Here is a 56,732-nt window from a genome sequence, read left to right on the forward strand (position 1 = left end):
TCATGGCTCAGTAGGCGCTGACTGCATGAGTGAGCAGAACGCCAATCCGGTCGAGCTCTTTGGCATGCGCGTTGCCCATGTGGGCATTAACGCCACCGACCCGGCAGACGCCCTGGAGATCGCGGAGCTGTTCTCGACGATGATGGGTCTGCCCGTTATCGAGACCCCGGTTTCGTACTTTAACGATTCGCTGGTCGAGGTCATGAAGCAGAATGGTCGTGGCACCAAGGGCCACATCGGCTTTGCCGTCAACGACATTGATGCGGCCGAGAAGTGGTTTGCCGAGCGCGGGCTCGAGGTCAACGAAGAGTCGCGCGCGCTGCTGCCCGACGGTAGCACCAAGCTCGTGTACTTTAAGCGCGAGTTCGCCGGTTTCGCCGTGCATCTGTGCCGCGAGTAGCGCACAAGCTGCCATAGCTAGCAAAAAGGGATAGGGCCGTGTGGCCCTATCCCTTTATTTATGCCGAGGGGCTTCCTAGCGCGGCAGGCGAATCGTAAAGCGGCTGCCGACGCCCTCGACTGAGGTCACGCCAATGACGCCGCCATGGCTATCGACGATCCACTTGGCAATGGCAAGCCCCAGACCCGAGCCCTGTGCGCCGGCATCGCGTGCATTGTCGGCGCGGTAGAACCGTTCAAACGCGTGAGCTGCGGATTCCTGGTTCATGCCGATGCCCTCGTCCTCAACGCTTATGTCGATCGTGCCCGCGCCCGCATCCGGCGCTACGCCAAATGTGACGGTCGTTCCCGCATCCGAGTACTTGGCGGCGTTTTGCACGATCACGCGCAGAGCCTGCTTCACGAGCGCCACGTCGACGGGCGCGTCGCAGCGCGGGTCGCTGACAAGCGCAGCGTCAAAGGCCAGCCGATACGTGTGCTCGGTATCGATCATCTGCGATTCCTCGCATACCTCGTCGACCAGTGCGGCAAGGTTGGTATTTGCGCGCCGCAGGACCGTGCGCCCGGCATCGCCGCGTGCCAAAAACAGCAGCTGCTCCACGAGCTCTTGCATGTGCTCGCTTTCGGCCTTGAGGGACGCGATAGATTCTGCCAGCACGTCCGGGTCGTCTTTGCCCCAGCGATCGAGCATGTTTACGTAGCCCTGAATCACCGCGATGGGCGTGCGCAGCTCGTGGCTCGCATCGTTGACAAAGCGCATTTGCTGCAGTTTGGCCTCTTGCATCTGGCGCAGTAGGCGGTTGAGTGCAACCTCGATGCTTGCCAGGTCGGCGTCGCCGGTAGTGACGCTCGGCGAGTCGACGCTTGCGCGCTCGATGGCCTGCTCCAGTGTTTCCATCTTGCCGCCGGAGAGCTGCATACGGCCGAGCTCGTCCACGCGCAAGGCCAGGTCGTTGAGCGGTGCCATGGTGCGGCGCACGCGACGGGCGCCGCCGAGCATGTCGAGCACGCTGATGACCTGCCAACCCACAACGACAAGGTAGAGAGGCCATAGCGCGACGAGGTCCTGCGCGAGGGGGAAAGTCTTGGTGGTACGCGCAAGCTCGACGGTATAGGTGAGCGTTGCCAGGTCCCAGCCGCGCGCAGGCGCCAGCGACATGCCGTGAACGGCGACGCCGGGGATCCATCCTGCGGTAAACGCGCCGTCGGGCAGCATCTGGTTGTATCCATAGACGAGGATCGCCGCCGCAATCACCATCAGCAGCAGATCGAGCCAGACGTAGCTCATCAAGCGGCGCCACATATAGCTCCAGTTGATGGCGCGGGCGATGGATGTGACGCGCTTGGCCTCGGCGTTACGCGCGGCAGACATAGCCCACCCCACGCACGGTCTGGATGATGCGGGCGCCGCCGGCGTCCTCGATCTTGGCGCGCAAGTGCGCGATGTGCACGTCGACGTTGTTGGTGTCGCCCACGTATTCGTAGCCCAGCGCCTCGTGCGCGATGCGCTCGCGCGTGAGCACGGTGCCGGCGTGCGCCATAAGCAGGGCGAGGACGTCGAACTCGCGGGCAGTGAGCGCGATGGGCGAGCCGCCGACCGTGACTTCGCGGCGGTCGGGATCGAGCGCGACCGAACTCACGGTGAGCGCGGCGGGGGAGGGCGAGGCGGATGCCTGGGTCGAGTCGCCAGCCGGGGGTATCGCAGCGGCGCCCGTAGCGCCCGTCCCGGCCCCAACGCCGCCAACGCCCGAAGCCGCCCGCACGGCCTCCGAGCGCTTCAACGCCACGCGGATCCGTGCGAACAGCTCCTCAATCGCAAACGGCTTGGTCAGGTAATCGTCGGCGCCGGCATCGAGCCCGGCCACCTTGTCCATCACGGCATCGCGCGCGGTGACCATGATCACCGGTACATCCTTGTGCTTGCGGACGCGTCGCAGCACCTCCATGCCGTTGAGCTGCGGCAACAGCACATCGAGCAGAATCAGATCGTAGTTGCGCTCCAGCGCCAGGTCCACGGCGGTGCGGCCGTCGGCGGCGTGCTCCACCTGGTAGCCCTCGTGCTCCAGCTCGAGCGTCACAAAGCGGGCGATTTTCTCCTCGTCCTCTACGATCAGGATCCGTGCCATGCGTGCCCCCGTCTGCGATTACTTGTCGTCGTTGAGATTTTGCTTGATGTCGTCCGCGGCATCGGCGGCGTGATTCATAAGGTTGTTGATGCTGCCGGGCACGTCGCCGTCGCTATCGATGCGGTAGCGCATGCCAAAGAACAGGCCAATCAGCATCAGCCAAATCGTAGCGCCCCAGGCAAACAGCGCGACGATGGGGATCAGGATGGGAATGTTGAGGATGATCGCGTCGCGGCGCGTGGCGATAAACTTGGTGTCCAGGCTCAGGCGGAAGAGCTTTTTGAGGTACTCCCACACGCTGTCCATCTTCTTGGAGAAGTCGGTCTTTTCGCTCGACTTTTCGTAGGCGGCCTGCGCGGCGACCATCTCGGCTGAGGGCTCATCGACTGGCGCGGACTCGGTGGCGGCGTGCGCCGACGTGGTCTGGGTCTTGCCCTGCGACTCGAGCCAAATGATGGCATCCAAGACGTTGCCGTCGGCGGCGTCGAGCGCGGCCTTGGCATCGGTGTAGCTCACGTTGCACTTGGTGCGGATGGTTTCAACTTTTTCGAGGTCGTCCATGACCTGTTCCTTTCGTTCGATGGGCGCGACGCCGGGCGATCTGCCCGGGCGCGAGCGTTGCGTTCGGCGGCCTGCGTGACGCCGCCCCGCCCTTGGTCGAACTCTATAGTGCAGGTTATAGATTAAGCGATTCTTGAGCCAAGATTAATGTTGGATGAGTTTTTGCGCGGCGGTGGGGAAGGGGGAGGTGTCTTTCTGGATAGCTAGCAGCGAGGTCTAATACTTTTCCCGAGAAGTGAACGAGCTAAAACGGACCCCCGAAGCATCGACACTTTAAAGGTGCCGTTTCCCGCGGTTTCAATGCTGAAATCCCACGATTTTGCCGCCGAAAAATGCGGCTGTTTCAGGGGTCCAAAAACAGCCGTTCACTTCTCGGGAAAAGTATTAGACCTCGACAGCGGGGGATGGGGTGCCGGTGCAAAACGGCGTCAAGGGTTGGTCGAGCAGGCGGTTTCTCCATTGATGTCTGCACGGCATGTGACACTTACTCTGCCGCTTCGTTCTGCCACGGCGGCATGCATCTGAACAACGACCCTCTAAGGAGTTCGATATCGATGGGTGACAACGCAAAGCATCTCGCAAAGAAGTGCGTTAAGGACGCAGGACCGTGCCTTGCGCTGTGCGTAGCCGGCGCAGCGGTCGCGCTGCTGGCTGTTCTGGGGCCGTTCGACGTGCTCCGAAGTGCCAGCTCTCTGCACATTTGCATGGCCCTTGCCGGTGCCATGATGACCGGCGGTGTGCTAGATTTGATTTTTTGGGTGCTCGACCCGTTTGGATGGAAGAACGAGGGGTAAGCCCTAAGGGATGGAAGGACTGGAACGGTTGGCTTAGTGATCGTGCAGAATGTGGGCTAGCGACTTACAGGGAAGTGGTGATCCGGTGACAGTCTATGTGACGGGCGATATTCACGGCGGCGTCGACATGCAAAAGCTGCGCGATTGGGAGCTTGGGGATAGCCTGACGAGCGACGACTATCTGATTGTCGCGGGCGACTTTGGCTTTCCGTGGGATTTCTCTGCCGAGGAATGCGCCGATATCGCTTGGCTGGAGTCGCGCCCCTATACGTTGCTGTTCGTCGACGGCAACCACGAACGTTTCGATCACTGGGCGGAGCGTCCCATGGAACTGTGGCACGGCGGTCTGACGCAGCGCCTGTCGGATACCTCTCCCATACGGCGCCTGACGCGTGGCGAGGTTTTTGAGCTCGACGGCTCAACGATCTTTACCACGGGCGGCGCCACGAGCGTGGATAAGGAATACCGCATTCCGTATTCCAGCTGGTGGCCGCAGGAGCTGCCGGACGAGCGCAACTTTGAGGAAGCGCGGGCAAAGCTCGAGAGCATGGGCTGGAAGGTCGACTACGTGATCACCCACACCTGCTCTACGCGCATGCTTTCGCCCACGCTTTATCCGGCACCCGGCTGGAATTGTCCCGGCGTTGACCGACTCACGGCATTTTTCGATGAGCTGGAAGACCGCTTGGATTACAAGCGCTGGTATTACGGGCATTTCCATCGGGATGCTAACCCGGCCGAGCGCCATACCGTGCTCTACGACTGCATCGTTCGCCTGGGCGACGAACTCCAACCCTGGGACGTTGCGTAGGGGCGGGGTGGCTGGCTACTCGACCGTTACAGTGATGTTCTCCCGATGCGCACGGATAACATCCCAGCTAAAGTGCTCGACCAGCTGCTCGGCAGAACGCGGCGTGGTGTCCGGTGCGATGCCCGTTTGCCCGGCGAGCCAGCCCAGCAGTGCCTCGGGTGTGCCAAAGCGGGTACGGAGCTCGCCCAGGTCTAGGTCGCGGTCGCGCTTGGAAAGGCGGCGGCCGTCCGGTGACATGAGCAGCGGAATATGTGCGTAGTGCGGTGTGGGCAGTCCCAGCAGATGCTGCAGGTAGATCTGGCGCGGCGTGGAGCCCAGCAGGTCGCATCCGCGCACGACCTCGGTGACGCCCATGGCAGCGTCGTCGACTACCACGGCTAGCTGGTAGGCAAAAACGCCGTCGCTGCGGCGCACCAAAAAGTCGCCGCACTCGGTGGCGAGTGCCTCGCATTGGGCTCCGTACGTGCGGTCAACGAATTCGATCACGTCGTCTGCGAGGTCGTCGACGGTGGGCACGCGCAGGCGTGTGGCCGGGGCGCGCAGGGCGCTGCGGCGGGCAACCTCCTCGGCAGAAAGGCCTCGGCAGGCGCCGCGGTAGATGGGCGTGCCGTCGCTGGTGTGCGGCGCGCTCGCGGCGTGGAGCTCGGCGCGCGTGCAAAAGCAGGGATAGGTGAGGCCGGCGTCTTGTAGCCGGTGCAGGGCGTCCTCGTACAAGTCCAGGCGATCGTGCTGGTAGTAGGGGCCTTCGTCCCACTCAAGCCCCAGCCAAGCTAGGTCGTCAATCAATTGGGCGGCAAGTTCCGGGCGCTTGCAGCGATCGTCCAGGTCCTCGATGCGCAATACGATGCTGCCGCCCTGGCTGCGGGCCGAAAGCCACGCACACAGGCAACTGAACACGTTGCCCAGGTGCATGCGGCCCGAGGGCGACGGGGCAAAGCGGCCCACGACGGGCGCGAGGGCGGGGGCGAGCTTGCTGTTGGACGCCGTCGACGTGGCCACGGCGTGTGTTGCTATGTTGCATGCGTTGATATCCATGCGGACGAGTATAGCGCGGGGTGAGGTGGGGGGCGTCGTCGATGCTCGCGAGTTGCCGAGGCTGCGTGTTGTGCGCGGCGGGCACCGACTCAACACCTCGATTACCGCCCCAAGCTCAGCCCCTTCAACCCCTCAAACGACAGAAACCCCGGCAGCTCTTCGCAACTGCCGGGGTTTCCGCGGAAAAGGGGGACATGATCCTCAAGCGAACGGCAAAGGGGCAAACCGTTTTCGCTCAACTGCTTTATGCCCCTTGCTCGCGGACTCAATCAGTGCGCGTCGCGGCAACACAAAGCCGCTACACCTGTGACGGAGCTATGAAGTGGTATCTATTGCCGGAGCGGGCTATGCCAAGGAGTGTCCCAGATTGCCGGCAGATAAGGAACGTCCCCATGTGCCGGCCGCGGGCGTGACTTTCGTCCCGTTTGATACTCCGCTGGCCTAGATGTTCGTCATGTGCGCCCGTAAACGTGGGACAATGGCGTTGCTGGTATCACAGACAAAGGATGTGCCTATGAACGCCCCCGTTGCCAAAACCTGTCGGCAGCGCCGCCTGTTTGCGCGATTTGCTTCCGTCTGCGCACTCGTCGCGCTTGCATTGCTGCTACTGCCCGCCGCCGCACACGCCGACGGTTATTCCATGACCCAAACCTACATCAGTGCCACGGTCGAGGCCGATGGATCGCTGACCGTTGTCGAGGGGCGCCAGTTTGAATTCGATGACGACATCAACGGCGTGTTTTGGGAGATTAATACGGGTACCAACCAGCAGGGTGGCACGGCGGGCGTCGATGTGCTGAGTGTCGAGGAAGGGGACACCGCGTTTAACAAAGTCGATAGCGCGAACAAGGGCGACTCTGGCGTCTATACGATCGAGCAGGCCGGTGACGGCGTAAGGATTAAGGTGTTCAGCCCTCACGAGAGCGGTGACAGTGCAATCTATTACGTGAGCTACACCATGACCGGTGCGGTTATGAACTGGGCCGATACCGCCGAGCTCTACTGGAAGTTCGTGGGTGACGGCTGGTCGGCGGATTCCGACGATGTCGAGATGGAAGTGTACTTCGCAAATGCCGCTGCCGGGACGGCGGCCGTCAAGGGCGATAACTTCCGCGCATGGGGCCACGGCCCGCTGACGGGCGATGTATCGCTCGATGCGGACGAACCCATGGTCACCTATACCATTCCCTGCGTGCATCAGGGCGAATTCGCCGAGGCACGCATCGCCTTCCCCGGCGACTGGGTGCCGCAGCTTGCCGCTTCGGGCGAAGAGCGCATGTCAACGATCCTGAGCGAAGAGAAGGAATGGGCCGACGAAGCTAACGCCCGCCGCGCTCACGCTCGCATGATTGCCAATGCACTTGCCGTGCTAAGTGTTGTTGCGGCGGTGGCCTTTACCGGCACAATCGTTATGCTCAAGCTGCGCAAGCGCAAGCCCAAGCCGCTTTTCCAGGACGAATATTTCCGCGATGTGCCCTCGGCCGACCATCCCGCCGTGCTTTCGGCCCTCATGAGCTGGAACGAGGTGCCCGATCAGGCATATATCGCCACACTGATGAAGCTGACCGACGACCGCGTGATCAAGCTGGAAGAAGCGACCGAGACCAAGAAGAAGGGTCTGCTCCGTCGCGAAAAAGAGGAGCAGACGTATCGCATCACAGTGACCGACGAGGCCTGGAAGGCTGCCAAGAAGGACGGCATCGATCGCGATGTGCTCAAGGTCTTCTTCGCCGGCGTTAAGCCCGATAAGGACGGAGTCCGTTCGCGCACGTTTAGTGAGCTGGAGGAGTACGCTAGCGAGCGTACCACATCTGTTGGCGACAAGCTCGAGGACTATCAGAGCACAGTTAAGGGCAAGCTGGAAGCGCGCGAGCTTATAGCATCGGATGGCACTATCGCGATGGTGGCCGGCCTGGTTCTCGGCATCATCATTGTCTTTGGCATTCTGGGCTCTCTGTTCTATACCGACTTTGCGGACGCCAACGTCGGTGCCGCTATGATCTCGATCCCCGTCACGATCGTGGGCTTTGTCCTGAGCTGCACCTTCCGCCGTTACACGCCGGAGGGCGCCGAAGTGGCGGCTCGCTGCAAGGCGCTTAAGCATTGGCTCGAGGACTTTACGCGCCTGAAGGAGGCCATCCCCAGCGATCTGATTCTGTGGAACAAGCTGCTGGTGATGGGCGTTGCCCTGGGCGTTTCGAAAGAAGTGCTGCGACAGCTGGCCGAGGCCGTGCCTGCGGACCTGCGCAACAGCGACGATTTCTACGACAACTACCCCTGCTACTGGTGGTATTACCATCACTACGGCAACGAGTCTCCGCTCGATTCGTTCAATGATGTGTATCACGAGACCATCCGCGAGCTGGCTTCGAGTTCCGATAGCTCGAGCGGCGGCGGTGGCGGTGGCTTTTCCGGTGGCGGCGGTGGCGGCGTCGGCGGAGGAGGCGGCGGAACGTTCTAGTGCGCTCTGATTTTTGGGATGGATCTTCTCCGGCGACTGCCGACGGATCCATCCCATTTTTATGCGCTACCTACGAAGGCTGTCCCCAACGACTAATCACTGGGAACGTTCCTAAATGACTAGGTATGGCTGCCAGGTTTAGGCTGTTAGGTCGAGTTCGTAGAGGAAGCTTTCGCGCGGCATGTCGTGACGGCGCTCTTCGCGGTTGGCGCGGTGCGTGGCCGTGCGCTTAAAGCCGTGCAGCTCGTAGAACTTCCACGAGCAGTTGGAGTCGGTGTACAGGTGTGCGCTGGTCGCCCCGCGCGAGGAAAGATACGAGACCGCGGCATCGAGCAAAACCGAGCCAACGCCCAGGCCATGGACGTCGCGATCCACGGCAAGCAGCGTTACCTCGTTGTCGTGCGGTAACGGGCTGCTCTCGAGCAGGCGGTTGTTGGTTCGGATGGTTGCGCGCACAAACGAGAGATACTCGGCGCACGCATCGGGCTCCAGCTCGCGCATCTGCGACAGCAGTGCACGCTCAGTATCCATCCAATGTTCGTTGATAGTGACGCCGGAGCTCTGTCCTGCGCGTGCAAGCGCAATGCCGCGCGCCTGACCGTCGATTACGGCAACCTGTGAAAACGTCGATGAAGAAAGGCAGTAGGCAAGATCGCACGCGGCTTCGAGGCGGTTGTACTCATCGTTATCCGAGTTGTTGTGCCAAAGCTGCTGCAAGATCAGCGCGATGGCGTCGAAATCTTCGGTATCAAACGGTCGGTAGAGAACCCGCGAGACCATGGTGCCTCTTTCTATTGCGGATGCATATCGAGCACAGTTCTACCACGCCGTTGGCATCTAATTATGGTGCCGCTGTGTTCCATGAACTCACCGCGCCCGGTGCCACGCCCATACCCCCGCTCGAAGCTTTTTCTGCACAGCCGTGCGTTGCGGGGTGCATCGTCGCGCTCGATGCGCTACATTGAATCAGTATTTTCAATGCCGCTGCGCGAGCGCTGCAGATCGACGTATCACCGACTCACAGAGCACGGCGGCGTACCAGACAGGAGGACTGCATGGGATCTGATGTGAAGATCGCACGCGCGTTGATCTCGGTTACCGATAAGACGGGCGTCGTCGATTTCGCACGGACGCTGGTTGACGACTTTGGCGTCGAGATCATCTCTACGGGCGGCACGGCTCGTGCCATCGAGGACGCGGGCGTTCCCGTAACCCCCATCGAGGAGTTCACGGGCTATCCCGAGATGATGGACGGCCGCGTCAAGACGCTGCACCCCAAGGTCCACGGCGCGCTGCTGGCCCGCCGCGATTCCGAGCAGCACATGCAGGAGGCCGCTCAGCACGGCATTAAGCTGATCGACCTGGTCGTCGTCAACCTGTACGAGTTCGAGAAGACCGTCGCCAACCCCGAGGTCACCTTCGCGGATGCCATCGAGCACATCGACATCGGTGGCCCCTCCATGCTGCGCTCTGCCGCTAAGAACGCCGCGAGCGTTACCGTCATTTCCGACCCGGCCGACTACGACGCCGTCCTGGCCGAGATGCGCGAGACCGGTGGCTGTACCACGCTCTCCACCCGTCGTCGCCTGCAGGTGAAGGTCTACCAGACCACCGCCGCCTACGACACGGCTATCTCCCGTTGGCTTGCTGCCCAGGCAAGCGACGTGGCGGACACCTCTGCCAAGCTCGAGATCTCGCTGGAGAAGGTCGACGACCTGCGCTATGGCGAGAATCCTCAGCAGAAGGCTACGGTCTACCGCTTTGCCGAGGGCTGCGAGAACACCGCGAGCTCGCAGTTCCCGCTCGTGGGCTCCGAGCAGATCCAGGGCAAGCCGCTCAGCTACAACAACTATCTGGACGCCGACGCCGCTTGGAACCTGGTCCGCGAGTTCGACGAGCCGGCCTGCGTGATCCTCAAGCACCAGAACCCCTGCGGCTCTGCCGTTGCCGAGGACATCACGGCCGCCTACGACCGCGCCTTCGCCTGCGATCCCAAGAGCGCCTTTGGCGGCATCATCGCCTGCAACCGCGAGGTTCCCTTTGATCTGGTTGAGCACTTCGCCGATCAGAACAAGCAGTTCGTCGAGGTCATCATCGCCCCGAGCTACACCGCCGAGGCACTCGAGCGCATGGCTAAGCGCCCCAACCTGCGCGTGCTGGCTACCGGCGGCGTGGACCACGGCGCCCAGGTGGAGCTGCGCTCCGTCGACGGCGGCATGCTGGTGCAGGAAGTCGACCACGTGACCGAGGATCCCGCGACCTTTACATTCCCTACCGACCGCAAGCCCACCGACGCCGAGATGGCCGAGCTCGAGTTTGCCTGGAAGGTCTGCAAGGGCGTTAAGTCCAACGCCATCCTGGTCTCCAAGGGCAAGGCCGGCGTTGGCATGGGCCCGGGTCAGCCCAACCGCGTGGATTCTGCGCTGCTGGCCTGCGAACGTGCCGAAGACTTCTGCGAGCGCGAGGGTGTGGAGAAGGGCGGCTTTGCCTGCGCAAGCGACGCGTTCTTCCCGTTCCGCGACAACGTCGACGTGCTTGCCGCGCACGGCGTGACCTGCATCATCCAGCCCGGCGGCTCCAAGCGCGACGACGAGAGCATTCAGGCCTGCAACGAGCATGGCATTGCGATGGTCTTCACGGGTGCTAGGCATTTCCGCCATTAAGTAGGGAAGCGGCGCTGCGGCTTGCCCAGCTACCGCACCTTGCCGTTCATTCGTCGCTCGCGTACCCAAGTACGCGTCGCTCCTCTTTCACGGCAATCTGCGGCATCTGGGCAACCCTCGCCGACCTGTTGGGTTGACTGAGGAGAATGGGATGTTATCTCGTCCCTTGGACTGGCCTCGCTCCTAAAATAATCTCCGCAAAAGACGGCTGCTCCGTTTGGAGGGCCGTCTTTTTGGTATAAGAGGACGGAATGACTAACACGAAAGGTACAACCATGCCCCAGATTGATGATGACGAGCTGTTTGGCAATACCGAGGATCAGCGTGCGTACGAGGACTTTTGCGCCAATCAGGAGGCGGTCGAGAAGTTCACGCTCGACAAGCCCGCGCTCATCTGCCGTTGGCGCATGTCCAACAAAAAGGTGCCCACGCTCAACCGTCACATCCGCGCGCTGTCCGAGCGTCTGGTGCAGGGCGAGCCACTTACCCATAACATGCTCAGTTGGGCCAAGCAGCACGTTGAGTGGTCACTTGCCGAGGGCGACTACACCGCCCGCGACGGCGTGCTCATGCTGGTGATCGACGTTAACGGCAACGCCGCCATGACGGTGGGCGAGTACGAGCCGCTGGCCGACACGTCGGCCAAGGCGCTGCGTGCCCGTTCTGCCGAGGCTCGCTCCGAAGCCGACGAGACCGGCGTGGCGCCCGAGCTGCTCGCCGCCGTCAACAACGGCGAGCTTGCCTTTGTGGCGCCGGCGGACGAGTGCCTGTGCGGCACGGCAACGCTCATCGAACAGTTGGCCCAGACCAAGGGCATCCCAGTCACGCGCGTAGACATTCCCGCGCAGCTCAAGGGTGCCTTGTTCCTGGTGAGCGACGAGCACGGCGTGGTCCCCGCAACCGAGACGGACGCCGCGGAGGCCGACGCCGCCACGGTCGCCTTCTTTGCCGACGGCTACGAAAAGCTCCGTGCCCGCCGCTAAATGATGTTTCTGGGACGGGGATTAAAAACTCATTTAATTCCCGTGGCCGTTGCGAGCGAGGGGCAAGCCCCTGCCGCTCGCGAACAGTTCTGTCACCTTGGTGACGCGCAAGGCGCGCACCTGCGGCTCCGCAGCCATAATGGTGGCAAGACAACCAAGGGGGGAGCGGAATCCATGGCGCTGATCTATATCGTTGAGGACGACGAGCCCATTCGTCGCGAGCTTGCCGATATCCTTGCCCGTGCGGGTTTTGAGGTCGAGGCATGCGAATCATTCGAGCACGTTTCGCGCGATATTCTCGCCGCCGCGCCCGACCTGGTGCTGCTCGACCTCACGCTTCCCGTTAAGGACGGCCAGCATATCTGCCACGAGGTTCGCCGCGAATCCGAGGTTCCCATCATCGTCCTCACGTCGCGCACGACCGAGATCGACGAGGTCATGGCCATGACGCTCGGCGCGGACGACTTTGTTCCCAAGCCCTACGGCGCCCGTGTGCTCGTGGCGCGCATCAATGCCTTGCTGCGTCGCACCGCGGCGGCAGGCGAGCGCAGCACGCTCGTCCACAAGGGGCTGGAGCTCGACCTCGCCCGCTCCATGGTCACCAATACGGCAACCGGCGACAGTACCGAGCTCACCAAAAACGAGCTGCGTATCCTCTCGCTGCTCTTGGGTCGCGCGGGCAAGATCGTCTCGCGTCCGGCCATCATGCAGGACCTGTGGGACTCCGATGCCTTCGTGGACGACAATACACTCACCGTCAACATCAACCGCCTGCGCACCACGCTCGAAAAAATCGGCATCAAGGGGTATTTGACGACGCACCGCGGCCAGGGCTATTCGGTCTAGGGGCCGGCTATGTCGTTTGCCAAGTTCTTTAAAGACGCGCTGCTTCCCGTCGCCGTGTGGACGTGCGGCGTGCTGCTGAGCTGCTTTGTGCTGACGGTCGCCGGCGCACCCGTTTCTAACGTGGCCGTGGCGGTCGGCGTGTCCTTTATCTTCGGTATGCTCGGCATCGTGATCGAGTACGCGCGTCGTCGTCGTTTTCTGCGCCAGCTGGAGCGTGCGGCAGAGGAGCTCGAGAGTCCCGCATGGGTGCAGGAGATGGTGCAATGCCCGACCTATGCCGAGGGCGAGCTCGAGTACGAGGTCTTGCGCCGGGTGGGCAAAGCTGCCTGCGACGAGGTTGCCGAAGGCCGGCGTCAGACCGATGACTATCGCGACTATATCGAGAGTTGGGTCCACGAGGCCAAGTTGCCCCTGGCGGCGGCTCACCTGATTTTGGAAAACCTGGACGGCAGCGAAGACGACCTGTCGCGCGTGGACGACCTGGGCCGTGAGTTGGCTCGCGTGGAGCGCTATATCGACCAGGCGCTGTACTATGCGCGCTCGGAAGTCGTGGAGCGTGACTACCTGATTCGCCGCTGGGATCTCAAGACCTTGGTGACGGGCGCGATCAAGGCCAATGCGCGTGAGCTCATCGCGGCACACGTGGCGCCGGTGTGCGAGAACCTCGACTTTGAGGTCTTTACCGACGAGAAGTGGCTCGAGTTTATTCTGGGCCAGCTCATTCAGAACAGCATTAAATATGCGCGTGAGGACGGCGCAAAGATCGTGTTTTCGGGCGCGTTGCTGGACGAGGGCCTGGCAAGCGAGCGCATCGAGCTTACCGTCGCGGACAACGGCTGCGGCGTGTGTGCGGCAGACCTGCCGCGCGTGTTCGAGAAGGGTTTTACCGGCGACAACGGCCGCACCACCAAGCGCGCAACGGGCATCGGCCTCTACCTGGTGGCACGTCTGTGCTCCAAGATGGGCATCGACGTCACCGCATCGTCCGAGCCCAGCGAAGGCTTCGTCGTCACATTCGCCTTCTCAACCAACAAGTTCCAATATCTCGAGTAGCGCACACGGCAGACGTCCGCCCAAACAAAACGTGCCGCCCCAACCGGGGCGGCACGCCATCTTTTATCAGCCAACTCGCTGAAGTACGGTGACGAAGGCGCAAGGCCGGGAGGGGTTATCTAAGCCGACATCCCGCAGCCGCGAAGCGGCGAGGACGTCGGCGTGATAACCCCGCAGGCCTTGCGCCGGCGGGAAGGAACCTACTTCACGACCAAAATGTCGCAGTCCGTATTGCGCAGCAGGAACGTCGAAATCGAGCCCAGAAGCGCGTACTTAATTGAGGACAGGCCGCGGGCGCCGCAGAGCACCAGATCGGGCTTGACCACGTCGAGCATCTCATCCTTGAGCGTCTCACGAATGCGGCCGGTGCGAATCATGACCTCGACCTCGGGAATGTCGGGATTGGCCTTGGCCTCCTCGAGTTGCTTGGCGATGGAGTTGTTAAAGGCCTCCTCCAAGCCGTTGACCAGGTCGACCGGATAGGAACCGGCGCTCTCGAGCGCGGTGGAGTCGATAACGTGGCCGATGATCAGCTTAGCGCCGTTGTTCGCGGCGACCTTGATGGCGCGTGCGAGCACAAAATCCTGCTGCTCAGTACCGTCGAGTGAAACAAATACCTTGGTATAGCCCTCGTTCATGGTTTCCTCCTTGGTCTATCGCACGGGCGCGGGGCTCGTGCGTCGGGCGGGCGCGGGCGCGTTGGCCGCCGGACACTTTATCTTGTTGCAGTTATACCCAAGGATTTCGGTTTGACCGCTCGCAATTCTGTGAACGGGCGAGTTTTTTGGTAAGGGTAGGCGCAGGCGCGCCGCCAACGGTTGATAATGGGACATCGCCCGCACCGTCCGCAGAACAATATCGGCGGGTGTCTAACGAGGGGGTCCCTTTGGATATCATCGAGCTTCTAAAATCTGCCTTCATGGGCCTGGTCGAGGGCGTCACCGAATGGCTGCCTGTTTCGTCGACCGGTCACATGATCTTGGTGGACGAGTTCGTCAAGATGAACGTGAGCGAGACGTTCTGGAATATGTTCCTGGTCGTGATTCAGCTTGGCGCCATTTTGGCCGTCTGCGTCCTGTTCTTCTACGACCTTAACCCGTTCTCGCCCAGCAAGGGCAAGGAGGGCCGTCGCGACACCTGGGTGCTGTGGGGCAAGATTGTGCTCGGCTGCATTCCCGCCGCGGCGATCGGCCTGCCGCTCAACGACTGGATGGAGGAGCATTTCTACAATGCTCCCGTCGTGGCGCTGGCGCTCATTGTGTACGGCGTACTGTTTATCGTGATTGAGAACTGGCGCGCGAGCAAGCGCGACCAGGCCGCTCTTGCCGGTTCGTTTGGTTCTCGTGCTGTGGTGTCGGGTGGACGTCCCGCCGGTGCGCACTTTGCGGCGCCCGCCGCGGCTACCGCCGAGGATGAGGGCGATGACGATAGCCTGGACTTTGGCTCCATCGCTACGCTCGAGGATCTGAGCTGGAAGACCGCGCTGGGTATCGGTTGCTTCCAGGTGCTTTCGCTGATTCCGGGCACATCGCGCTCCGGTTCTACCATCATCGGCGGCCTGCTTTTGGGCTGCACGCGTTCGGTGGCGTCCAAGTTTACGTTCTTCCTGGCCATCCCTGTCATGTTTGGCGCGAGTGCGCTCAAGCTGGTCAAGTACTTCATCAAGGGCGGCACGTTCGGCGCCAACGAGGTCGCTATCCTGGGCGTGGGCTGCGTTGTGGCCTTTGTGGTTTCGCTCATCGCCATCAAGTGGCTCATGGGCTTCGTCCGCCGTCACGACTTTAAGTGCTTCGGTGTTTACCGCATCATCCTGGGCATCGTAGTGCTCGCATACTTCTTCGTTCTGGAGCCGATGCTCGGCCTCTAGCTTAGTCGACGCAGCGCGGCGGCCAGGGCGACAACTTATCATTCAAAGAGGGTGGCATGACCAAAAGGTCTATGCCGCCCTCTTTTCATGCCAATTTGTTCGCCCTGGCCGCCGCTCGCTACCGTTGCCGTGACATCGGTGGCTCCGTGATTGGTGCATTGGGGTCAGGTTACTTTGCACCAGCTTGGTGCAGACAAACCTGACACCTTTGCACCAAACCCGCTGGGGCGGGCCTGACGATCGCGCACGGAGTCGTGGTGTGATTTGCGTCGGTGTCCGCGCGGCTCGGTATACTGGTACGGCTCAAACTATGGCGCTGCCCGCAGGCGCGCCGTCCGTCAGATGAGGAGTCGCCCATGACCCAGCCCCTGCCCTGGGAAAAGAACACTGCCGCACCCGTGCCATCCGCGCCGGAACCCGTGCCGCTCGATGCGTACACCGCCCCCGCCGCGCCGGAACCCGAGCTCGTTCCGCTCGACATCTACGACGCCCCGGCTCCGGCGCCCAAGCCCGCCAAGCCGCTCGTCGATATCGATAGCCTGAACCCCGCCCAGCGCGAGGCGGTCCTGACCACCGAGGGCCCGCTGCTGGTCCTTGCCGGTGCTGGCTCGGGCAAGACCCGCGTTCTGACCTTCCGCATCGCGCATATGCTTGGCGACCTGGGCGTTAAGCCCTGGCAGGTCCTAGCCATCACGTTTACCAACAAGGCCGCGGCCGAGATGCGCGAGCGTCTGGCGGCGCTCATTCCCAGCGGTACCCGCGGCATGTGGGTGTGCACCTTCCACGCTATGTGCGTGCGCATGCTGCGCGAGGACGCCGACCTGCTGGGATACACCGGGCAGTTCACCATCTACGATGACGATGACTCAAAGCGCATGGTGCGCGACATTATGCAGGCGCTCGGCATAGAGCAAAAGCAGTTCCCCATCAACATGATCCGCAGCAAGATCAGCTCGGCCAAAAACGCCATGATCGGCCCCGAGGACATGCTCAAATCCGCCGACAGCCCCAACGACAAAAAGGCCGCGCAGGTCTACCTAGAGCTGGAACGCCGCCTGCGTGCCGCCAACGCGATGGACTTCGACGACCTGCTCGTGCGCACGCTCGAGCTGCTGCGCACCCGCCCCGAGGTGCTCGACAAGTACCAAGAGCGCTTCCGCTACATTAGCGTCGACGAGTATCAGGACACCAACCACGTCCAGTACGAGATCGCCAACCTGCTGGCCGCCAAGTACCAAAACCTCATGGTCGTGGGCGACGACGATCAGTCCATTTATAGCTGGCGTGGCGCCGACATCACCAATATCCTGGACTTTGAGAAGGACTTTAAAGACTGCAAGACCGTCAAGCTGGAGCAGAACTATCGCTCTACGGGCCATATCCTGAGCGCCGCCAACGCCGTGGTGCGTCACAACTCGCAGCGCAAGGACAAGCGCCTGTTTACGGCCGAGGGCGATGGCGAGAAGATCCAGGCCTTCCAGGCGAGCGATGAGCGCGACGAGGGCCGCTGGATTGCTGGCGAGATCGAGAAGCTGCACGCCAAGGGCACGAGTTACGACGACATCGCCGTGTTCTACCGCACCAACGCCCAGTCGCGCATTCTCGAAGATATGTTCCTGCGCGCGGGCGTGCCCTACAAGATCGTGGGCGGCACGCGATTCTTCGACCGTGCCGAGATCCGCGACGTTATGGCATATCTCAAGATGATCGTGAACCCGGCCGACGAGATGAGCGTCAAGCGCGTCATCAATACGCCGCGCCGCGGTATCGGCTCCACCTCGATCCAAAAGATTGAGCAGCTGGCGCGCGACAACCGTTGCTCGTTCTTCCAGGCCTGTGAGATCGCGTGCGCCGAGACCGGCATGTTTAGCGCCAAGGTCCGCAATGGCCTGTCGGGCTTTGTGTCGCTGGTGCGCGAAGGTCGCCGCATGGACGGCGAGCTCAAGGACGTTGTCGAGATGATCGTCGATAAAACGGGCCTTCTGCAGGCCTTCCGCGCCGAGGGCACCATGGAGTCCGAGAGCCGCGCCGAGAACATCCAGGAATTCTTGGGCGTTGCTGCCGAATTTGAAGAGACGCACGAGGATATCGAGGGTACGCTCGAGAGCTTGGAAGAGCTGCGCGCGGCTGGCGTTGCCGATGTACCGGCCGGCGCCGAGTCCGAGCCCGTCGTGGTGAGCGCGCCTGCGCCCGAACCGGGGCCGTCTGCCCCGGCATCCTCGTTTGAGGCGCTCGTTGGCGCGCGTGATGCCGCGGGTTCCAATCCGCTCGATAGCCTGGCGGCCCCGGCGCTTTCTCCGCAGGATGCCCTGGCCGCCGCCATCGCGGGCAACGCGTATGCCGCGCCGACGGAGTTGCCGGCGGGCGCCGTGCATGCCGACGAGATCGAGCGCACCTACGGTCCGCTCACCTGCAAGGCGCTGCCGGCACTCATGGAGTGGCTGGCCCTGCGCTCCGACTTGGATTCCCTGGCCGGCGAGACGCATGCCATCACCATGATGACCATCCACTCCGCCAAGGGCCTGGAGTTCCCCGCGGTGTTCGTGGCCGGCATGGAGGAGGGCATCTTCCCGCACGTGCACGACTTTGGCGGCAGCGATGACCCGGGCAAGCTCGAGGAGGAGCGTCGCCTGGCCTACGTTGCCATCACGCGTGCCCGTAAGCGACTGTTCTTGACCTATGCGGCCACACGTCGCACCTACGGTTCGACCTCTGCCAACCCGCGCTCGCGCTTCCTCAACGAGATTCCGTTTGAGGATATCGAGTTTAGCGGTATCGGCTCTGCCGGTTTTGAGGGCACGGGCTGGGAGAAGCGCGGCGACCGTCACGGCACCTTTGGCTCGGGCATGGGCTCGGACATGTATGGCGGCAAGGTGTTTGGCTCGCATACGCGCTCGACCGGCGGTTCCGGTTCGCGCGGCGGATCGAGCTTTGACGATTTCTTTGGCGGCAGCAGCTACGGGACCGAGCGCCATCGTGGGGTTTCGCCCGATGCCGGCCGTGTTGCCTCGACCTTTGGCTCGGGCGCGCCGCGAGCCAAAAAGCCCTCGTCCAAGGTGTCCCCGACGGTGGAGCGCAAGGTCGATCGCGCCAGCGCATCGCAGGACTTTGCCGCGGGCGATACCGTGAGCCACAAGACCTTTGGCACGGGTACCGTGATCTCGGTCGCTGGAGACATGATCGAGGTCCAATTCGAAAAGACCGGCCAGACCAAAAAGCTAATGAAGGGCTTTGCACCGATCGTCAAGCTGTCGTAATCCCGGCGGACCTGGGCGGGCGTATGGGGCAACATCGCCTGCTCGGGCAGTCCTGCGCAAGACGGAGGCCACATTAAGTGGCCTCCTTTGCGTGCGGAACTCGCGATCGATGTTGCCCCATACGCCCGCCCAGGTCCTTGGGTAACGTTGCTTGCGAACGTTGCTTTGCTCGTTCGCTTTTTGATCTGGAGAGCCGGGTGGGCTGATAAATAGATACGAGTAGGGGCTCTCCCGTACATGGACGGGGGAGCCCCTTGTTGTGTTTGGGTTGTTGTTGCGATCTAGAGGTGGCTGATAATCAGTTCCATATTGCCCTCGAGCTCGATCTTGTCCACGGTGCTCGGAGCTAGCAGGTGGCTTCCCTTGTGGACGGGGTCGCCGCAGACGGTGCCTTCGCCGTCGATGACCGACAGGCACATGAAGGGCCAGCGCTGGTCGATGGTTTTGCTGCCGTCGACGCGCACGCGATCGACGGTGTAGCAGGGGTTGGACTCGAGCTCGGTCACGCCGTCCACCTCGGGCGCGGTCACCGTGCCGTCGGTCGGAGCCTGAGCATCAAAGTCGATGCAGTCGAGGCTCTGCTCAATGTGCAGTGGGCGCAGCTTGCCGTCGGTGCCGGGACGGTCGTAGTCGTACAGGCGATACGTCACGTCGCTCGACTGCTGCGTCTCCAAAATGAGCGTGCCGGTCTTGATGGCGTGCACGGTACCGGAATCAATCTGGAAAAAGTCGCCCTTGTGGATCGGCAGTACGTTGAGCATGTCGTCCCAGCGGCCGTCCTCGATCATCTGCGCGGCCTCGGCGCGGTCGTGCGCGCGCTGGCCGACAATGATCGTGGCACCGGGCTCGCAGTCCAGCACATACCAGCACTCGGTTTTGCCCAGGCTGCCGTTCTCGTGCTCGGCAGCGTACTCGTCGTTGGGATGAATCTGGATCGAAAGGTCGTCCTTGGCGTCCAGAATCTTAATGAGCAGCGGGAACTCCTTGCCCTCGCAGTTGCCAAAGAGCTCGCGATGCTCGGCCCACAGCCACGACAGCGTGTGGCCGGCATACGGGCCCTCCGCAATCTGGCAGTCGCCGTTGGGGTGGGCCGAGATGGCCCAGCACTCACCGATGGGGCCATCGGGAATGTCGTAGCCAAATACGGTTTCGAGCTGGCGGCCGCCCCAGATCTTCTCGTGGAAGATCGGCGTCAGCTTAATCAAATCGGACATGTTCATACCCCCATTGTGTTGCGCGGGCGCTGCGTAAAACTGTTCAAAGCGAGCGCCCGGATGACTACAAAAACCTATGCCAACGTTACGTTGTGCAACTCAAAGCGGTCGCCAACGTTGCGCGAGACCGAATACTCAAAGGCCGCGCCGCTGTCCAAAAAGCCAATCTGGGTGAGCTCGAGCAGGGGAGAGCCAGGCTTGGTGTCCAAGCGCTCGGCTTCTTCCTCGGTTGCTGCCACGGCGCGAATGGTACGGTGGAAGCTCGAAATCTTCAGCCCACATTGCTCGCGGATGAAGTGGTAGACCGATCCGTACAGGTCCTTCTTTTTAAGGCCTGGAATCAGCTCGAGGGGCATGTAGGTGTACTCGATAACGATGGGCTTCTCATCGGCCTGACGCACGCGCACGATGTGATAGGCAAAGTCATCCTCGGCAATTCCCAGCTGGGCTGCGATGTCCGCTGGTGGATTAACAATCGAGAAATCGTAGACCACCGAGGTCACCTTCTCCCCGCGGTGCTCATACGAAAAGCCCTGGGCACGGTCGTTTTTGCCCTGGAAAAACGCCTGACCGGGATGTCCCGCCGTGTCCTTAACGTAGGTACCCGATCCGCGTCGGCTGGTAATAAGACCTTCCTCGGTGATTTGCTCGATAGCTCGTTTGACGGTGATTTTGGAAACGCTATAGAGCTCGCAGAACTCAACGACGGTGGGAAGCTTGTCGCCCGGTTTAAGAGTGCCATCCTCGATACTTCGACGAATATCTGCAGCTATCGCCTCGTATTTGGGAATCATTGAACCTCCTTTCCGACATATATCAATACGCAAGTAAGTATAACCCTTAACAAGGCACCCATATAACCTTTATCTAAGAAGCTCGAGAAAGAAAAAAGAAAAAGACGCTTTACTTTTAGAATTAGAGCGCTATAGTTTAAGCAACGAACGGAATCTTTCCGCAGAACAGGATCGACCGTTTGGGGACGGTTTTGTTTTGGCGGGTTGGATATCGGTATGACCGGTGCGCGCCCGCGCCGGATAACCTGCCAAAGCAAACCCGTCTCCAACCGGAAGCTCTAGAACACGAAAGCGAGGACTTTGATGGCACAGTATCAGCTGCCCAACGACTTCTTCTTTGGCGCTGCTATGTCCGGCCCGCAGACTGAGGGTCAGTGGAACCAGGGCGGCAAGCTCGAGAACCTGTGGGACACCTGGTCCATCCAGGATCTGGGCTCGTTCTACAACTGCGTTGGCTCTTACGCCGGCAATGACTTTATGGCCAAGTACCAGGAAGACCTTCGCATTTTGAAGGACTTGGGCCTGGATACCTATCGCACTTCCATCCAGTGGAGCCGTCTGCTCGATGCCGACGGCAACCTCAACGAGGAAGGCGCCGCGTGGTATCACGAGTTGTTCCGCGCCTCTCGCGAAGCCGGCCTGGAGCCGTTTGTCAACTTGTACCACTTTGACATGCCCACCTACCTTTTTAACCGTGGCGGCTGGGAGAGCCGTGAGGTTGTCGAGGCTTACGCACATTACGCCGACGTCGCCTTCCACGAGTTTGGCCAGGAGATCAAGTACTGGTTCACCTTTAACGAGCCCATCGTCGAGCCCGAGCAGCGCTATCAGGAGGGCGTGTGGTTCCCGCAGCTCCACGACTTTAGCCGCGCTCGCACCGTGCAGTATCACATCTCGCTGGCACATGCGCTGGCCGTGGCCAACTACCGTCGCGCCTATGACGAGGGCGCCGTTCGCAGCGATGCCAAGATCGGCATGATCAACTGCTTTACCCCGGTCTACACCAAGGAGAACCCCAGCGAGGCGGACCTCGAGGCCGTGCGTATGACCAGCGGCATCAACAACCGCTGGTGGCTCGACCTCATTACCAAGGGCGAGCTTCCCGCCGACGTGCTCGACAGCCTGGTCGAGGGCGGCGTTAAGCTTCCGTTCCGTGCCGGCGACCAAGAGATTCTTAAGCAGGGTGTTGTCGACTGGCTCGGTTGCAACTACTACCACCCCACGCGCGTTCAGGCGCCGGCGAGCAAGATCGACCAGTACGGTCTGCCGCACTTTGCCGACGAGTACGTGTGGCCCGACGCCGTTATGAACGAGAGCCGCGGCTGGGAGATCTACCCGCAGGGCCTCTACGACTTTGGCATGGACTGCGCTAAGAACTACCCCGATCTTGAGTGGTTCGTTTCCGAGAACGGCATCGGCATCATGGACGAATACAAGAACCGAGACGCCGAAGGAACCATCCAGGATGACTACCGCGTCGACTTTGTACGCCAGCACCTGGAGTGGGTTGCCAAGGCAATTGCCGAGGGCGCCAAGTGCCGTGGATACCATTATTGGGCCGTCATCGATAACTGGTCTTGGGCGAATGCCTTTAAGAACCGTTACGGTTTTGTCGAGGTCGACCTTATGGACGGCTACAAGCGCCGCCTTAAGAAGTCGGCAGCTTGGCTCAAGCAGGTCGCCACGACTCACGTGGTTGATTAGCGAACGGGCGAACGCCCAGACCGCGCGCCGCTGCGCGCAACACATGGCACATCTGGTGGCAGAGGGCGACAGACCACCGTGCGCATAGGAAAAGGCCGGATTTGAAAGTTAGGAGCAATCATGGCCAGTGACAACGGAAAGAGCTTCCTCGACAAGTTTGCCGAGGTCTCTGCGAAGGTGGGAAACCAGGTTCACCTGCGTTCCCTGCGTGACGCCTTCGCGACCATCACGCCGCTCTATATCCTTGCGGGTATCGCGGTTCTTATTAACAACGTCGTGTTCCCTCTGTTCCCGCTCGATGCGGCGGGCCTTGCCAACCTTCAGACGTGGGGTTCGGCAATTACGCTGGGCACCCTCAACGTCTCTGCCATTATCTTGGCCGGATTGATTGGCTACAGCCTCGCTAAGAACAAGCGTTTCGATAACCCGCTCGCTTGCGTGGTCGTCGCTATCTCTGCTTTCGTCATCATGATGCCGCAGCAGATCACCGCCTCGCTTGCCGCCACGAGCCCGCTGCTCACCGACAAGATCACCTCCGCCGAGGTCACGGGCGCCCTTTCGACTGCCAACACCGGCACCAACGGTCTGTTCTCGGCTATTATCATCGCCCTGCTTTCCGTCTCGCTCTTCATCAAGATTTCTGGCGTCGAGAAGCTCAAGGTTAAGCTGGGCGAGGGCGTGCCTCCCGCGGTCTCCAACTCCTTCAACGTCATGATCCCGATGCTGCTCAACCTCGCGATCTTCGCTCTTGCCGCAGCCCTGCTCGCCGTGTGCGCCGGCACCGATCTGTGCACCATCATCTCCACGTGCATCTCCAACCCGCTCAAGAGCATCATGAACGCCGGTCCGTGGGCTGTTATCCTCATCTACACCCTTGCTAACCTGCTGTTCTGCGTCGGTATTCACCAGTCCACCATCTCTGGCGCTACCGTCGAGCCGATCCTGACCATGCTCATCGTCGACAACATGGCTACCTTTGCCGCCGGTGGCACCATCCAGCCCGATCACTACATGAACATGCAGATCGTTAACAGCTTTGCCCTCATCGGCGGCTCGGGCTGCACCCTCATGCTTCTGCTCGACACGCTCCTGTTCTCCAAGAACAAGGCTTCCGAGACCGTTTCCAAGATGGCTATCCTGCCTGGTCTGTTCAACATCAACGAGCCGGTTATCTACGGTTACCCCATCGTGTACAACCTGCCGCTCATGATTCCGTTTGTCCTCCTCCCCGATCTGTTCATCGGCATCACCTATGGCCTTACCTGCGCAGGCATCATCAGCCCCTGCATCGCCCAGGTGCCCTGGACCATGCCTCCCGTCATCAATGCCCTGCTCGCTACGGGCTTTGACTGGCGCGCCGGCGTGTGGCAGGCTCTCGAGATTGTCATTGGCATGGCCGTCTACCTGCCCTTTATGAAGATTTCCGAGAAGGCAATCGCCAAGCAGGAGGCTCTCGCCGAGTAGAACGCCTAACGTTCGTCCCTTTCACCTTTGCGGGCGCCGGTACGCGGTGCCGGTGCCCGCGGCTCTCTCCCTTGTGTAAAGATGCAGAGGGGTGGGCACAATAGCCGCAAGGAATACAACCAGTTGTCGTCTGCGCGCCGCGCAGTTATAAGGAGGAAACCATGAAGAAGATCATGCTCTGCTGCAATGCCGGTATGTCCACGAGCCTGCTGGTCCAGAAGATGCAGGCCGAGGTTGCAAACCGTGGTCTGGATATTGAGATCGAGGCTCGTCCCATGAACGAGGCCCACGATCACCTGGACGAGTGCGACATGTTGCTGCTTGGCCCGCAGATCGGCTACACCAAGGGTGACTTTGAGAAGGAGGCCGCTGGCCGCTTCCCGGTCGAGGTCATCAACATGGTCGACTACGGCCGCATGAACGCTGCCGGCATTATCGACCACTGCGTCAGCGTGATGGGATAGGTGCTCCGCATGGAGGATATGAACGAACTGCAGATGACCTGCTTTGAGATCATCAGCTACGTCGGTACCGCCAAGAGCATGTACATCAATGCCGTGCAAAAGGCCAAGGAGGGCGATTTTGACGCCGCCGAGGAGCTTATCAAGCAGGGCGACGAGGCCTATAACGGTGGCCACGATGTTCACATGGGGCTTCTGAAGAAGGAGGCCAACGGCGAGCGTAACGGCGAGGCCCCGTTGATTCTGCTGCATGCCGAAGACCAGATGGCCGGTACCGAGACCATGCGCGTCATGGCGACGGAGCTCATCGAAATCCACAAGCAGCTGCAGGCACTTAAGGCCTAGTCGGCGTTATCGCCGCGAAGGACCGTGCGGTCCAACAGACAACATAGTCCCTTTGACGGGCGCCGGGAGTCTCCGCCTCCCGGCGCCTTTATTTTTGGGGATGGTCTTGCGCGGCCTGTTGAGCAGCCATTTGCGTTTCCCCAGATAAAACCTGCCAAAACAAACCTGTCCCTTTTTGGTAGGTTTTTGCCTTGGGAGCGGTACCATACAGGCAATGTTTAAACGAGAAAGGTGGGCTCCCATGGAACCTAAGCAGTATTACATCGGCATCGACGTCGGCGGCACTTCGGTTAAGGAGGGCCTGTTCGACGAGGACGGTAACCTGCTGGCCAAGGCCAGTGTGCCTACGCCTCCCATCGTTGACGCTGCGGGCTTTGCCGCGGTGACCGAGGCTATCGACCAGGTGGTCGCCAAAGCCCAGATTCCGCGTGCCTTTGTGGCGGGCATTGGCCTGGCCGTTCCGTGCCCCATCCCGGCATCGGGCGATGCCAAGGTCAAGGCCAACATCGCCATTAACCTGCCCGAGCTGAGGATCGCCATTCAAAAGCACTGCCCCGACGCGGTCGTTAAGTACGAGAATGATGCCAACGCCGCTGCCATGGGCGAGGCCTGGCTCGGTTCTGCCAAGGGCGTGCAGAACGTCGTGATGGTCACCATCGGTACCGGCGTGGGTGGCGGCGTAATCGTCAACGGCGACGTGGTATCGGGCGTTGTGGGTGCTGGCGGTGAGATTGGCCACATGTGCCTGAACCCGGCTGAGGAGCGCACCTGCGGCTGTGGTGGCCATGGCCATCTGGAGCAGTATTCCAGCGCCACCGGCGTGGTGAGCAACTACCTTGCCGAGTGCAAGAAGGCGGGCGTCGAGCCCATTGAGCTCACCGGCCCCTCCGATTCCAAGGACGTGTTCCAGGCCTGCCGCGAGGGTGACAAGCTCGCGTTGGCAGCTGCCGATACCATGGCCGACTACCTCGGCCGCGCCCTGGCGCTTATTGCCAACGTGGTCGACCCCGAGATGTTCCTGATCGGCGGCGGTGCGTCCGCCTCGGCCGATGTCTACCTCGACGCAGTTCGCGAGCACTTCCAGCGCTACGCGCTTTCCGCCTCACGCGAGACGCCCATTAAGGTCGCTTCGCTCGGCAACGATGCCGGCATCATCGGTGCCGCCTACGTAGCCCTGCGCGCCGCCGGTAAATAGCTGGTACAAGGGGGTCAGGTTACTTTGCACCAACACGGTGCAAAAGGGATAGTCTTGGCCCCGTGCCTGCCCCAAAATATGCCGTGGCCCTTCCGTCTGCGAAGGCTCGGCATCGGCGTGCTACCATAGCTACGTCCAAGTACACATATCAAGTGGAGGATATCCATGGCAAACGTTCTTGTCTTTGGTCACCAGAACCCCGATAACGACGCCATCATGAGCGCCGTCGTCCTGTCCCAGCTGCTCAACCAAGTTGAGTATGCCGGCAACACCTACGAGGCCTGCGCCCTTGGTCAGCTTCCGGCAGAGTCCGCCAAGCTGCTCGCCGACGCCGGTATCGCCGAGCCTCGCGTGATCGAGTCCGTCGAGGCCGGTCAGCTCGTCGTCCTCACCGACCACAACGAGTCTGCCCAGTCTGTCGCCGGCCTTAAGGACGCCACGGTCTTTGGTGTTGTCGATCATCACCGCATCGGCGACTTCGAGACCGCCGGCCCGCTGCACTACATCTGCCTGCCCTGGGGCTCCAGCTGCACCATCGTCACCAAGCTCGCCGGCGTGCTCGGCGTTGAGCTTTCCGACGTCCAGGCCAAGCTGCTGCTCTCGGCTATGATGACCGATACGCTCATGCTCAAGAGCCCCACCACCACCGATGTCGACCGCGCCGTCGCCGCCAAGCTCGGCGAGCAGGTGGGCGTCGACCCGGTCAAGTTTGGCATGGAGGTCTTCCTTACCCGTCCGTCCGGCTCCTTCACCGCAGCCGAGATGGTCGGCAACGACATCAAGATGTTCGAGCCCGCCGGCAAGAAGCTGCTCATCGGCCAGTACGAGACTGTCGACAAGAGCCGCGCGCTCGGCATGATCGACGAGATTCGCGAGGCCATGCGCGCCTACGCCGCCGAGAAGGGTGCCGACGGCATCGTCCTGTGCATCACCGACATCATGGAGGAGGGCTCGCAGGTCCTGCTCGAGGGCGAGACCGAGGCCGCTCAGAAGGGCCTGGGCATTGCCGACGAGCACGACGGCGTCTGGATGCCGGGCGTCCTCTCCCGTAAGAAGCAGGTCGCTGCCCCCATCATGGCCTCCTGCTAGGTTTAGTTGACCAAACGCCACGACCGGATCGCGGACGCCCCGTGATCCGGTCGTTTTTTGTGCACGGCGCCGCGTCGTCTCTTGGGCAGACGTGCCCGTGCCGCTGAGAAATAATGTTCAACCTGTGGTTCCGCTTTTCGGCCACGCCTGCGTGCTTGTCGTGCAGGGTAGGCTAGATGCAAGCGTAATACGTTAGAGCGCGGCGCCGCCACTTGGGCGGGCCGTGCTTTTTTAAGACGGGAGCCTTCCCGTGAAAGGAGCCGCCCATGGCAGCAACTGAGCAGCTGTTCAACGTTCGTGAGCGCAAACGCTTTGAACGTCACGACATCTGGGAGCGCATCGCCGAGAACGGCACGATTTCCGCCGCCGTCATGGTCTTCGCCGCCATCGCCGCCGTCATTTGCGCCAATACCGATGCCTACGAGGCCATCCATCACTTTTTGGAGACCCCGCTGTATGTGGGTCTTGGCAACCTTACGGCCGGTCTCACCGTTGAGCTTTTCGTCAACGACTTCCTCATGGCGATTTTCTTTTTGTTGGTGGGCATTGAGCTTAAGTACGAGATGACGGTCGGCGAGCTCAAGAATCCGCGTCAGGCCATGCTTCCCATGCTGGCGGCCGTGGGCGGCGTCGTCGTTCCCGCCTGCATCTACCTGATCTTTAACCATGCCGGCGCCCACAACGGTTGGGCCATCCCCATGGCAACCGATATTGCCTTTGCGCTGGGCGTGCTGTCACTTTTGGGCAATCGCGTGCCCAACGGCGTGCGCGTGTTCTTCTCGACGCTCGCCATCGCCGACGACCTCATCTCCATCGCCGCCATCGCCATCTTCTACGGTCAGAGTCCCAATCCGTTTTGGCTGGGTGCCGCCGCGCTTGTGACCTGCGCGCTCGTGTGGCTCAACAAGACGCAGCATTACCGCCTTGCCCCGTACTCGGTGCTGGGTTTGCTGTTGTGGTTCTGCATGTTCAAGAGCGGCGTACATGCCACGCTTGCTGGCGTCATCTTGGCCTTTACCATTCCGGCCAAGTGCGGCGTCAAGCTCGACAGCCTCACCGATTGGCTGGGCGAGTGCCTGCCGCTGCTCGATGACCGCTACGACGACGAGGCACACATCCTGGGCCAGCATGACTTTACCGTCTCGACCACCAAGGTCGAGCGCGTCATGCACCGCGTGACCCCGCCGCTCATCCGCATGGAGCGTCTGATCTCCACGCCGGTCAACTTTGTGATTCTGCCGATCTTCGCGTTCGTCAACGCACAGGTTCGCCTGGTGGGCGTGGACATGAGCACGCTGCTCACCGACCCGGTGACGCTCGGCGTGTACTTTGGCATGCTGCTGGGCAAGCCGATCGGCATCTTTGGCATGACGTTCGCCTTGGTCAAGCTCAAAGTCTGCGAGCTGCCGCACAATGTCAACTGGCACATGATTGCCGGTGTGGGCATTTTGGGCGGCATCGGCTTTACCATGTCGATTCTCATTAGCGGTCTTGCCTTCCCGACGGCCCAGTTTGAGGTTCTGGCTGCCAAGGCCGCCATCCTTGCCGGTTCGGTCACCGCCGCCGTGCTCGGCATGATCTACATGAGCGTGGTCTGCGAGCACCCCGCGCCCAAGGACGAGTAAAAGCACATACAAGTTTGAAAACGCCGCCTGTGAACACCATCACAAGCGGCGTTTTAGTCAATGGGGACGTTCTTAAATGACTAGGTTTATTCCACCGTTCCGTAGACGGCGCCCCAGCCGTGGGCGGCCAAGGCGGAGTTGAGCTGGTCGCAAAGTGACTGGCGGTCGTAGTAGCCGGGCGGCAAAAGGTTGACGATCTCCATGAGGTCGGGCGCCAGGTCCAAGATTTCGGCCTGTACGATCAGATCCAGGCGGTCGATGGCGTGGCGGTCGTAAAACAGTCCGTCGACCAGGCGCTGCAGGTCGCCGAATTCCTCGGCCTGAAACGATCCGTACTCCATAGTGCCTCCTTGGGCGCCCCACGCCGGCATGCGCGGCGATTCGTAATTCATTGCGATGAACTTAATCTATCACGGCTTCATAACGTTGCGGCGGTGGCGGTCTATACTTAGACGAACTGCAACGTACCGCTTCGCGAAAGGTCGCACCCATGCAGACGATCTACCAGAAGATGGAAACCACCGAACTCGATGCCGCCATCGAGGCGCTCAAGGCCGAGGTCGCCGAGGTCAAGGCCAAGGGCCTGGCGCTCGACATGGCCCGCGGCAAGCCGTCGCCCTCCCAGGTGGACATCTCGCGCCCCATGCTCGATATCCTCAATGCCGATGCCGATCTGCACGACGGCAATGTCGACTGCTCCAACTACGGCTGCTTCGAGGGCATTCCCTCGGCTCGCAAGCTGGCAGGGGAGTTTTTGGGTTGCCCCGCCGAGCAGACGCTTGTGCTGGGTTCGTCGAGCCTTTTGATTGAGCATGACATCGCCGGCATGTTCTGGCGCTGTGGCTCGTGCGGCAGCGAGCCCTGGGACGCCTACGAGGCCGCGCACGACGGCAAGAAGGTCAAGTTCCTGTGCCCCGTTCCCGGCTACGATCGCCACTTTGGCATCACCGCCGATCTGGGTATCGAGAATGTCCCCGTTGCGATGACCGACAACGGCCCCGACATGGACGAGGTCGAGCGCCTGGTTGCTGCCGACGACTCCATCAAGGGTATCTGGTGCGTGCCCAAGTATTCCAACCCCACGGGCATCACCTTTAGCGAGGACACCGTGCGCCGCCTAGTCGAGATGCCCACGGCCGCGCCCGATTTTCGCATCTTCTGGGACAACGCCTACTGCGTGCACGACCTGTACGACGAGACCGACGAGCTCGCAAACATCTTTGACCTCGCTCGCACGGCGGGCACCGAGGACCGTGTGGTGGCCTTTGCCTCGACGTCCAAGATCACCTTCCCGGGCGCCGGCATCGGCTTTATTGGTGCGAGCCCCGCGGTTATCGCCGAGTTCTCCAAGCGCCTGAAGGCCGGCCTCATCAGCGCCGACAAGCTCAACCAGCTGCGTCACGTGCGCTTCCTTCCCACCATCGAGGCGGTCAAGGAGCACATGAAAAAGCATGCGGAGTTCCTGCGCCCGCGCTTTGAGGCCGTCGAGCGCAAGCTCACCGAGGGCTTGGGCGACACGGGCTGCGCCACCTGGACGCACCCCCGCGGCGGCTACTTTGTAAGCTTCGATGGTCCCGAGGGCTCGGCCCAAAAGGTCGCCGCGCTTTGCGCCGACCTGGGCGTCAAGCTCACGCCGGCCGGTGCCACCTGGCCCTATGGCAAGGACCCGCGCGACACCAACATCCGCATCGCGCCGAGCTATCCCACGGTCGAAGACCTGGAGGCCGCGCTCGATGTGCTGGTGCTGGCCGTTAAGCTTGTCGCTGCCGAGCTTGCGCGTGCCGAGCGCGCCTAACGCGCGGCTTCCCGTACTATCCGCACTTTCGATACGTAAAGGAGCGTATACATGGATTTGGGTATTTCCACCAACCCCACGCCAGAGCTCTACACCATTAAGGTGACCGGTGAGATCGATATCTCTAACGCCGATAGCCTGCGCAATGCCATCGACCTGGCGCTCGAGCAGCCCACTGAGGCCGTTGAGCTCGATTTTGCCCAGGTGAGCTACATCGATTCGACGGGCATTGGCGTGCTCGTGGGCGCCGCGCACCACGCGGCCGACCACGGCAAGCGCTTTAGCTGCACCAATGTGCAGCCCCCGGTGATGCGCGTGGTTCAGCTGTTGGGTGTCGACCAGGAGATTTCGATCACCGCTGCATAATCTTTGCCCCCAAAAGGGCGTGCCGTTTGGCATATGTTTGTGATGCGCTCGGACGTTTTGGCGTCCGGGCGCTATACTTGACCGAATGAATAGACGAGTTCCGGCCGAATGGCGCGGTGCGGGCTCGACTCACATCGAGCCTTGGAGGTATGTGTGTTTGGTATTGGAGAGGGTGAGCTCGCGATCATCGTGGTCTTCGGCTTTTTGCTGTTTGGCCCGGATAAGCTCCCGCAGATGGGCCGTACGATCGGCCGTGCCATCCGTCAGTTCCGCGAGACGCAGGAAAAGATGACGGCCGTTGTTCAGTCCGAGATTATCGATCCGGTGAGCGAGGCCGCGTCGGCCCCGGTCAAGCCCAAGAAGGCTGCTGCGACCGACGACGATTCCGATGCGGACGAGGATGCCGCCGAGACGGCAGCGCCCGCCAAGAAGGAGACCTTTGCCGAGCGTCGCGCCCGTCTTGCTGCCGAGAAGGCCGCGAGCGAGGCTGCCGCCGAGGGCGAGGGTGCTGCTGAGGAGTCCGAGGCCGAGGGTGCCGAGCCTGCCGCTGCCACCGCTGCCGCCGTCGAGCTTGAATCTGCTACAGAGCCGGAGCCCGAGCCCGAGCCGGCAGAACCCACGACGGCTGACCTCTACGCCCGTCGTCCCCGCAAGCGCAAGGCCGTCGTCGACCAGCTCGCTCGCGAGCTCGAGGCCGAGGACGACGCCGCTGCCGCCGATGCCCCGAAGGGAGGCGATGAGTAATGCCTATCGGACCTGCTCGTATGCCGCTCTTCGATCACTTGGGAGAGCTCCGTCGCCGCCTGACCATCGTGGTCGTTTCGGTGTTTGCCGCCGCCATCGTGCTGTATTTCGCCACGCCCGTGGTGCTCGACATCCTGGAAGACCCCATCCGCTCCTTTGTGCCGGACGGTAAGTTCTACATCACCACCACGCTCGGCGGTTTTGGCCTGCGCTTCTCGCTGGCCATCAAGATGGCCGTGGTCATGTGCACGCCCATGATCATCTGGCAGATCCTGGCATTTTTCCTGCCGGCACTGCGCCCCAACGAGCGCAAGTGGGTTGTGCCCACGGTGCTCGCCTCGACGGTTCTGTTCTTCCTGGGCGCCATCTTCTGCTACTTCATTATCATCCCGGCGGGCTTTGAGTGGCTCATCGGCGAGACCTCGGCTGTCGCTACGGCGCTGCCCGATCTGGAGAACTACGTCAACATGGAGCTGCTCTTTATGATCGGCTTTGGTGTGGCGTTCGAGCTGCCGCTCATCATCTTCTACCTGTCCGTCTTCCACATCGTGTCCTACGCGGCCTTCCGCAGTGCCTGGCGCTACGTGTACGTAGGCCTGCTCGTGGGTTCGGCTGTGATCACGCCCGACGGCTCGCCTGTCACCCTGGGCCTTATGTACGGCGCCCTGCTTTCGCTCTACGAGATTTCGCTCGCTATCGCGCGCGTGGTCATTACCGCGCGCGAGGGCAAGGAGGGCCTGTTCGTGAGCCGTCTGGACCTGTTCTCGGACGACGAGGGCGACGAGGAGTAAATCGGTATGCACGAGGTTGGCATTGTCAACGGCATACTCGATACAGTGATTCGCGCGGCGCGTGGGGCGGGGGCCTCGCGCGCCGTTTTGGTAACGCTGCGTATCGGGGATATGACCGAGGTCGTGCGCGAGGCGCTTGACTTTGCGTGGGAGACGTTTCGCGACGAGGACCCGCTCGCGCGCGGCTGCGAGCTTGCCGTGGAGGAAGTCCATCCACAAAGCGAGTGTCTGGACTGCGGCGAGGTTTTCGACCACGATCGCTTCCACTGTCGCTGTCCCCAGTGTGGTGGTGCCAACGTGCGCCTACTGCACGGCCGCGAGCTCGATATCGCGAGTATCGAAATCGAAACCCCCGACGATTAGCCCGCTAGCCATCTAGTGATGGGGTATAAAGGGGCCAAAGTAAGGAGCGCTAAGTATGGCCGAGAAAACGATTGATATCGCGTCGCCGATTCTGTCGCGCAACGAGCGCCTGGCAGATCAGCTGCGTCAGCGATTTAATGAGACAAATACCTATGTGATCAATGTGCTGTCGAGCCCCGGTTCGGGCAAGACCACCACGATCCTGGGCACCAACGAGCGCCTGCGCGACAAGGCTGGCCTGCGTTGTGCCGTCATCGAGGGCGATATCGCCTCGGACGTCGACGCCATCACCATGAAGGAAGCCGGCATGCCCGCCATCCAGATCAACACGGGCGGCCTGTGCCACCTCGAGGGCAACATGATCATGGAGGCCGTTGACGCGTTCGACCAAGCTGTCGGCCTGGAGAATATCGACGTCATCTTTATCGAAAACGTGGGCAACCTGGTCTGTCCGGTCGACTTTGACCTGGGCGAGAACCTGTCCATCATGATTCTTTCGGTGCCCGAGGGCGACGACAAGCCCGTCAAGTACCCGGGCATCTTCCAGCACGCCGGTGCGCAGCTGCTCAATAAGGTCGACGTGGCCCCGGCTTTCGATTTTGACATGGATAGGTATACTAAGACACTCGATGACCTCAATCCGCAGGCGCCGCGGTTTGCCGTGAGCGCTCGCAAGGGCGAGGGCATGGATGCCTGGTGCGATTGGCTCATCGGGCAGATTGAGCAAGCAAGGGCGTAAGTCGGCCGCCATACGGGCGGGCGTAGCCGCAGGGATACGAGATAGGAGCCTCTTTTGAAGCTCATCATCGCCGAGAAAAACGACGCCGCGCGTCAGATCGCCGAGCGTCTGTCCACGGGCAAACCCAAAAAGGACAAGGTGTACAACACCGCCATCTACCGTTTTGAGTGGAAGGGCGAGGAGTGCGTGACCATCGGCCTTGCCGGTCACATCCTGGCGCCCGATTTTTGTGACAGCGTGCTGTTCGATAAAAAGCTGGGCTGGTATTCGGTCACGGAGGACGGCGAAATGCTGCCGGCCGACATGCCCGATGGCTTGGCCCGCCCGCCGTACGACACCAAGCGCAAGCCGTTTCTTGCCGACGGTATCTCCATCAAGGGCTGGAAGCTCGAGAGCCTGCCCTATCTCACCTGGGCGCCCGTCATTAAGTTGCCGGCCGAGAAAGAACTCATTCGTTCGCTCAAGAACCTCGCTAAAAAGTCCGACAGCGTCATCATCGCCACGGACTTCGATCGCGAGGGTGAGCTGATCGGTTCGGACGCTCTCAACAAGGTGCGCGAGGTCGCGCCGGACTTGCCGGTCGCCCGCGCCCAGTATTCTTCATTTACCAAGGCCGAGATTACGCAGGCCTTCGATAATCTTGTCTCGCTCGACCAGAATCTGGCCGACGCCGGCGAGAGCCGCCAGCACATCGACCTCATTTGGGGCGCGGTGCTCACGCGCTACCTGACGCTCGCCAAGTTTGGCGGCTTTGGCAACGTGCGCTCCGCCGGCCGCGTGCAGACGCCGACGCTCGCCCTGGTGGTCGAGCGCGAACGCGAACGCATGGCGTTTGTGCCCGAGGACTATTGGCAGATTCGCGGCATGGGTGCCGCTCAGGGTGCTGCCGAGGATGACCGCTTTAAGATTGCGCACAAGACGACACGTTTTACCGACAAAGATGCTGCCGAGACGGCGTACGGCCACGTCGACGGCGCTACGACGGCAACCGTCGCCGCGGTGACCAAGCGCTCCCGCAAGCAGCAGCCGCCCACGCCGTTTGCGACGACCTCGCTGCAGGCTGCCGCCGCGGCCGAGGGCATCTCACCTGCACGTACCATGCGCATCGCCGAGTCCCTCTACATGGCGGGCCTTATCAGCTATCCGCGTGTCGACAACACCGTGTACCCTGCGACGCTCGATCTGGGCGCCGTGGTGAGCGACCTGGCAAAGATCAACCCGGCGCTGGCGCCCGTGTGCAAAAAGGTACTCGCCGGCCCCATGAAGCCCACGCGCGGCAAAGTCGAGACCACCGACCACCCGCCCATCTACCCCACGGGCGAAGGCGATCCGTCCACGCTCGATGGCGGCCAGCGCAAGCTCTACGACCTCATCGCCCGCCGCTTCCTGGCGACGCTTATGGGTCCCGCGACCATCGAGAATACCAAGCTCGAGCTCGACGTGAACGGTGAGCCGTTCGTGGCTTCGGGCGATGTGCTCGTGACCCCGGGTTTCCGCGAGGCGTACCCGTACGGACTCAAGCGCGACGAGCAGATGCCGCCGCTGGAGCAGGGCGACACGGTCGACGTGTTCGACATTAAGCTTGAGGCCAAGCAGACCGAGCCGCCCGCGCGCTACAGCCAGGGCAAGCTCGTGCAGGAGATGGAAAAGCGCGGCCTGGGCACCAAGTCCACGCGCGCGAGCATCATCGAGCGCCTGTACGCCGTGCGCTACCTCAAAAACGATCCCGTTGAGCCGAGCCAGCTGGGCATCGCCATCATCGACGCGCTGACGCAGTTTGCCCCGCGCATCACGAGCCCCGATATGACCAGCGAGCTCGACGGCGACATGACTCGCGTCGAGCGCGGCGAGGACACCGAAGAGCATGTCGTGACGCACTCGCGTGCGCTGCTGGCCGGCGTGCTCGACGAGCTGCTCAAGCATACGCAGGAGCTCGGCGACGCCATCAGCGACGCCGTCACGGCCGATGCGCGCGTGGGCACCTGCCCCAAGTGCGGCAAGGACCTGGTTATGAAGACGAGCGCCAAGACCCGCGGCAGCTTCATTGGCTGCATGGGCTGGCCCGACTGCGACGTGACCTATCCGGTGCCGAGCGGCGTCAAGGTGAGCCCGCTCGAGGGCGAGGCCGCCGTGTGCCCCGAGTGCGGTGCGCCGCGCATCAAGTGTCAGCCGTTCCGCCAGAAGGCTTTCGAGATTTGCGTGAACCCGACGTGCCCCACCAACTACGAGCCCGACCTTAAAGTGGGCGAGTGCAAGGTGTGTGCCGAGGCCGGACGCCATGGCGACCTGATCGCGCACAAGAGCGAGAAGAGCGGCAAGCGCTTTATCCGCTGCACCAACTACGATGACTGCGGCGTGAGCTATCCGCTGCCGGCGCGTGGCAAGCTCGAGGCGACGGGCGAGACCTGTCCCGAGTGCGGCGCCCCCATCGTGGTGGTCAACACGGCGCGCGGTCCGTGGCGTATCTGCGTCAACATGGACTGCCCGACCAAGGAGAAGAAGCCCGCCCGCGGCCGCAAGACTACGACCAAGGCGAGCACGGCCAAGAAGACGACGGCGGCAAAGAAGACTGCTGCCAAGAAGTCGACTGCCAAGAAGACTGCCGCGAAAAAGACGACCACCAAGAAGGCGGCCGCCGACAAGTAGCGGCGCAGCCGAAACATAGCCCAAAACAAAAACGAGCGAGGGTCCCATGATCCTCGCTCGTTTTTTGCGTAGTCATTGGGGACGTTCTTGAATGACTAGTCGTTTAAGACCGTCGCATGCGACTAGTTCACTTCGACGGGTTTGGCGCCGGGATAGCGCTCCTCAAAGTCTAGGCGATACTTATTGTCATTGGTGCCCGCCACGTTGTCGCGCGACAGCGGCGCCACGATCTCATTCTTGTGGTCCGCAGGCTTGGCGTATTTCAGGCTGATCTCCCAGGCATCACAGATTGCGTCAATGCGGTGATCCAGGTCGTCGTACAGGGCAACGATGTCTTTCCAGGAGCTGTAGTTCTTGGAGCTCGTCGGGACGTCTAGGTCCTCGACGATGTCGTAATACTGCTCGATGGTGTCCTCCGTGCGCTCGGCGACGTCGGCGAGATTTTGACGGGTGGTTCGATCCTCTTCCAGATAGCTGCCGTTGAAGTTCTGTGCGCAGCCACGGACGTAGTTGTCGAGGTCTTCGAGCAAGTCGTAGTATTCGCTCAGTCGGCGGTAGAGGTTCTGCTCGGAGAGCGTTGCTTCGCCGCCATCCTCGTCGTCATCGTCATCATCGTCGTACAGGCTGTTGGGGTCGCCGAGAGGCCTTAGGTCATCGTCGTCGACGTCATGGTGCAGCTTAGCTACCTCGGCAGTCGTCTGCGTGGCGGCGTTGTCGAAAGGCTTGATCACAAAGAAAACGACCAGGGCGATGATGATCGCCACCAGCACAACGATAACGGCGATAAGCGGCCCGGTGCCGCTCTTTTTGGGAGCGGGGGTCTGTGGCGAAGCGGGCGCGTATGCGGGAGCCGGCTGCTGTTGGGGCGAGCCGCTCGCGACGGGTATGCGCTGCGTGGTCTCGACGGCCGCGGGGCCTGCGGCGAGGTCGGGGCGATAGGCGAGGGGGTCGTCCGCCTTGGCTTGCGGCGTATCGAGGGAACCGGTCTGCTCAAAAGCGGGCTGGCTATCGCTCGCGGTTGTTTGCTCAACGGGTGCACCGCACGAGGTGCAGAACTTGGCATTATCTGCAAGAAGCTTGCCGCACGAGGCGCAATACCGAGACATTGCCACTCCTTTCGCCACATTTCAATGCAATACGACGATTATACCCAGCGTCCAAAATTCCCCATCATAAGTTGCGGTGAAATAGGGACTGTTTGGCGGTCTCAGAGCTTCAATCAGTCCCTATTTCACCGCAACTTCGGGGATGCCTCGATGGCTAGGTTGGATTTGGGACGCGCCTGCCCCTGGGGTATCATGGCTTGGTTGCTATAACTCGCATTTACGCGCCTTGTAGGAAGGGGCTGCGCCCATGGCTTTTGAGCCCGCTCAACATAGCTTCATTACGCTCGAGGGTGTCGATGGCGCCGGTAAATCTACGCAGGCGCGCCTGCTTGCCCGTGCGCTCGACCTTGCCGGCTACCAGGTTGTGACCCTGCGCGAGCCGGGCGGTACCGCCATCAGCGAAAAGATCCGTGCTCTGCTGCTCGACCCCGCCAATACGGCGATGGGCGACACCTGCGAGTTGTTGCTCTACGAGGCCGCGCGCGCCCAGTTGGTGCACGAGGTCATCGCGCCTGCCCTTGCTGCCGGCAAGGTGGTTCTGTGCGACCGCTTCTACGATTCCACAACTTGCTATCAGGCGTTTGCCGATGGCCTCGATCGCCAGATAGTACGCGATGCCAACAACCTGGCCGTCGCGGGGACGCACCCGGCGCTCACGCTCGTCTATCACATCACGCCCGAGCAGGCGGCGCTGCGCATGGCAGCCCGTGGCGCGGCAGATCGCATGGAGGCTAAGGGCATGGCCTTCCAAGAGCGTGTCTACCAGGGATTTTGCGCCATCGCCGCCGAGGAACCAAACCGCGTAAAGCTCATCGACGCGACCGCGTCCACCGAGGACGTATTCGCACAGACGGTCGAGCAGGTTCGCGCCTACGGCCTCGACATTTCCCAGGATGCCGTCGCCGCCGCGCTTGCCAAGGAGGCCGAGTAACATGGCCCCCGCTCAGGCAAGCCTGCTGGTCAAGCTTGACACTCAGGAACGCGTGCGCGACTTTTTGACCAATGCCGTCGCCAGCGGTCGTGCATCGCACGCCTACCTGTTTTTGGGCGCGCCCGGCGCGGGCAAGCTCGACGCCGCGTGGGCGCTCGCCCAAGCCTTCCTGTGCGAGCAGGATGGCTGCGGCTCATGCGATAGCTGCGTGCGCGTCGCCCGCCATACGCACCCCGACGTGCACTATTACACGCCCGAGAGCGCCACGGGCTACCTCATCGCCCAGACGCGCGAGCTACTCGACGACGTACCCCTGGCGCCCATCCGCGCCAAGGCCAAGGTCTACATCATTGACCGTGCCGAGCAGCTGCGCGCCAACAGCGCCAACGCACTGCTCAAAACACTCGAGGAGCCGCCCGAGGGCGTTATGTTTATCTTGCTGGGCACCTCGGCAGACGTGATGTTGCCCACCATCGTGAGCCGCTGCCAGTGCGTGCCGTTTCGGCTGGTATCGCCCGCCGTCGCCGCGCAGGCCGTGAGCCGCGCCACCGGTCAGGACCCTGCGCGTTGCCGCATGGCCGTCGCCGTAGCGGGAAGCCCCACGCGTGGTATCGAGTTCCTCAAGAGCGCCGAGCGCCAGGACGCCCGCCGTCAGATGGTTCGCGCCATCGATTCGCTTATCGCCGCCGACGAGGCCGACGTGCTCAGCCGCGCCAAGTCACTCATCGTCGCCGTTAAGGCGCCGCTCGCCGAGGTCAAGTCCACGCAGGAAAAGGTGCTCGAGCAAAACGCCGATTACCTGTCGCGTGGAGCATTGAAGCAGCTTGAGGACCGCAACAAGCGTGAACTCAACGCGCGCGAGCGTTCGGGTATCATGGAAGCGCTGGCGAGCGCGCGGACGCTCATGCGCGACGTGCTGCTGACGCTTCAGGACGAGGCAGCCGACGTGGTGAACGAAGACGCGTGCGACACGATCGGGCGGCTTGCCGCCGCGACCAATGTTGCGGGTGCCACACGGGCGCTCGAGGCAGTCGCGACCGCCGAGCGCAACATCGCCAGAAACGTTACTCCCCAGCTGGCCATCGAGGTCATGCTGTTCGATATCAGGAAGGCACTGAAATGCCGTTAGTCGTACCCGTTAAGTTTACCTACGCCTCGCGCGACCTGTGGTTCGACCCGCAGGATCTGGATATCCTCGAGGCCGATTATGCCATTTGTTCCACCGAGCGCGGAACCGAGATCGGCCTGGTCACGGCCGATCCCTTCGAGGTGCCGCAAGACGAGATCGGTCAGCCGCTCAAGCCCGTGCTGCGCGTGGCGAGCGACATCGACCTGCAGCTTGCCGACGACCTGGCCATCCAGGGCGACGAAGCCATGGTCGACTTCCGCCGTCTGGTCAAAGAGCTCGACCTCGAGATGAAGCCGGTGGGCGTCGAGTACCTGTTTGGCGGCGAGAAGGCCGTGTTCTACTTTGCGGCCGAGGAGCGCGTCGATTTTCGCCAGCTCGTCAAGGATCTGTCCTCGACGCTGCACATTCGCGTCGACATGCGCCAGATCGGCGTGCGCGACGAGACCCGCCTGGTGGGTGGCTATGCCCAATGCGGGCAGGAGCTCTGCTGCACGCGCTTTGGCGGACAGTTTGAGCCCGTCTCGATTCGCATGGCAAAAGAGCAAGACCTGCCGCTCAATTCCTCCAAGATCAGCGGCGTGTGCGGTCGTCTGATGTGCTGCCTGCGCTACGAGTTCGAAGCCTACAAGGACTTTAAGAGCCGTGCGCCCAAAAAGAAGACGCTCATCGATACGCCGCTTGGCAAGGCGCGTATCCAGGAGTATGACACGCCGCGTGAGCAGCTGGTGCTGCGCCTGGAGAACGGCAAAGTCTTTAAGGTCAACCTGGCCGATATGACGTGCTCGGAGGGCTGCAAAAAGAAGGCCGCCGAGCAGGGCTGCAACTGCCGCCCCGACTGCGTGACGCGCGACGTGCTCGAGCGCATTGAGTCGCCCGAGATGCGTCTGGCGCTCATGGAGCTCGATCGCGAAAACGGCGTCGATGTGGGCGATGGCCTGTCGAGTGCCGACCGTCTGGCCGGTACGTCGATGCCCAAGCGCCGTCGTCGCGATGCCGAATCCGATGCTCGCGCCGGTCAGGGCCAGGGCGAGGGCCGTGGCCGCGGAAAGGGCCGCGGTAAGGTCGAGGCACCCGAGGCCGAGGAGGCCGCCGGTGGCCGTCGTCGTCGCAAGCGCTCGGGTTCGGGCGATGCCGGCGAGGCCGCTCCCGCAGGCAAGAACGCTTCCCGCGAGCGCGAGGCTCAGCAGCCCCAGCAGCAGAATCGCGGCGGTGGCATGAACCCCACACGTCGCCGCCGCCGTCATCTGTCGAGCGAGGAGCGCGAGGACGCCTTCCGCGCCGCAGCCGCTCGCGAGGCTGGTACCGCCCCCAAGGGTGGTTCGGGTTCCGATGCGCCTGCCGACAAGGGTGGCAAGTCACGTGGCGAGGAGGAGCGCGCGCCGCGTCCGCGCCGTCGCCATTCCTCGGGCGCGCAACAGAAGCCCTCAGTGCCCTCCGTGGCCGATCAGGTCTCGGATGGCGAGGTCAAGGTCACGCGCCGTCGTCCCGGGGATGGCGGGGGAGCGGCTGCCAAGGCTTCGCGTGGCGCCGCTCGCGACGAGCGCGAGCCGCGCGAGGATCGCGGTGGCGAGGGCTCGGCCGACCAGGGTCAAAAGCGCCGTCGCCGTCGTCGTTCCCGCAAGCCGCGCCAGGATGGTGGCGAGGGCTCGACCCCGTCTTCGTCCGCACCACAACCGCCCGCCGGCGAATAACGTCCGTAAGCGGATGTAACCCGCCTGACCCCAGCACCTTTGGGTATCATGGTTCTACACCGACAACCCTCCCTTCGCCTTCGCGTAGGGAGGGTTGTGTCATGAAGAGACATCTGAACGTATTGACTCGCTTGCAGGGGGCAGGCGTCCTACCGTTTGCGGACGAATTGCTACCGTTTGCCGAGCGCGCGACGTACGAGGCGCTCGAGGCGTTGTCGCCCACGCGATGCGCTGGCTGCGAGCGTTCCGGTGCGTTGATCTGCCAGGATTGTCTGGCATCGCTCGCGCTCATCGATCCGTGCCATAGCTGCATCCGATGTGGCGCCCCGTTTGGGGATTTGCTGTGCACCGAGTGTTCGGTCGAGGGCACGTCTTCGGCAATGGCCGAGGCGCTCGATCGCTGCCTGGCGTGTGCCGTCTACGCACATCCGCTGCCGCGCATCATCAGGGCGTACAAGGATGCGGGCGAGCGCCGCCTGGCACCGTATCTGGCGGAGCTACTCTACGACACTGCCTTGCATGCCCAGGCGGCAGCCCCCGATCGCTTAGGCGGTGTGCTGTCCGGCGCCGACGCGGTGGTATTTGTGCCCGCGACTGCGGCGGCGTTTCGGCGGCGTGGGTTCGACCATATGGAAGCAATCGCGCGTTCGTTTTGCGATCTTTCGGGCGTGCCGCTGCTCGACGCCCTCGTTAAGTACGGCCATGGTGACCAGCGCGAGCTCGGTCGCGATGAGCGCCGGGAACACGCTCGGGGTATGTACGAGACGGTCGAGGATGTGCGCGGCCGCCGCCTGCTGCTCGTCGACGATGTCATTACCACGGGCGCGACCATGGCAGCGGCCTCGGCGGAGCTCAAGCGTGCCGGCGCCGCGGCAGTCGATGGTCTCGCTATCGCACGCGTTTGGTAGGGGTGGTTTTGTGGCAGTGAAGATTGAGCGGCGCAACGAGCCGACAAGCGAACAGCTAGCGGCTTCCGTAATCCTAACAGGCGCCTCGGCGCTACGCATGATGCGCTCCGAGCGCCGGCAGATGGGCTACATAAGCTGGAGGGACCTTGATCCCGATGAAGAGCGCCATGTGCTGCGCACGTCGTCGCCCTCGACCGAGGACATCTATCTTCCCGACTTGGTGCGGATTGGGGCCGCAAGCGGCGAGGTGCAAGAAGATCTTTGCTTGCTGGTGGGATCTGCGGCGCAGCGCCGCCGCATGCCTAGCGTGGGCTGGTCCGTATGCTCCGGGTTGCCCGTCGGCTCGATTCTAGAGGCGGAACCGGGGGTGTACAGTCTATCTCCCGAGGCCCTTTGTGTTGCCGTTGCGCGCGAGGTCGGCTGCATCCAGGCATTTGCCCTGGCTCAGGAGCTGTGCTCTAAGATTTCGCTGAGTGACCGCGGGAAGTATCTGCCTCCCTACACCTCGCCCGTTACGAATAAGCTTGCAAAGGACAAGGACCAGCCAGCAGACGTGGGCTACTTTGAGGTTGAGCCGGTGCTGACGCCCGATCGTCTGGCAGATTACCTCGCGGTATGCAAGGGGAATGCGGCCAAAAAACTGCAGCGTCTGTGTCCCTACTTGTCAGAAAACTTGCGCTCGCCCATGGAGTGCATCATGCTCGCTCTGTTTTCGCTTCCGTTTTCCTATGGCGGATTTGCCTGCGGTCCCTTTAAGACCGACTACAAGATTGAGTTCGATGACCGCGCGCAGGCAATCTCGGGGATGCCGCATGCAGTTTGCGATGCGTATCAGGAAGCAGCCCGGTTTGACCTGGAATACAACGGTGAGCTGGGTCATTCCTCCCGGAGGGGACGTATCCATGATGAAAAGCGCAACACGGGCTTGATTACTATGGGAATCGAGGTCGCGACGGTCAACAACGAAATGCTCTGTGACATGGAAGCGATGGAAGCGCTCGCATGGCGCATCCACCAGCGCATGAGTAAGCGATATCAGAATCGCGTAGAGGCTCGTCGAAAGAGGCAAGATGCTCTGCTGAATACGCTCCGAGCGTGCTTTGGGCTCAAACCAGCGTAAAACTATGGCTTTATAGGGGGTCTGTTTATATGCTCTGTGCAAAAAACGGCAAATATGAGTACTGTTACTAGATTAGTGACAGCAAAAACAAAGAAACTTGGGCCGATAATCTGGATTCAGCGAAGAGATAATAAACGAATGTGGAATATCTTGGCGCCAAGCAGGCTGTGCGGAACTCAAAAAGGGCTCGTGAGGCGGTAATACGCTGCTACTAAATTGGTAACAGTACTCATATTTGCCGTTTTTTGCACACGGCACCCTGAGACGGGTGCCCCGGAGCTCCCCGCAGGGGAGCTCCGGGCTTCACGGGGCCACGAACGGCCCGCTTCGACCTGCGAAATCTGTACTCGCGATGCGAATGACGCCCCTAACCTTAAACTTTAGCTTGAACTTAGCTATAATGCGCTTCGTTCCTACCAGGCTGTGGTTGCGGACGGACGAAATGCCCGTCCTAGTCCAAGACAGACGCGGTCAAAGGGATCCACGTAAGCGACCGCGTGCGCGCGGCGCGATCATGGCGCGTCCTAGATGTAAGCCGCACCGTCCGTTCTACTTTCTTTGGGGCAATACCGCCTCGCGGGCGAGCGGGCCAGTCGTGAAGGTGGCTGCGGCCTCCCGAGCAAACACCCCGGTGCGCAAGTGTGGGGTCAAATACCAGGTCAGCTGGTGGGAACAACCTGATATTCCGCGCAACGCACGGATCGTATACGACACAGAAGGCAGGGTAGTGGACATGGTGAGGGGCAGCTTGATGCACGCGGCTCGGTTAGGTGCTGGGGCCGCAGCGGTCATCGCCGTTTTGGGCCTGAGCGGATGCGCGTTCAACCCGCTGTCTACGTTCACGACTCCCACGATCGACCAGATCGAGTACAAGACCGTCACGCCGGCGGTGTCGGACGATGCCCTGGTTACTCCCGGAACCCTGACGGTTGCCCTCGATACTTCCGATGCGCCGCAGGCCATGCAGGGCGCCGACGGCGAGCTCGCGGGGTATGCGGTCGACGCCGCCCGCGCCCTCGCAAGCCGCATGGGCCTTAAGGTCGCCTTTGTCGATGCGTCCTCGGCAGGTTCCGCGCTCGCCGACAAAAAGGCCGATATCTTTATCGGCGAGATCAACTCCACAGACGGGGACGTTAGCTCGCTCGGCACCTGCCTGTACGATGCCGCTTCTGTGTTCGGTAAAACCAGCGATGGTGGGTCGCTAAGCGTTTCCACCGATACCCTTAACACGTCTACCCTGGGTGTCCAGATGTCCTCGGCCTCGCAGGAGGCGCTTGCCAAGCAGAGCATCACCGCCAACCAAAAGACCTACTCCAACATCAACGAGTGCTTTGAGGCGCTCGAGTCCGGCGAGGTTGACTATGTGATCTGCGACTCCACGGCCGGTGGCTACCTTGCACGTCTGATGAGCGAGATCTCCTATGTCGGTGCGCTCGAGGCGCCCTCGACGCTCGGTGTTGCGGGCCTCTCGTCCAATGACGAACTGTGCCGTGCCGTGAGCGATGCCCTCGACGACATCACGGTCGACGGCACGCTCGAGGCAGTTCACTGCGTCTGGTATGGCAGGATGCCCTACGACCTCACCACTAAGACGGTTTCGGGCGCTAACGTGCAGCCGGGCGACTCTGAGTCCAGTGAGACCACGTCTTCCGGCAGCGAGTCCTCCGATTCCAACAATGAGACCGCATCCTCCGAAGACAAATCGTCCAGCCAGGAAGGCACCATCACCGACGACGACATTAACAAGCTTAATGGCTAGTTATTGCTAGGGGTGGTGTCTTCTATACGTTGGAAAGGACACCTCTTCACGGTTTCAACACGCACTGCCGGGCTTCCCCGATGGGGGAGCCCGGCTTTTTCATCTCTATAAAACCAGCAGTTCAAAGCCAATTTTCGGGACCAAATACAAAGTCGCCGGCTCCCTCCTATAGCGCACTTTGCCACAGAAAAGTGCGAGACTTCGGTATGCGGTATCAAGCAATCGTTATTCGGGTCTTTAGGAATCCGCGTGATTAAATGCACGGCAATGGGTACATAGCCAGTACAGTAAGTCCCCGAGGCAGATTGGAGCCACGTATGGATATCAAGGTTTCTGGACGCAAGACGACGGTAACCGATGCTCTGCGTGCGCATGTGGATGAGAAGATCGGCGAGGCGCTCAAGGTTTTCGATATCGAGCCCATGACGGTCGACGTTGTACTTCGCTATGAGAAGAACCCCTCGAACCCCAACCCGGCAATCGTCGAGGTTACGGTTCGTGTCCGCGGTTCGGTGATTCGCGTTGCCGAGCACGGTGCAGATATGTACGCCGCCATCGACCTCTCCGCCGATAAGGTCACTCGCCAGCTGCGCAAGTTCAAGACCAAGGTCGTGGACAACCGCCAGGGCGGTGCCAGCGCAGCGGATGTCGCGCCGGTCGAGCGTGTCGAGGATCTGGCCGACTTGCTGCTGCCCGAGGACGACGACGACCTGCTCGTCCGCGAGAAGGTCATCGATGTCACCCCGATGACTGAGGAGCAGGCGCTGGTGCAGACCGATCTGCTCGGTCACGACTTCTACGTGTTCGAGAACGCGACGACTGGCCTCATCAATGTGGTGTATCACCGTAAGAATGGTGGATATGGCATCATCAAGCCCCGTATCGAAACACTTGACGAGTAAAATACGTTAACTTGCATGAGTTAACGGCTGGCGGCCATCCCATGCGGGTGGCCGCCTTTTTACGTAAGGAGTCGCTTTGATGGACAAGGCTGCATCTACCGGCCATTCTGACCGCTGCCGCATCGTCGTCGATACCTGCTGCGACTTTAGCCCCGAGGTCGCCGCGAACCTCGATGTCGATATCTTGGGCTTCCCCTTTATCATCGATGGCGAGGAGCGCACGGACGATATCTGGTCGAGCATGAGCCCTAAGGAGTTCTACGACCGCATGCGCGCCGGTGCCCGCGTGTCCACCTCGGCTGTGTCGCTCGGTCGCTATATCGAGTTCTTTACCGAGTGCGCCAAAGAGGGCACACCCACGGTCTACCTGTGCTTTACCTCGGCGCTGTCGTCGAGCTACAACTCCGCGTGCCAGGCGGCAGATGCCGTGCGCGCCGAGTATCCCAACTTCGAGCTCTACGTGGTCGACAACGCTCTGCCCTGCGCGACCGGCGCGCTCTTGGCGCTCGAGGCCGTGCGCCAGCGTTCGGCGGGACTGACCGCCAAGCAGCTGGTCGATTGGGCAAACGAGGCAAAGACCTACGTCCACGGCTACTTTACGCTCGAGAGCTTCGACGCGCTGGCTGCCGGCGGCCGCATTCCGCCCGCGGCGGCGCAGCTCACGGCAAAGCTCGATGTCAAGCCCGAGCTCTCCTACGACCTGGCCGGCTCGCTGTCGCTGATCGGCGTCAACCGCGGCCGCAAGAAGGCGCTCAAGTCCATCCTCAAGTCGTTCCGCGAGAACTACGTGCCCGACCGCACCATGCCCATCGCCATCATGACGGCCGATGCCGAAAAGGACGGTGACTGGCTCGAAGCCGCCATCCGCAAGGAGGAAGGCTGCGCCGACGTCACGATCATTCGCAGCTCCGTGGGTCCCACCATTGGCTCGCACGTGGGCCCCGGCATGGTGGCCTGCGCGTTTTGGGGCAAGAATCGCGCCGAGAAAGCCTCGCTTTCCGATCGCATCGCGCGCCGTGTGCGCGGTGAGTAGACAGGCGTTACAACCGCGGGCGCCCCGCAGCTCAAGCGTTGGCGCCGAGTATTTAACCTGGTAACAACACCCAACCCAAAAGGAAAGGTTTCATGGCAAACAAGCTCTCCGTCGCATTCATTGGCACCGGAATCATGGGTGCCCCCATCGCCGGCCACATCCTGGATGCCGGCTATCCCGTCACGGTCAACAACCGCACCAAGTCCAAGGCTGCAGCGCTCGTTGAGCGCGGTGCCGTCTGGGCCGATACGCCGGCAGATGCCGCGGCGAACGCCGACGTCGTCTTTACCATGGTGGGCTATCCCTCCGAGGTCGAGGAGCTCTACCTGGCGGGCGACGGCCTGCTCGCGTGCACTAAGCCCGGCGCGGTCCTGATCGACCTCACCACGAGCTCGCCCGAGCTGGCGCGCGACATTGCCGAGGCCGCCCAGGTTTCCGGCCGCATGGCGTTTGACTGCCCCGTCACCGGCGGCGAGTCGGGTGCTATCGCCGGCACGCTTACGGCTATCGTGGGCGCTACCGAGAACGACATTGCCCCGGTCCGCGATATCCTTTCCACCTTTGCGGCAACCATCTGCTGCTTCGACGGCGCCGGCAAGGGCCAGGCTGCCAAGCTCGCCAACCAGGTGTCGCTGGGCGCCTGCATGGTCGGCATGGCCGATGCGCTGGCGTTTGCCGAGCTGAGCGGCCTCGATCTGGAGAAGACCCGTCAGATGATTCTGGGCGGTACCGGCAAGTCCGGCGCCATGGAGAGTCTGGCGCCCAAGGCGCTCGACGGCGATTACAAGCCCGGCTTTATGGTCGAGCACTTCATCAAGGACCTGCGCTTGGCGCTCGCCTATGCCGACGACCGCGAGCTTGCGCTGCCCGGCGCCGACGTGGCCTTTACGCTCTACGACATGCTCGATGCCATCGGTGGCGCCAAGCTGGGCACCCAGGCCATCACGGTGCTCTACAAGGAGGAGGCCGACGCCATCGCCGCCGGTCTTGACTGGTCGCAGTATCGTCCCGAGGAGCATGGTGCTCACGAGGAAGGCTGCGGTTGCGGCGAACATGGCGACGACCACGAGTGCGGTTGTGGCCACCACCATGGCGAGGACCACGAGTGCTGCGGCGGCCACGGCCATGACGACGGCCACGAGTGCTGCTGCGGCCACCATCACGGGGAGTAGCGCCCATGAGCTGGACGTTCGTGGTGCTTGCGCTGGTGCTCTTTCTCTTTGCGATCTACATCGGCTTTTTGTGCGGCCAGTGGGCGTGCGAAAAGCGCGTCATCACCAAGCGTGACTACTGGATTGCCAACTTTGCGGGAGCGGCGGCAGTCATCCTGCTGACCTGGGTGTTCTCGCTGTTCCCGCTAGTGCAGTTTGCGCCGATCGGCTGGCTCGGCGGCTTTATCGCCGGCCTTAAGATGAGCTTTGGCGAATCCGTCGGCCCGTGGCGCAAGCACGACGAGGTCTTTAACGTCAACAAGGCTCACCGCGCCGCCGCCGACGCGGGCGACGCCGAGGAGCGCCGCCGCGCGCGTCGCAATGGCGCGGCCGACCGACAGCTCATCTCGGTCACCGATGACAGCAAAGGTGCTGGCAAGCACGCTAAGAAATAGTAAAAAGAGGTAACTATGGCAGAAAACAAAGACGAACAGCTCACCGACGAGGAGCTGGCACAGCTCCAGCTGGCAGAGGAGAACGAGAACGCCGTCGACCGCCTGGTCAAGGAGCTCGGCTGCCCCACGCGCCGTATCCGCCAGTTTGCCGCCCGCGTGCTGCACCTGCTTGCCGAGCGCGATCCGCAGCGCGTCGTGCCCTGTGTGCCCGCGCTGATCGAGGCGCTCGATCGCCCCGAGGCTCAGACCCGCTGGGAGGCCCTCGATGCCCTGACGGCGCTTGCCACCACCTGTCCCGAGCAGCTGGGCGATGCCTTTGAGGGCGCCGAGACCGCACTGTTCGACGAGATTTCCTCCACGCTGCGCTATGCCGCCTTCCGCCTGCTGTGCGTGTGGGGCGCCACGAGCGTCGAGCGTTCGCGCGAGGCTTGGCCCATCCTGGACGAGGCCATTCAGTGCTACCACGGCGACCTCGAGTATCGCGACATGCTCGGTTGCCTGTACGAGTTTGGCCAGGGCGAGATCGACGCCGAGGTCGCCGAGAAGCTTGCGCTGCGCCTTAAGTTCGACGCCGAGAACGGCAAGGGCAGCTATCTCAAGGCCCGTTCGAGCGAGATTTGCGAAATGCTTGTTAAACGCTTTGACCTTGATCTCTCCAAAAAGAAGAAGCGTGCTAGCGTTAAAAAATCTGACGCCGCCGAAGACGAGGAGTAACAGATTATGGCGCACGATGTAGTCCTGATTCCCGGTGACGGTATCGGTCCCGAGATTACGCAGGCCATGCGCCGCGTGGTCGAGGCCACCGGTGTCCAGATCAATTGGAATGTCCAGGAGGCCGGTGCCGGCGTCATGGACGAGTTTGACACGCCGCTGCCCCAGCACGTGCTCGATGCGGTCGCCGAGACCAAGGTTGCCATCAAGGGTCCCATCACCACGCCGGTCGGCACGGGTTTCCGCAGCGTTAACGTTGCCCTTCGCAAGCACTTCGACCTGTATGCCTGTGTGCGCCCCTGCCTGTCGCAGCCGGGCGACGGCTCGCGCTTCCGCGATGTCGACCTGGTCATCGTGCGCGAGAACACCGAGGACCTCTACGCCGGCATCGAGTTCGATGAGGGCGCTGCCGAGGTCGAGGAGCTCTCGCAGCTTGTCGAGCGCTCGGGTCAGAAGACCTTCGCCGCCGATTCCGCCATCTCGATCAAGCCCATCTCCATCGCCAAGAGCCGCCGCATTGTGGAGTATGCCTTTGAGTATGCCCGCCGCTGCGGCCGCAAAAAGGTGACGGCCGTGCATAAGGCCAACATCATGAAGGCGACCGACGGCCTGTTCCTGCGCGTTGCGCGCGAGGTGGCCGCCAACTATCCCGATATCGAGTTCAACGACAAGATTGTCGACGCCACTTGCATGGGCCTGGTCCAGAACCCCAACGACTTCGATGTCCTGGTGCTGCCCAACCTGTACGGCGACATCGTGAGCGACCTGTGCGCCGGCCTGGTGGGTGGCTTAGGGATGGCCCCCGGCTCCAACATCGGTGCCGACTGCGCCATCTTCGAGGCAACGCACGGCTCCGCGCCCGATATCGCTGGCCAGGATATCGCCAACCCCACGGCCGAGATCCTTTCTGCTGCGATGATGCTCGATCACCTGGGCGAGAACGACGCTGCTAATCGCATTCGCGCCGCCGTATCTGCCACGCTCGACGAGGGCGAGCAGGTTACCGGTGACGTGCGTCGTGCCCAGACCGGCTCCGTCGAGGGGGCCGTGGGCACGCAGGCCTTTGCCGATGCCGTTATCGCGCACCTGGCCTAAGGCATGCGTGCTGCAAACGCCTAAATAGTACTTAAGTGTTTGCGTATAACCTGAGAATCAATACGCCCGGCGCTCTGTCGGGCGTATTCTATTGAGGACTATGTTTCCTAACAAGGAGTAACCGATATGGGTCTGATTCAAAAGAAGGACGAGAAGGACGAGATCGACGGCATCCAGATCATCGAGCGCGGCGAAGGCCCCGACGGTGACGAGGATGAGAAGATCGATCTGGTCGCCGGTACGTCTGCCGAGCACATTGCCGCCGGTACGACGGCCGAAGAGGAGGACGCCCGACTGGAGGCTCAGATTGCCGCGGATGCCGCTGACGAGAATCTGATGCCCGAGGCCCAGGATGAGGACGACGATATCCTGGGTTCCGATGAAGACGATCGCGTATCCAAGCACAAGAAGACGATGATCGCCGCCTTTGTGGTTGCCGTCGTGATCGCTGCGGTGGTCGGCTTCTTTATCGGCAATGGCGGCTTTGGCGGCAAGGGTGTCGGCTCGGCGACCCTGACCGAGGACCAGCTCGATTCGACCGTGGCAAGCTATAGCTACAACGGCAAGAAGAGCGATATCACCGCGCGCGAGGCCATCGAGAGCCAGTACAGCCTCGATACCGTCAAGGATAGTGATGGCAACTACACCGCTCCTTCTGCCGACGTCATCCTGTCCTACGTGCGCAACAAGATCCTGCTCGATGCCGCCGAGGACGAGGGCATTACCGTCTCTTCCAAGGAGATGAAGAAGTACGCCGAGGATTCCATCGGCACTTCTGACTACAAGACCATGGCCACGCAGTATGGCGTGTCCAAGGACCAGGCCAAGCAGATCGTCCGCCAGTCCGCGACGCTGCAGAAGCTCTACAAGAAGAAGGTGGGCGATAGCTCCGCAAGCATGCCGACCGCTCCGACCGAGCCTTCTGACGGCAACGAGGAGACCGCGAGCAAGGATTACGCCGACTACATCATCAACCTTGCGGGCGATGAGTGGGATAGCTCGAAGAGTACCTGGAAGGACGAGAACGGCACCTACGCTAAGGCCTTTGCCGACGATGCCTTTACGGCCGATAGCGCTACATATAAGCAGGCCATGACCGCCTACTACACTGCTTACCAGCAGTACTCTTCGCAGGCTTCGAGCGCCAGCTCCAAGTGGACCGAGTATGCTAACGGCCTCTACGCCAAGGCCAACATCAGCATCTACGGCCTGTTTGCGTAAGGTTTGCCTGCACTACTGCGCGCTAGCCGATCTGCCTGATTTAGCCCGCTAGAACGGACAACGTTCTAGCGGGCTTTTTGCTGCCGAAACCACTGGGGTAGGCCTCGCGCCCGCGCAAGCGCTCCATCGCGCTTCCCTAATTCATCTGGGAAAACAACTGCAAACGATTGCAAGTAACCGGTGAACGGTCGAAAACTACCGTTCACCGATAATCTCAAAACTGGTTCTAACTGGTATTAAGTCAAAAAGACCAATTCACATATCTTCACAATGACCTGCAATTTTTCTTCACGCTATTTTTAGCCGCCCTGCGTTGTTTAGACACAGGAAAAGATCCGATCTTTTGCCAAAACATTTCGAAACGGTTTCAAAACCGCAGGTAGAAGTGTTAACGACCGGTAAACGGTCGATTTATCACCGTGAGCGGTGCAAAAACGTTTTACCGTATGAATCAAGGAAAGCGACCTCTTCTGGGGTGATATAGTGACAACAACACGTCACGTGGTTACTACCAGTTTAGAAACCACTGGTCTTCAAAGAACGCTTTCTAAGAAGCTTTAAGGGCGAGCGCCCGCTGGCTTCCGAGAATCATCGGACTCAGATTGTACACACCTTCGGAAGGGAAATTTGAATGGTTGGCTTTATTCTTACCGGTCATGGACAGTTCGCACCCGGCCTTGCAAGCGCTATCGCTATGGTTGCCGGCGACCAGCCCGCTTTTACCGTCGTTCCTTTTGAGGGCGACCAGGCTGCTTCCTACGGTGAGGATCTCCGCGCCGCTATTACCGCCATGCGCGAGGAGTGCGATGGCGTGCTCGTCTTTACCGACCTGCTTGGTGGCACCCCGTTCAACCAGTCGATGATGATTGCCCAGGATGTCGACAATGTCGAGGTTCTGACCGGCACTAACCTTCCCATGGTTATTGAGCTTCTGTTCCTCCGCGGCAACGCCACGCTCGCCGAGCTTGGCGAGCAGGCCGTGACCGTTGGCCAGACGGGTATCACCGCCCAGACGGTCGCATCCGTTGCCGGCTCCGAGGAAGAGGATATCTTCGGCGACGAGGACGGCATCTAATGGCCGATTTCGGAGCCAACGTCCTGAGCTCCTCGGTCGCCCTTTTAGGCCTGCTCGCCATCATGGGCTTGATTTACACCATCTGGTCGCAAATCAACATGAAGAAGAAGCAAAAGTACTTCAAGGAGCTGCACACCGAGCTCAAGCCGGGTCAGGAGGTTCTTTTCGCCGGCGGTATCTACGGAACCGTCAAAGGCATCGAAGGCGAGAAGGTCCAGATCAAAGTCCGATCCGGAGCCGTCGTAGATGTTTCGCGTTACGCGATTCAGGAGATCAAGTAACTGTCGTCAGCAAATATCGAAAGGAAGCTGATCAACATGGCAGAACCCAACATTCTTCTTACCCGCATCGATAACCGACTGGTTCATGGTCAGGTTGCAACCCAGTGGAACTCCACCCTGGGCTCCAACCTCATCCTCGTCGCCAACGACGACGTGGCGTCCAACACCATGCGCCAGAACCTCATGAAGATGGCCGCTCCCGCCGGCGTCGCTACGCGTTTCTTCTCCCTGCAGAAGACCATCGACGTCATTGGCAAGGCGAGCCCGCGCCAGAAGATCTTCATCGTGGCCGAAACACCGGAAGACGTGCTTACGCTCGTCAAGGGCGGTGTGCCTATAAAGAAGGTAAACATCGGCAACATGCACATGTCGGAAGGAAAGCGCCAAGTCGCCACCTCCGTCGCAGTTAACGACGAGGATGTCGCTGCGTTTAAAGAGCTGCAGGAATTGGGGGTGGAGTTGGAGATCAGGCGCGTTCCGAGCACGCCTGTTGAGGACACGAGCAAGCTCTTCTCGTAATCCTCGTGATCCACGTTGTCAGGAGTGAAACCCTGACGTTCTGTACGTGATATCCAAAGTGCGTACATACATTTTGAAAGGAGGAGCAAGATGGAATACTCGATCATCCAGATCGCTCTGGTCTTCGTTGTTACGTTCATCGCGGCAATCGACCAGTTTGACTTCCTCGAGTCTCTCTATCAGCCCATCGTCACCGGCGCCGTCATCGGTCTTATCCTTGGCGACCTCAACACCGGTCTTCTCGTGGGTGGTACCTATCAGCTCATGACGATCGGCAACATGCCGATTGGAGGCGCTCAGCCGCCTAACGCCGTCATCGGCGGCATCATGGCAGCCATTCTCGCTATCGCCACGGGCCTCGAGCCCAACGCGGCAGTCGGCCTCGCCATTCCGTTCGCTCTGCTTGGCCAGCTTGGCGTTACCCTGGTCTTCACGCTTATGTCCCCGCTTATGTCCACGGCCGATAACATGGCTCACAACGCGGACACCAAGGGCATCGAGCGCCTGAACTACTTCGCCATGGCTCTGCTCGGCCTGATCTTCGCTGTCGTCGTCACCCTGTTCTTCATCGCTGGCGCTACCATCGGTCAGACCATCGCTTCTGCCATCCCGACTTGGCTGCAGACCGGTCTGTCCGCTGCAGGCGGCATGATGCGCTTCGTCGGCTTCGCCGTCCTGCTCAAGGTTATGATGAGCCGCGATATGTGGGGCTTCTTCCTCATGGGCTTTGGCCTCGCGCTCATCACCGTTGCCAACGATTCGCTGGCAACCCCTGCTCTGCTCATCCTCGCTCTCATCGGCTTCGGCATCGCTTTCTGGGACTTCCAGCAGCAGACCGAGCTGAAGGGTGCAGCTGTTTCTGACGGAGGTGACTTCGAAGATGGCATCTAATGAGTATGTGATCCCGGAGCACTACGAGGATCTCACTCCTGCTCCGCAGCTCGACCAGAAGACCCTCAACAAGATGGCTTGGCGCTCCTGCTTCCTGCAGGCATCGTTCAACTACGAGCGCATGCAGGCCGCTGGCTGGCTTTACTCCATCATCCCCGGTCTGGAGAAGATCCACACCAACAAGAACGACCTCGCGGCTTCCATGAGCCACAACCTGGAGTTCTTCAACACCCACCCGTTCCTCGTCACCTTTGTTATGGGCATCGTGCTTTCGCTCGAGCAGAACAAGGTTGACATCCCCACGATCCGCGCCGTCCGCGTCGCCGCAATGGGCCCGCTCGGTGGTATCGGTGACGCCCTGTTCTGGCTGACGCTCGTGCCTATCACGGCCGGCATCACCTCCAACATGGCCATCAACGGCAACGCCGCTGCGCCGATCATCTTCCTGGTGATCTTCAACGCCGTCCAGTTCGCTCTGCGTTTCTGGCTCATGAACTGGTCCTACAAGCTTGGCACCAGCGCTATTGACGCTCTGACCGCCAACATGCAGGCCTTCACGCGTGCCGCTTCCATCATGGGCGTCTTCGTCGTCGGTTGCCTGGTCGTCACCATGGGTGGCACCCAGATCAACCTCCAGATCCCCAACGGCACCACCCGTGGCCTTGCCCCTACTACCGTGATTGTCTCCGAGAAGGAGGCCGAGAACTTCACCGGTATGGAGGGCATCGATACCGAGACCGCTGAGGCCGGTACCATCGCCATGACCGATGAGGACGGCAACGCCCTCACCGCCACCGATGCCGACGGCAACGAGGTCAAGTGCGGCGTCGCCGATCTGGGCAACGGCATGGAGTCCGTGACCTACGCTACCGTCACCGAGGATCCGGTCAACTTCTCTGTTGCCGACACCCTCAACACCATCGTCCCGAAGCTCGTCCCGCTTATGCTTACGCTTCTGCTTTACTACATGTTCGCTAAGCACAGCTGGACCCCGACCAAGGGCATTCTCCTGCTCTTCGTCCTTGGCATCCTGGGCGCTGGCCCGCTTGGTCTCTGGCCGAGCATCTGGTAAGGCTCTAGCTTGAGGGGTGTGTCCCTACGCGGCTCACACCCCGACCCCTTAAGCCATGTGTATGTTAAAAGCCGCGTGCTCGAAAGAGCGCGCGGCTTTTGTTTTCTTGATGATTCGGGTGTGGCAGACAGATAATGCTAAACACCCTAGGTAGTTAGCCGAATTCGAGCAAAAGGGAGGATAGGATGGCGATCGGAGCGCGTAAGCAACCGCTGTACGATCAGCTGGTCGATATTCTGACCGAAAAGATCGACCATGAATATCGCGCCGGTGACATGATTCCTTCCGAGCGCGAACTTTCGGAGCGCTATGGTCTCTCGCGTACTACGGTACGCCTGGCTCTGCAGGAACTGGAGCGTTTAGGACTGGTGGTTCGGCAGCACGGTCGCGGTACCTTTGTGATTGACCGTTCGGCAAAGGCAACCAATCTTATACAGTCCTACAGCTTTACCGAGCAGATGCGCGCGATGGGTCGCGACCCCGAGACCACGATTCTCAAGTTTTGCGAGATGGAGGCCGATAAGAATCTGGCCGAGCATATGGGATTGCGTATCGGTGATCGCATTTTTAAGCTTAAGCGCCTTCGTTCTGCCGACAACATGCCCATGATGGTCGAACGCAGCTATCTACCAGTTCGTCAATTTCTGTCCCTAAAGCGACCGCTGCTGGAGCGTAAGCCGCTTTACGATGTGATTGAGCAAGACTTTCAACAAAAGATACGCGTGGCCGAAGAGGAGTTCTATGCGAGCATAGCCCGTCCCACCGACGCGCACCTTTTGGGAATTGTCGAGGGCTCGCCTGTGCTCGATTTGGTCAGGACTACGTATAACGAGTCAAACGAGGTTGTGGAGTACACACTCTCGGTTGCTCGTGCCGATCAGTTTAAATACAAGGTTTACCACCAGCGTAGCGATTAGTGTCCGCATCGTTTCCATATGATGATTCTTTGCATTTAACTGGTTACTACCAGATAACCAACCGAAGTGTATAATTGCACGTCAGAGGATTACTTCTAGAGAGAGGTATTAAAAATGTTCGAGAAGAGTGTCGAGGAGCTCACCGAGCTCGGCGCCCAGATCACCACGGCCGAGATTGCTCAGCAGCCCGAGCTTTGGCGTGATACGCTCAACATCTATCGCGAGAACAAGGAGGCCATCGAGGCCCTCCTGGCCGAGGCTCGCGCTATGGGCGAGGGCCGTCTGTCCGTTGTCTTCACCGGTGCCGGTACGTCCGACTACGTTGGCGATACCTGCGCCCCGTATCTGCGTCACGCTGGCAACACTGATCTCTACGACTTTAAGCCCATCGCCACGACCGACATCGTGAGCGCTCCGCGCGACTTCCTGCGCGCCGAGGATCCCACGCTCGTGGTTTCCTTCGCCCGCTCTGGCAACAGCCCCGAGAGCCTTGCCGCCGTTGCCGTTGCCAAGGAGCTCGTCCACAACGTCAAGTTCCTCAACATCACCTGCGCTCCCGAGGGCAAGCTCGCCG

The 56,732-nt window shown here is 61.3% G+C and carries 55 protein-coding genes (2 of these 55 cut by a window edge); 45 read left to right on the forward strand and 10 right to left on the reverse strand.

Translation table 11 applies throughout. The features are described from left to right. Together I1969_RS03015 and I1969_RS03020 are read left to right on the forward strand one after the other, a co-directional pair. Positions 1 to 14, forward strand: partial view of a PTS sugar transporter subunit IIB gene (locus I1969_RS03015; protein ID WP_195232718.1) — the final stretch only. 274 nt of this gene lie to the left of the window's left edge; the window shows 14 of its 288 coding nt (coding positions 275-288); its start codon lies beyond the left edge, outside the window; its stop codon occupies positions 12 to 14. An 11-nt stretch (positions 15 to 25) separates the two neighbouring features. Beyond that, entirely contained in the window at positions 26 to 400 is a 375-nt protein-coding gene (locus tag I1969_RS03020; RefSeq protein WP_117802785.1) for a VOC family protein, read from the forward strand. Positions 401 to 475: 75 nt separating this feature from the next. Here I1969_RS03020 and I1969_RS03025 read toward each other — a convergent pair whose 3' ends face one another. From I1969_RS03025 to I1969_RS03035, 3 genes are read right to left on the reverse strand one after another with little or no spacing between them, the layout of a single operon-like run. Beyond that, on the reverse strand, positions 476 to 1,771 hold the full coding sequence (locus tag I1969_RS03025) for a sensor histidine kinase (RefSeq protein WP_195232720.1): 1,296 nt from the start codon (positions 1,769 to 1,771) through the stop codon (positions 476 to 478). Further along, positions 1,755 to 2,525 carry a response regulator transcription factor gene (locus I1969_RS03030; RefSeq protein WP_195232729.1) on the reverse strand — a complete coding sequence of 257 codons (771 nt, stop codon included), beginning with the start codon at positions 2,523 to 2,525 and terminating at the stop codon, positions 1,755 to 1,757. The genes I1969_RS03025 and I1969_RS03030 overlap by 17 nt, the downstream gene beginning before the upstream one ends. A gap of 18 nt (positions 2,526 to 2,543) precedes the next feature. Beyond that, positions 2,544 to 3,086: a UBA domain-containing protein gene (locus I1969_RS03035; protein WP_022093856.1), complete on the reverse strand. Its 543-nt coding sequence runs from the start codon at positions 3,084 to 3,086 to the stop codon at positions 2,544 to 2,546. A gap of 554 nt (positions 3,087 to 3,640) precedes the next feature. On the opposite strand from I1969_RS03035, the gene I1969_RS03040 reads away from it, so the two are divergent. Then, the gene (locus I1969_RS03040; protein WP_195232731.1) at positions 3,641 to 3,880 is read left to right on the forward strand and encodes a hypothetical protein; all 240 of its coding nucleotides are present in this window, start codon (positions 3,641 to 3,643) and stop codon (positions 3,878 to 3,880) included. A gap of 85 nt (positions 3,881 to 3,965) precedes the next feature. After that, positions 3,966 to 4,691: a metallophosphoesterase gene (locus tag I1969_RS03045; protein WP_195232733.1), complete on the forward strand. Its 726-nt coding sequence runs from the start codon at positions 3,966 to 3,968 to the stop codon at positions 4,689 to 4,691. Positions 4,692 to 4,706: 15 nt separating this feature from the next. On the opposite strand, the gene gluQRS is transcribed toward I1969_RS03045, so the two are convergent. Then, on the reverse strand, positions 4,707 to 5,690 hold the full coding sequence (gene gluQRS / locus I1969_RS03050) for a tRNA glutamyl-Q(34) synthetase GluQRS (RefSeq protein WP_195232735.1): 984 nt from the start codon (positions 5,688 to 5,690) through the stop codon (positions 4,707 to 4,709). Between the two features lie 550 nt (positions 5,691 to 6,240). Here gluQRS and I1969_RS03055 point away from each other — a divergent pair. Further along, complete coding sequence (locus I1969_RS03055; protein ID WP_195232737.1) at positions 6,241 to 8,187, forward strand: DUF2207 domain-containing protein; 1,947 nt, start codon at positions 6,241 to 6,243, stop codon at positions 8,185 to 8,187. A gap of 138 nt (positions 8,188 to 8,325) precedes the next feature. Here the strand turns inward: I1969_RS03055 and I1969_RS03060 are convergent, their stop codons facing one another. Further along, positions 8,326 to 8,967, reverse strand: coding sequence for a GNAT family N-acetyltransferase (locus I1969_RS03060; protein ID WP_195232739.1), 642 nt, complete (start codon positions 8,965 to 8,967; stop codon positions 8,326 to 8,328). Between the two features lie 275 nt (positions 8,968 to 9,242). Between I1969_RS03060 and purH the strand changes: the two genes are divergently transcribed. The 4 genes from purH (at position 9,243) to I1969_RS03080 (ending at position 13,732) form a co-directional block, all read left to right on the forward strand. Further along, positions 9,243 to 10,850 (forward strand): bifunctional phosphoribosylaminoimidazolecarboxamide formyltransferase/IMP cyclohydrolase, encoded by a 1,608-nt coding sequence (gene purH / locus I1969_RS03065; RefSeq protein ID WP_195232742.1) that lies wholly within the window; start codon positions 9,243 to 9,245, stop codon positions 10,848 to 10,850. A 275-nt stretch (positions 10,851 to 11,125) separates the two neighbouring features. Then, positions 11,126 to 11,833, forward strand: coding sequence for a hypothetical protein (locus I1969_RS03070; RefSeq protein ID WP_229028220.1), 708 nt, complete (start codon positions 11,126 to 11,128; stop codon positions 11,831 to 11,833). A gap of 174 nt (positions 11,834 to 12,007) precedes the next feature. Continuing rightward, complete coding sequence (locus I1969_RS03075) at positions 12,008 to 12,679, forward strand: response regulator transcription factor (protein ID WP_161144555.1); 672 nt, start codon at positions 12,008 to 12,010, stop codon at positions 12,677 to 12,679. Between the two features lie 9 nt (positions 12,680 to 12,688). Then, positions 12,689 to 13,732 carry a sensor histidine kinase gene (locus I1969_RS03080; RefSeq protein ID WP_195232746.1) on the forward strand — a complete coding sequence of 348 codons (1,044 nt, stop codon included), beginning with the start codon at positions 12,689 to 12,691 and terminating at the stop codon, positions 13,730 to 13,732. Positions 13,733 to 13,932: 200 nt separating this feature from the next. On the opposite strand, the gene I1969_RS03085 is transcribed toward I1969_RS03080, so the two are convergent. Next, a complete protein-coding gene (locus tag I1969_RS03085; protein WP_055285548.1) occupies positions 13,933 to 14,370 on the reverse strand; it encodes a universal stress protein in 438 nt (145 codons plus the stop codon). 248 nt (positions 14,371 to 14,618) lie between these two features. Here I1969_RS03085 and I1969_RS03090 point away from each other — a divergent pair, with 248 nt between their 5' ends. Both I1969_RS03090 and I1969_RS03095 read left to right on the forward strand, forming a co-directional pair. Further along, complete coding sequence (locus I1969_RS03090) at positions 14,619 to 15,599, forward strand: undecaprenyl-diphosphate phosphatase (protein ID WP_195232748.1); 981 nt, start codon at positions 14,619 to 14,621, stop codon at positions 15,597 to 15,599. Between the two features lie 356 nt (positions 15,600 to 15,955). After that, positions 15,956 to 18,856 (forward strand): ATP-dependent helicase, encoded by a 2,901-nt coding sequence (locus I1969_RS03095; protein ID WP_195232750.1) that lies wholly within the window; start codon positions 15,956 to 15,958, stop codon positions 18,854 to 18,856. Between the two features lie 281 nt (positions 18,857 to 19,137). Here the strand turns inward: I1969_RS03095 and manA are convergent, their stop codons facing one another. Beyond that, positions 19,138 to 20,070, reverse strand: coding sequence for a mannose-6-phosphate isomerase, class I (gene manA, locus I1969_RS03100; RefSeq protein ID WP_411161026.1), 933 nt, complete (start codon positions 20,068 to 20,070; stop codon positions 19,138 to 19,140). Between the two features lie 74 nt (positions 20,071 to 20,144). Continuing rightward, entirely contained in the window at positions 20,145 to 20,864 is a 720-nt protein-coding gene (locus tag I1969_RS03105; RefSeq protein WP_195232753.1) for a GntR family transcriptional regulator, read from the reverse strand. A 303-nt stretch (positions 20,865 to 21,167) separates the two neighbouring features. Between I1969_RS03105 and I1969_RS03110 the strand changes: the two genes are divergently transcribed. From I1969_RS03110 to nhaA, 7 genes are all read left to right on the forward strand, one after another. After that, on the forward strand, positions 21,168 to 22,568 hold the full coding sequence (locus I1969_RS03110) for a glycoside hydrolase family 1 protein (RefSeq protein WP_195232754.1): 1,401 nt from the start codon (positions 21,168 to 21,170) through the stop codon (positions 22,566 to 22,568). 120 nt (positions 22,569 to 22,688) lie between these two features. Next, a complete protein-coding gene (locus tag I1969_RS03115; RefSeq protein ID WP_118226878.1) occupies positions 22,689 to 24,032 on the forward strand; it encodes a PTS sugar transporter subunit IIC in 1,344 nt (447 codons plus the stop codon). Positions 24,033 to 24,193: 161 nt separating this feature from the next. Continuing rightward, positions 24,194 to 24,496, forward strand: a complete 303-nt coding sequence (locus I1969_RS03120) for a PTS sugar transporter subunit IIB (RefSeq protein WP_055285538.1) — start codon at positions 24,194 to 24,196, stop codon at positions 24,494 to 24,496. 9 nt (positions 24,497 to 24,505) lie between these two features. Further along, entirely contained in the window at positions 24,506 to 24,838 is a 333-nt protein-coding gene (locus I1969_RS03125; protein WP_199411192.1) for a PTS lactose/cellobiose transporter subunit IIA, read from the forward strand. A gap of 241 nt (positions 24,839 to 25,079) precedes the next feature. After that, a complete protein-coding gene (locus tag I1969_RS03130) occupies positions 25,080 to 26,033 on the forward strand; it encodes an ROK family protein (RefSeq protein ID WP_229028221.1) in 954 nt (317 codons plus the stop codon). Positions 26,034 to 26,198: 165 nt separating this feature from the next. Further along, on the forward strand, positions 26,199 to 27,122 hold the full coding sequence (locus I1969_RS03135; RefSeq protein WP_195232756.1) for a manganese-dependent inorganic pyrophosphatase: 924 nt from the start codon (positions 26,199 to 26,201) through the stop codon (positions 27,120 to 27,122). Between the two features lie 266 nt (positions 27,123 to 27,388). Further along, positions 27,389 to 28,747, forward strand: a complete 1,359-nt coding sequence (gene nhaA / locus I1969_RS03140) for a Na+/H+ antiporter NhaA (RefSeq protein ID WP_195232764.1) — start codon at positions 27,389 to 27,391, stop codon at positions 28,745 to 28,747. An 86-nt stretch (positions 28,748 to 28,833) separates the two neighbouring features. Here the strand turns inward: nhaA and I1969_RS03145 are convergent, their stop codons facing one another. Next, the gene (locus tag I1969_RS03145) at positions 28,834 to 29,088 is read right to left on the reverse strand and encodes a hypothetical protein (RefSeq protein ID WP_022093864.1); all 255 of its coding nucleotides are present in this window, start codon (positions 29,086 to 29,088) and stop codon (positions 28,834 to 28,836) included. 149 nt (positions 29,089 to 29,237) lie between these two features. On the opposite strand from I1969_RS03145, the gene I1969_RS03150 reads away from it, so the two are divergent. The 7 genes from I1969_RS03150 (at position 29,238) to I1969_RS03180 (ending at position 36,191) form a co-directional block, all read left to right on the forward strand. After that, positions 29,238 to 30,542, forward strand: a complete 1,305-nt coding sequence (locus I1969_RS03150) for an aminotransferase class I/II-fold pyridoxal phosphate-dependent enzyme (RefSeq protein WP_195232772.1) — start codon at positions 29,238 to 29,240, stop codon at positions 30,540 to 30,542. 51 nt (positions 30,543 to 30,593) lie between these two features. Next, complete coding sequence (locus tag I1969_RS03155) at positions 30,594 to 30,908, forward strand: STAS domain-containing protein (RefSeq protein WP_117648351.1); 315 nt, start codon at positions 30,594 to 30,596, stop codon at positions 30,906 to 30,908. 153 nt (positions 30,909 to 31,061) lie between these two features. Beyond that, positions 31,062 to 31,652, forward strand: coding sequence for a twin-arginine translocase TatA/TatE family subunit (locus tag I1969_RS03160; RefSeq protein WP_195232774.1), 591 nt, complete (start codon positions 31,062 to 31,064; stop codon positions 31,650 to 31,652). Continuing rightward, positions 31,652 to 32,443: a twin-arginine translocase subunit TatC gene (gene tatC, locus I1969_RS03165; RefSeq protein WP_195232776.1), complete on the forward strand. Its 792-nt coding sequence runs from the start codon at positions 31,652 to 31,654 to the stop codon at positions 32,441 to 32,443. Before I1969_RS03160 ends, tatC begins: the two co-directional genes overlap by 1 nt. A 6-nt stretch (positions 32,444 to 32,449) precedes the next feature. Beyond that, positions 32,450 to 32,806, forward strand: a complete 357-nt coding sequence (hypA, locus tag I1969_RS03170) for a hydrogenase maturation nickel metallochaperone HypA (RefSeq protein WP_195232778.1) — start codon at positions 32,450 to 32,452, stop codon at positions 32,804 to 32,806. 55 nt (positions 32,807 to 32,861) lie between these two features. Beyond that, complete coding sequence (gene hypB, locus I1969_RS03175) at positions 32,862 to 33,545, forward strand: hydrogenase nickel incorporation protein HypB (protein WP_148346318.1); 684 nt, start codon at positions 32,862 to 32,864, stop codon at positions 33,543 to 33,545. 54 nt (positions 33,546 to 33,599) lie between these two features. Continuing rightward, positions 33,600 to 36,191 (forward strand): DNA topoisomerase I, encoded by a 2,592-nt coding sequence (locus I1969_RS03180; protein ID WP_195232780.1) that lies wholly within the window; start codon positions 33,600 to 33,602, stop codon positions 36,189 to 36,191. A gap of 122 nt (positions 36,192 to 36,313) precedes the next feature. Here the strand turns inward: I1969_RS03180 and I1969_RS03185 are convergent, their stop codons facing one another. Then, positions 36,314 to 37,297 (reverse strand): zinc-ribbon domain-containing protein, encoded by a 984-nt coding sequence (locus tag I1969_RS03185; protein WP_195232782.1) that lies wholly within the window; start codon positions 37,295 to 37,297, stop codon positions 36,314 to 36,316. A gap of 247 nt (positions 37,298 to 37,544) precedes the next feature. Between I1969_RS03185 and tmk the strand changes: the two genes are divergently transcribed. The 20 genes from tmk to agaS all read left to right on the forward strand — a co-directional run. Continuing rightward, positions 37,545 to 38,228: a dTMP kinase gene (tmk, locus tag I1969_RS03190; RefSeq protein WP_195232784.1), complete on the forward strand. Its 684-nt coding sequence runs from the start codon at positions 37,545 to 37,547 to the stop codon at positions 38,226 to 38,228. 1 nt (position 38,229) lies between these two features. Continuing rightward, entirely contained in the window at positions 38,230 to 39,357 is a 1,128-nt protein-coding gene (locus I1969_RS03195; protein WP_195232786.1) for a DNA polymerase III subunit, read from the forward strand. Further along, positions 39,348 to 41,048 carry a PSP1 domain-containing protein gene (locus tag I1969_RS03200; RefSeq protein ID WP_195232788.1) on the forward strand — a complete coding sequence of 567 codons (1,701 nt, stop codon included), beginning with the start codon at positions 39,348 to 39,350 and terminating at the stop codon, positions 41,046 to 41,048. Before I1969_RS03195 ends, I1969_RS03200 begins: the two co-directional genes overlap by 10 nt. Before the next feature lie 101 nt (positions 41,049 to 41,149). Continuing rightward, entirely contained in the window at positions 41,150 to 41,956 is an 807-nt protein-coding gene (locus I1969_RS03205) for a ComF family protein (RefSeq protein ID WP_195232789.1), read from the forward strand. A gap of 10 nt (positions 41,957 to 41,966) precedes the next feature. Continuing rightward, entirely contained in the window at positions 41,967 to 43,076 is a 1,110-nt protein-coding gene (locus tag I1969_RS03210; protein WP_195232791.1) for a hypothetical protein, read from the forward strand. A gap of 733 nt (positions 43,077 to 43,809) precedes the next feature. Then, a complete protein-coding gene (locus I1969_RS03215) occupies positions 43,810 to 44,835 on the forward strand; it encodes a substrate-binding periplasmic protein (RefSeq protein WP_229028227.1) in 1,026 nt (341 codons plus the stop codon). Positions 44,836 to 45,152: 317 nt separating this feature from the next. Next, positions 45,153 to 45,737, forward strand: a complete 585-nt coding sequence (gene hpf / locus I1969_RS03220) for a ribosome hibernation-promoting factor, HPF/YfiA family (protein ID WP_195232795.1) — start codon at positions 45,153 to 45,155, stop codon at positions 45,735 to 45,737. A 79-nt stretch (positions 45,738 to 45,816) separates the two neighbouring features. Then, the gene (locus I1969_RS03225; protein ID WP_138113329.1) at positions 45,817 to 46,770 is read left to right on the forward strand and encodes a DegV family protein; all 954 of its coding nucleotides are present in this window, start codon (positions 45,817 to 45,819) and stop codon (positions 46,768 to 46,770) included. Between the two features lie 92 nt (positions 46,771 to 46,862). After that, on the forward strand, positions 46,863 to 47,942 hold the full coding sequence (locus tag I1969_RS03230; RefSeq protein ID WP_195232797.1) for an NAD(P)-dependent oxidoreductase: 1,080 nt from the start codon (positions 46,863 to 46,865) through the stop codon (positions 47,940 to 47,942). Between the two features lie 5 nt (positions 47,943 to 47,947). Beyond that, complete coding sequence (locus I1969_RS03235; RefSeq protein ID WP_118081574.1) at positions 47,948 to 48,376, forward strand: hypothetical protein; 429 nt, start codon at positions 47,948 to 47,950, stop codon at positions 48,374 to 48,376. A 15-nt stretch (positions 48,377 to 48,391) separates the two neighbouring features. Beyond that, a complete protein-coding gene (locus I1969_RS03240; RefSeq protein WP_195232799.1) occupies positions 48,392 to 49,090 on the forward strand; it encodes a HEAT repeat domain-containing protein in 699 nt (232 codons plus the stop codon). 6 nt (positions 49,091 to 49,096) lie between these two features. Next, positions 49,097 to 50,182, forward strand: coding sequence for an isocitrate/isopropylmalate dehydrogenase family protein (locus I1969_RS03245; protein ID WP_195232801.1), 1,086 nt, complete (start codon positions 49,097 to 49,099; stop codon positions 50,180 to 50,182). 126 nt (positions 50,183 to 50,308) lie between these two features. Further along, a complete protein-coding gene (locus I1969_RS03250) occupies positions 50,309 to 51,403 on the forward strand; it encodes a hypothetical protein (RefSeq protein WP_195232803.1) in 1,095 nt (364 codons plus the stop codon). 631 nt (positions 51,404 to 52,034) lie between these two features. After that, on the forward strand, positions 52,035 to 52,478 hold the full coding sequence (locus tag I1969_RS03255; protein ID WP_055310428.1) for a PTS sugar transporter subunit IIA domain-containing protein: 444 nt from the start codon (positions 52,035 to 52,037) through the stop codon (positions 52,476 to 52,478). Next, complete coding sequence (yajC, locus tag I1969_RS03260) at positions 52,478 to 52,759, forward strand: preprotein translocase subunit YajC (RefSeq protein WP_117654923.1); 282 nt, start codon at positions 52,478 to 52,480, stop codon at positions 52,757 to 52,759. The genes I1969_RS03255 and yajC overlap by 1 nt, the downstream gene beginning before the upstream one ends. A gap of 36 nt (positions 52,760 to 52,795) precedes the next feature. Continuing rightward, positions 52,796 to 53,278, forward strand: a complete 483-nt coding sequence (gene agaV, locus I1969_RS03265; RefSeq protein ID WP_022094611.1) for a PTS N-acetylgalactosamine transporter subunit IIB — start codon at positions 52,796 to 52,798, stop codon at positions 53,276 to 53,278. A gap of 90 nt (positions 53,279 to 53,368) precedes the next feature. Next, complete coding sequence (locus I1969_RS03270; protein ID WP_195232805.1) at positions 53,369 to 54,169, forward strand: PTS mannose/fructose/sorbose/N-acetylgalactosamine transporter subunit IIC; 801 nt, start codon at positions 53,369 to 53,371, stop codon at positions 54,167 to 54,169. Next, the gene (locus tag I1969_RS03275) at positions 54,159 to 55,241 is read left to right on the forward strand and encodes a PTS system mannose/fructose/sorbose family transporter subunit IID (protein WP_195232807.1); all 1,083 of its coding nucleotides are present in this window, start codon (positions 54,159 to 54,161) and stop codon (positions 55,239 to 55,241) included. Before I1969_RS03270 ends, I1969_RS03275 begins: the two co-directional genes overlap by 11 nt. 185 nt (positions 55,242 to 55,426) lie before the next feature. Beyond that, positions 55,427 to 56,158, forward strand: a complete 732-nt coding sequence (locus tag I1969_RS03280; RefSeq protein ID WP_195232809.1) for a GntR family transcriptional regulator — start codon at positions 55,427 to 55,429, stop codon at positions 56,156 to 56,158. Positions 56,159 to 56,272: 114 nt separating this feature from the next. Next, positions 56,273 to 56,732 carry the 5' portion of an SIS domain-containing protein gene (agaS, locus tag I1969_RS03285; RefSeq protein ID WP_195232811.1) on the forward strand. It continues 707 nt past the right edge of the window, so only the first 460 of its 1,167 coding nucleotides appear in the window; it begins with the start codon at positions 56,273 to 56,275; its stop codon lies off the right edge, out of view.

Origin of the sequence: Collinsella aerofaciens (genome assembly GCF_015548375.1) — a bacterium.
GTDB classification, from domain to species: Bacteria; Actinomycetota; Coriobacteriia; order Coriobacteriales; family Coriobacteriaceae; genus Collinsella; species Collinsella aerofaciens_AB.

Bases quoted from the DNA above. Each gene is read 5' to 3' on its own strand.
- I1969_RS03195 (WP_195232786.1), top strand. From the start codon at position 38,230: ATGGCCCCCGCTCAGGCAAGCCTGCTGGTCAAGCTTGACACTCAGGAA.
- hypA (WP_195232778.1), top strand. From the start codon at position 32,450: ATGCACGAGGTTGGCATTGTCAACGGCATACTCGATACAGTGATTCGC.
- I1969_RS03125 (WP_199411192.1), top strand. From the start codon at position 24,506: ATGGAGGATATGAACGAACTGCAGATGACCTGCTTTGAGATCATCAGC.
- manA (WP_411161026.1), bottom strand. From the start codon at position 20,070: ATGTCCGATTTGATTAAGCTGACGCCGATCTTCCACGAGAAGATCTGG.
- I1969_RS03280 (WP_195232809.1), top strand. From the start codon at position 55,427: ATGGCGATCGGAGCGCGTAAGCAACCGCTGTACGATCAGCTGGTCGAT.
- I1969_RS03270 (WP_195232805.1), top strand. From the start codon at position 53,369: ATGGAATACTCGATCATCCAGATCGCTCTGGTCTTCGTTGTTACGTTC.
- I1969_RS03185 (WP_195232782.1), bottom strand. From the start codon at position 37,297: ATGTCTCGGTATTGCGCCTCGTGCGGCAAGCTTCTTGCAGATAATGCC.
- I1969_RS03030 (WP_195232729.1), bottom strand. From the start codon at position 2,525: ATGGCACGGATCCTGATCGTAGAGGACGAGGAGAAAATCGCCCGCTTT.
- I1969_RS03075 (WP_161144555.1), top strand. From the start codon at position 12,008: ATGGCGCTGATCTATATCGTTGAGGACGACGAGCCCATTCGTCGCGAG.
- I1969_RS03205 (WP_195232789.1), top strand. From the start codon at position 41,150: ATGAAGAGACATCTGAACGTATTGACTCGCTTGCAGGGGGCAGGCGTC.
- I1969_RS03145 (WP_022093864.1), bottom strand. From the start codon at position 29,088: ATGGAGTACGGATCGTTTCAGGCCGAGGAATTCGGCGACCTGCAGCGC.
- I1969_RS03235 (WP_118081574.1), top strand. From the start codon at position 47,948: ATGAGCTGGACGTTCGTGGTGCTTGCGCTGGTGCTCTTTCTCTTTGCG.
- I1969_RS03150 (WP_195232772.1), top strand. From the start codon at position 29,238: ATGCAGACGATCTACCAGAAGATGGAAACCACCGAACTCGATGCCGCC.
- I1969_RS03135 (WP_195232756.1), top strand. From the start codon at position 26,199: ATGGCAAACGTTCTTGTCTTTGGTCACCAGAACCCCGATAACGACGCC.
- I1969_RS03275 (WP_195232807.1), top strand. From the start codon at position 54,159: ATGGCATCTAATGAGTATGTGATCCCGGAGCACTACGAGGATCTCACT.
- I1969_RS03200 (WP_195232788.1), top strand. From the start codon at position 39,348: ATGCCGTTAGTCGTACCCGTTAAGTTTACCTACGCCTCGCGCGACCTG.
- I1969_RS03230 (WP_195232797.1), top strand. From the start codon at position 46,863: ATGGCAAACAAGCTCTCCGTCGCATTCATTGGCACCGGAATCATGGGT.
- I1969_RS03070 (WP_229028220.1), top strand. From the start codon at position 11,126: ATGCCCCAGATTGATGATGACGAGCTGTTTGGCAATACCGAGGATCAG.
- agaV (WP_022094611.1), top strand. From the start codon at position 52,796: ATGGCAGAACCCAACATTCTTCTTACCCGCATCGATAACCGACTGGTT.
- I1969_RS03255 (WP_055310428.1), top strand. From the start codon at position 52,035: ATGGTTGGCTTTATTCTTACCGGTCATGGACAGTTCGCACCCGGCCTT.
- I1969_RS03245 (WP_195232801.1), top strand. From the start codon at position 49,097: ATGGCGCACGATGTAGTCCTGATTCCCGGTGACGGTATCGGTCCCGAG.
- I1969_RS03155 (WP_117648351.1), top strand. From the start codon at position 30,594: ATGGATTTGGGTATTTCCACCAACCCCACGCCAGAGCTCTACACCATT.
- hpf (WP_195232795.1), top strand. From the start codon at position 45,153: ATGGATATCAAGGTTTCTGGACGCAAGACGACGGTAACCGATGCTCTG.
- I1969_RS03060 (WP_195232739.1), bottom strand. From the start codon at position 8,967: ATGGTCTCGCGGGTTCTCTACCGACCGTTTGATACCGAAGATTTCGAC.
- I1969_RS03035 (WP_022093856.1), bottom strand. From the start codon at position 3,086: ATGGACGACCTCGAAAAAGTTGAAACCATCCGCACCAAGTGCAACGTG.
- nhaA (WP_195232764.1), top strand. From the start codon at position 27,389: ATGGCAGCAACTGAGCAGCTGTTCAACGTTCGTGAGCGCAAACGCTTT.
- I1969_RS03055 (WP_195232737.1), top strand. From the start codon at position 6,241: ATGAACGCCCCCGTTGCCAAAACCTGTCGGCAGCGCCGCCTGTTTGCG.
- I1969_RS03250 (WP_195232803.1), top strand. From the start codon at position 50,309: ATGGGTCTGATTCAAAAGAAGGACGAGAAGGACGAGATCGACGGCATC.
- yajC (WP_117654923.1), top strand. From the start codon at position 52,478: ATGGCCGATTTCGGAGCCAACGTCCTGAGCTCCTCGGTCGCCCTTTTA.
- I1969_RS03095 (WP_195232750.1), top strand. From the start codon at position 15,956: ATGACCCAGCCCCTGCCCTGGGAAAAGAACACTGCCGCACCCGTGCCA.
- purH (WP_195232742.1), top strand. From the start codon at position 9,243: ATGGGATCTGATGTGAAGATCGCACGCGCGTTGATCTCGGTTACCGAT.
- I1969_RS03020 (WP_117802785.1), top strand. From the start codon at position 26: ATGAGTGAGCAGAACGCCAATCCGGTCGAGCTCTTTGGCATGCGCGTT.
- tmk (WP_195232784.1), top strand. From the start codon at position 37,545: ATGGCTTTTGAGCCCGCTCAACATAGCTTCATTACGCTCGAGGGTGTC.
- I1969_RS03240 (WP_195232799.1), top strand. From the start codon at position 48,392: ATGGCAGAAAACAAAGACGAACAGCTCACCGACGAGGAGCTGGCACAG.
- I1969_RS03215 (WP_229028227.1), top strand. From the start codon at position 43,810: ATGGTGAGGGGCAGCTTGATGCACGCGGCTCGGTTAGGTGCTGGGGCC.
- I1969_RS03115 (WP_118226878.1), top strand. From the start codon at position 22,689: ATGGCCAGTGACAACGGAAAGAGCTTCCTCGACAAGTTTGCCGAGGTC.
- I1969_RS03080 (WP_195232746.1), top strand. From the start codon at position 12,689: ATGTCGTTTGCCAAGTTCTTTAAAGACGCGCTGCTTCCCGTCGCCGTG.
- I1969_RS03040 (WP_195232731.1), top strand. From the start codon at position 3,641: ATGGGTGACAACGCAAAGCATCTCGCAAAGAAGTGCGTTAAGGACGCA.
- hypB (WP_148346318.1), top strand. From the start codon at position 32,862: ATGGCCGAGAAAACGATTGATATCGCGTCGCCGATTCTGTCGCGCAAC.
- I1969_RS03025 (WP_195232720.1), bottom strand. From the start codon at position 1,771: ATGTCTGCCGCGCGTAACGCCGAGGCCAAGCGCGTCACATCCATCGCC.
- tatC (WP_195232776.1), top strand. From the start codon at position 31,652: ATGCCTATCGGACCTGCTCGTATGCCGCTCTTCGATCACTTGGGAGAG.
- I1969_RS03085 (WP_055285548.1), bottom strand. From the start codon at position 14,370: ATGAACGAGGGCTATACCAAGGTATTTGTTTCACTCGACGGTACTGAG.
- I1969_RS03120 (WP_055285538.1), top strand. From the start codon at position 24,194: ATGAAGAAGATCATGCTCTGCTGCAATGCCGGTATGTCCACGAGCCTG.
- I1969_RS03105 (WP_195232753.1), bottom strand. From the start codon at position 20,864: ATGATTCCCAAATACGAGGCGATAGCTGCAGATATTCGTCGAAGTATC.
- I1969_RS03225 (WP_138113329.1), top strand. From the start codon at position 45,817: ATGGACAAGGCTGCATCTACCGGCCATTCTGACCGCTGCCGCATCGTC.
- I1969_RS03110 (WP_195232754.1), top strand. From the start codon at position 21,168: ATGGCACAGTATCAGCTGCCCAACGACTTCTTCTTTGGCGCTGCTATG.
- I1969_RS03130 (WP_229028221.1), top strand. From the start codon at position 25,080: ATGGAACCTAAGCAGTATTACATCGGCATCGACGTCGGCGGCACTTCG.